The following is a 57671-nucleotide window of genomic DNA, read 5'->3' as shown; positions in this document are numbered from 1 at the left end:
CGTTATGTGATGAGTGATTTGCCTTCCAAAAATATATCCAGCTGGCAGCAGCACCCGAGCCTACTTCCTTACGTAGAGCAGGGTATTTTGGACTTCGCTCGTTTTGATGCTGTGCAGGATGTAGAACTACATTTAGTACACGCTAAGCTCAGCATTCGGCCGGGTGATTTACAGCAGCCATTGGTGATTGTGGCAAATTACTTTTTTGACAGCATTCCGCAAGAATTAATTTATGTGGATGAAGGAAAAATATATGAATGTAAGGTTTCGATCCAGTATTCGGCGGAAGTTGATCCGGATAACCCCTCCGATGCGCTCGGCAAAATCATCCCGCAGTACCATTATCGGCGTGCGGCTAGTTATGAAGAGGAGACTTATCCCTTTCATGACGTTATAACGCTTTATCAGCAGAAGCTGGAGGATTCACATATACTCTTTCCGGTTGTGGGGCTTACTTGTCTGGAGCGGCTTGCGCGGCTCTCTACAGAGGGATTCGTGCTGCTTACAGCGGATAAGGGAGACCATCGCTTAGAGAACTGGGAATTTGCAGAACCTCCATTGCTGATTCATCACGGAAGCTTCTCTTTGACCGCGAATTATCATGCGATAGAGCATGTGCTGAAACAAAAAGGGGCGCATTCAATATTCACCAGTCATCACTATAAAAACCTGAACATCGGCTGTATTCTTATGCTACCAACACCGCTGAGCTATACAAACACTCGGCTGGGTTACAAGCGGTTTATAGAACGTTTTGGCCCGGATGATTTCTTTAGTATGAAGGAATGGATGGATCAGCAATTAGGTACGATGGGGCTACAGCAAATTTTGGCCTTTTGGCGTTTGGGTGGGTATGATGCTGAATGGTTTATCCATAGCGCTGAACAAATTTCGGAGCTGCTGCTGGGTGCCAGTGATGAAGAAATGCTGGATCTACAGCGAGGTATACAGTTGATGTGGACGGGCTATTATCCGATGGAACAGAGTTATGATCTGTCGCTAGATGCGGGGTTGCTGCTGTATGAAATGGATAAATTTGCGGAAGCATTGGGTTACTTAGAACGCTCCATGCATGCGAGCACGGAAGAACCATTGGCATCAGTGCTTTATAGCATGGCAATTTGTAACTACGAGCTAGGAGCTGAAGCTGCTGCATTGGAATACGCGCGTAGAGCTTTGGCTGTAGAGCCTGACAATGAAGTAGTATTGGAGCTTCTAACGGCGCTGAGCGAGGAATAAGCACATTTACATAGGGTTATCTTTTTGGTATCCTATACAAAATAATGAAACGCGATGACGAGAAGAGTACATGAAATCATTCCTTCACAGAGAGCCCTGGATGATGAGAACAGGGTAAGGGGGATTTTATCGAAACAAGCCTCTGAGCGGCATATCGGAACCGGACTAAGGGGATGGTATGACGGGAGCTCCTGTTATAGAGCTAGAGTATAAGCACTGCGCAAGATGTTTTGCCGTACTTGATGAGATTAATATGGCGACATATTAATGAACCTGGGGTGGTACCGCGAGAATTTCGTCCCCAAGACCATAAGTCTTGGAGGTGAGGTTCTTTTTATTTTGCAGATTAAGCAGGCGGATATCACTTATAAACAGGAGGTAACACCAATGAACGAGGAACCGGAAGTATTATCAGTGAGTTACATCGACAGATGGATTCAAGAAGAGCTGGAAGCAGGGACTTACAGTAGAGATATATGCACGAGATTTCCACCGGAGCCTAACGGGTATCTGCATATTGGCAGTGCGTATGCTATTCATACGAACTATACGACTGCGAAAAAGTATGGCGGGAAGTTCCATTTGCGCTTTGATGACACCAATCCTTTAAAAGAGGATCTGGAGTATGTAAATGCCATCATCGAAGATATTCAATGGATGGGCTATCCACCGGACCATATTTTTTATGGATCAGACTATTCTGAGAAAATATACAATAGCGCAGTTACGTTAATCCGAAAAGGAAAGGCGTATGTCTGTGATTTATCACCTGAAGAGGTGACAGCCTATAGAGGGACGCTTACGGAGCCGGGAAAAAACAGCCCGTTCCGGGAGCGTTCTGTGGAAGAGAATTTGCGGTTATTTACGGAGATGAAAGCTGGAGATTATCCAACGGGAGCCAGAGTGTTGCGAGCTAAAATAGATATGAGCTCACCTAATATCAACTTACGTGATCCGGTGATTTACAGAATCATTCATGCGGAGCATTATAGAACGGGTAACGAATGGTGTATCTATCCGATGTATGATTTTGCCCATCCTATACAAGATGCTATCGAAGGGATTACGTATTCCTTATGCTCGATTGAATTTAAGGATCATCGGCCGCTCTATGAGTGGGTATTGAATGAGCTGGATATCCCTGAGGCTCCTAAGCAAAGAGAGTTTGGACGGGTGAACATCACCGGAGTTGTGACGAGTAAACGGTATATCAGACAACTGGTTACAGGCCATTATGTGGATGGCTGGGATGACCCGAGACTTCCTACGCTTCGCGGTTTACGCAGAAGAGGTTTTACGCCGGAGAGTATCCGGAATTTTGTGAAGGAAATTGGCTTTGTCAGAAATAGCACCATTGTGGATATTGCCATGTTAGAGCATGCGCTTAGACAAGATTTGAAGGCAAAGGTTCCAAGTGTGATGGCTGTTCTTAAGCCTTTAAAAGTGGTCATTACTAATTATCCTGAAGATCATAATGAATGGCTGACGATTGAGAATAATAGTGAAGATAAGTCACTTGGAGAAAGAGAGGTTCCTTTTTCACGGATCCTTTATATTGAACAAGAAGATTTCATGGAGGAGCCGCCAAAAGGTTACCACAGGCTGACTTTGGGGAACGAAGTAAGGCTAAAGGGTGCTTATTTCATAAAGTGCAATGAAGTAATCAAGGATGAAGTTACAGGAGAAATCCTAGAACTTCGCTGCACCTATGATCCGAGAACGAAGAGCAGAAGCGGGTTTAATGAACGGAAGGTTAAGGCAACCATTCACTGGGTATCGGCAGACCATGCTATCAAGGCTGATGTTCATCTATATGAGCGTCTGCTGAAAGATAACGACGGTCCTAAAGAAGACGGTGAGCGCTGGGACGAGTATCTTAATCCAGATTCCTTAACGATCCTGAAGGATTGTTTGCTGGAGCCATCAATGGGCAACGCAAGGCCAGAAGATAAATTTCAATTGATCCGGCACGGATTTTTCTGTTTGGATAAGAAGTATACCACGGCAGATAAGCTGGTGCTGAACCGGATAGTACCGCTCAAGGACACATGGAAGAAAAATTCATAAGCAGCTTAAGCTGGGCGAAGATCGGGTAATTCCTGATCATCGTCCAGCTTTTTTTGTGCCTAGTCGTTGGTGAACAAGTAAATGAAAATTCCATATGAAACATGTTTACATTTTTCAGAAATAAGCATATACTTTAAATATAAGTTGCACAGGGGAAACTTTCGTGTATATAGACAACTTTTTCAGGGCAAGAGGAGGAATTGAAATGCTCGAACAAACTTTAGTAGAACAACCACATATAAAACAACATAAGAACTCGGTTTCAGCACAAGCCGTACTTAACGGGGAGATCAAAGGGATTAAACGATTACTTCCTTTTCTAGGCCCAGCTTTTATCGCTGCTGTTGCTTATCTGGATCCAGGTAATTTTGCCACCAATATTACGGCGGGCTCCAAATATGGATATCTCTTATTGTGGGTGATCGTGGCCTCTAATCTAATGGCTGTGCTAATCCAAGCGTTATCCGCCAAGCTGGGGATTGCGACAGGCAAGAACTTGCCTGAGATCGCTCATGATCGTTTTCCGAAGAGTGTATCTATCTTCTTATGGATTCAAAGTGAGCTAGTGATTATAGCTACGGATCTGGCAGAGTTTATCGGGGCGGCATTAGGACTATATCTCTTATTTGATATTCCCATGCTGCCAGCAGCACTGATTACTGCGGTGGGCTCATTTGCTATCTTAGAGCTGCAACGCCGGGGATACCGCTCCCTAGAGGCAGGGATTGCTGCGATGATCCTTATAGTCGTATTAGCCTTCGCTTTTCAAGTTATTGTAGCTAAACCGGATATGGGAGCAGTTGCCGTAGGCATGTTTACACCTAAGTTTGAAGGGGTGGACAGCATCCTATTGGCCGCAGGAATTCTAGGTGCAACCGTGATGCCACATGCGATTTACCTGCATTCATCACTTACACAGAACCGTATCGTCGGGGTGAATGAATCGGAGAAAAAACAGATTTTCAAATTGGAATTTATAGATATTATTATTGCGATGATTATCGCAGGTGCAGTAAATCTGGCTATGGTTATTGTCTCCGCGGCATTGTTTTTCAAAAATGGTCTCGTGGTTGAGGATCTGGATGTCGCGTTTCAACAATTTGGTCACTTAGCTGGGCCAGTAACGGCGATCTCGTTTGGGTTGGGACTACTCATTGCGGGACTGTCGAGTTCCTCCGTAGGGACTATGGCTGGCGATGTGGTTATGCAAGGCTTCATCAACAAAAGAATTAACCTGTACTTGCGCCGTGCGATTACCATCATACCGCCACTAGCGATCATTGGTTTTGGTGTGAATCCAACCAAAGCGCTCGTGATCAGTCAGGTGATCCTGTCCTTTGGGATTGCGTTCGCGTTGATTCCGCTGGTTGTGTTTACAAGCAATCGCCAGATTATGGGCGGGTTAGTGAATCGCAAAATGACAGCCACTCTGGGCTGGATTATCTCCGGTCTGGTTGTATCGTTGAACTTGTTCTTGGTCTATCAAATGCTCGTATAAGGAAGCAGTCAAAAGAGCCCGACCCACAGATCTCCTCAGATCATACCTGAGAGATACATGGGTCGGGCTTTTTTTTGGAGTGTTGTTCCAGCCAGTTATTTAAAATAATCCGCAACGCCTTCAGCGATGGCTTTAGCCGCTTTTTTCTGATAGGAGGCCTTGCGGACAATGGACTCGTCTGTAGGATTGGTAAGGAATCCAAGCTCAACCAAGGTAGCTGGAATCCGATTCTCCCTTAGGATGTGATAATCGCCAAAGGACAACCCGTTGCTTTTCAGACCGATGCCTTGCCCCAGCCGGGTTTCAATCGCCCGCGCCAGCTTCAAATCATCCGCTTCTGAATAAAAGAAGGTCAACGTTCCGGACACATTTTTAGGTGAAGAATTATAATGAACGCTTACAAAAGCATCAGCACGCAGGGCTTGGCTCATCTGAACACGACGCGCTAACGTCGGCTTCTGATCATCTCGGGTGCGCGTCATCTCTACCCGTGCTCCTTTAGCAACAAGAGCATCGCGGACATAAAGTGCAGTATGCAGATTCAAATCTTTTTCCATGGTGTTATATGTAGTGCCAAGCATGCCCGGATCACTCCCGCCATGACCAGGATCGATGACGATCAGCTTTCCTCGTAGTCCGCCTTTATGCTGGACGGTGCTTACGCTGCTTGTACTGCTTGATGTGCTTCCACTTCGGATATACTGCTCTGCCACCCAACCGGTTTCACCGCTGACTGTGCGAATTCGAGCCCAGCCGTTCTGATGAAGAAGGAGAGTGACTGTATCCTTGGCTTTTAAAGAACCGAGCACCTTATAGTGAGTTCCTGGGCCACTTCGGATGCGCAGAGAATCAGCCGTGACTGTAGCCTTTGAAGTTCTACTAGAAGTATTGGCTGATGTTGACGAGGCAGTATTGGTTTTAGTAGCAATAGACGTTCCAGAAGCGCTGGATTGCAGGGAGTTGCTGTTCACCTTTTTTAGGTAATAACCCGCTACCCAGCCAGAGGTGCTCCCCGCTTTAACCTCTAACCATCCATGCTGCTCATCAGTCACAGTAACCCGAGCCCCATTCTTAATTGATCCTACAACAGTTGCATTCTTAGCCGGTTCATCGCGTACATTTAAAGAACTCGCATATACCTGTGCGGTATAACTTCCCGCTGCTGTCTTTGCTTCAGCAGACTGTGGCGCTGCTATACCCAAAAGGCAAGCTGTGAGCAGGGTGACACCTATCATTTTGTTCATAGTATCCTCGCTTTTTGAGAGTAGTCGTAATTCATTACCCAATTTACGAGGTTTAGAATAATATTTTTTGAGAATATGGCCTCTTTTCTGGTGGTCTAAAGACTTGTATAATTATTACATATCGGGAAAGAGGATGAAGGAGCATTGCCGTGACTAAACCAAAGCTATTCATTGGATCTTCCAGGGAGTCTATACGTTATGCAAGAGCGATTCATGAGCAGCTGAAGAGGGATGCTGAAGTGCATCCTTGGTATGCCAACGCTTTTCGGGCGAATGAATACACTATGGAGGCGTTGGAGCGAAATTTGGATGAGAGCGATTTTGCCGTATTTGTGTTCTCGCCAGATGATGTCGCCAAAATCCGTGGTAAATATTATTATGTGACCCGCGATAATACGGGGTTTGAAATGGGTTTGTTTTGGGCTAGATTACGGCGCAGCCGTGTTTTTTGTCTAGTGCCTGATCAGGTAACTGCGCGTGATGATCTCATCCCTGGAGAAAATGTAGAAGAATATCATCTGCTATCTGATTTAGCGGGAATTACATCTTTAGAGTATGAAGTGCATCACGATAATCCTACGGCTGCTGTGGATGTGAGCTGTGGTAAGATTATTGATAGTATTCAAGAACGTGGAAGATTCCGTGACCCGCTTAAAGATTTAGAGCAGCTAAAGATGGATTTAAGGCGCAAGGAAAGTATCCTTCATTTTTTTTGGCAATATAATAGTAATGTGACCATCTCCGAGAATGGAGATAAATATCACGCACTTAGTGAGGCGATACGCAATTCCTTTTTACCTCCGAAGCATTGTCGTGTAATCGGTGCAGCCATCTGGCAGGCACAAGAGAAGGAACAACTTGTTCAGGTGGGGGGGAATGTCGGACGTGGTCACTCCTATCCCTTGTCTGTAACGAAAGGGAATGAGAAGCAGCCTAGTGTGGTAGATGCATTTTTATCGAGTAAATGGACTTTTTTTCAACGCACGGAAGTTGCAGAGGTATATATCCTATGCTATCCTCTAGGTAAGAAGTATGTTCTTTCCGTTCATTTCTCAGGAAGTGATGGATTATCTGCAGATGATCTTAAGGCGGTAGTTGGGAATAATCAGGATTTATTCCGTACCATCAATCATTTAGTAGGAGAGGATTCAGCATGAAGAGAATAAAAGGTATTAACAGCTTATCCGATGCTGTTCTCCGATCTGCGAGTGGTGGGAGCAGGAGTGCAGGCGGCGATGACAAAAGCACCAAAAGAAAAGCAGGCTCGAGTCATTCTGCTCAGCAGCCAGCTTCAGCTCAGATTTATACTGCACCTTCTTTGGACGGCGGAGACGACGAATATAAGAAGCTTATCAGCGGGAAAGTAGATAATAATAAACCATCCTTTGCGTGATTTTTTTATAAAAAGGGGGCCTCAGCCGTTGGCTTGAGGGCCCCTTTTTGGTATTCCATTCTAACGGCTGTTCTTCTTGGCGATCTCGCGCCGTACGACAGGTGCAACCTCTGTTGCCAAAAGTTCAATGGCTTTAGCTACCTTAGCGTAAGGAAGGCCGCCGATATCGAGCTGAGTCATAAAGCGGCTATGACCGAACAGCTCATGCTGATAGAGAATTTTTTCGATAATTTGCTGCGGGCTGCCTACAGCCATCGTGTTATCAGCAGATACATATTGCCCAAAGTCATCACGAGACACCTTGTACTCTTGACCCGGTTTTGGACTGATAGAGTTACGGTAACTATAGTAGTAAGGGTAATATTCATCCAACGCCTGCTGTGAGGTTTCAGCAATGTAGCCGTGGCTAGTGATCGCAATCTTTAGATCCCCAGGTGGATGTCCTGCTTGAATTCCGGCACGCCGATAGGTTGCGGCAAGCTCTTGAAAAGGCTCTGGACTGCCGCTTAGGATGGCGATAGCCATTCCGGTCCCGAGCATCCCGGCCTTCTCCGCACTTTCTGGAGAACCGCCTACACCAATCCAGAGCGGAAGATTCTCTTGCAATGGACGTGGAGCAATCTCCGAATCCTTCAGCGATGAACGGAAGGAGCCCTCCCAGTTCATAACTTCATGTTTGTTAAGCTCCAAGAGTAAATTGATGTTCTCGGAGAATAGACGGTGATAATCTTCAAGCTCATACCCGAAGAGCGGAAAAGACTCCACAAAAGCACCACGCCCCGCAATAATCTCTGCACGTCCATTCGACAGCAAATCAAGTGTGGCGAAATCCTCGAACACCCGTACAGGATCAATGGTGCTTAATACGGTTGTTGCGCTCGTTAGTTTAATTCTGTTAGTAACCTGAGAAATGGCAGCCAGCACCACTGGCACCGAAGAAATTACAAAATCAAGACGATGATGCTCACCTACACCAAATACATCAAGTCCCGCCTCATCTGCCAGCTTAGCTGCAGCTACAACTTCGTCGAGACGTTGTTTTGGACTGATCTTCTTCCCTGTATGACAATCCGCTACGATGTCTCCTAAGGTATAGATACCAAATTCAAAATCGGATGCTGGTGCTGCGGTTGCTTCGTTACTCATGCTCACAAACCCCTTGTTATTCATATATTTGCTAAAGCCTGTCCGTGTATGGAGGAATGTGATTATTATAACACAATGACTTACAAAATGTAAGTTTGTGAGTAAATGTTTTGATTTCTTCTGTTGTTTTTGACAAAATGGAATAATAATCCATAATGGTTATGTCCTGCTCGTCCAATACTATTATATTTGATTTTAAGAAGCTATCCAAATGAGGCAGTTACTTATATGAGGAGGAGTCTGGTGGTGAGAGGAACAATATTGAAATCTTATCTTCGTACTGCAGTTATTGGTTTAGGGGTATTGCTTATGGTAAATCCGGTACAAGCAGCTGCGGTTGATCCACACACCTCTTTTATAGGCTCGAATGGTGATGATTACTATGCAAACCTGCCTGCTGCGAAGGTTGAATGGTCAACAACAATGGATTTGCCAGCTTTGAAAGATGTACCGTCGGATTATATCATGGGTAAGGGTGTTGTTGCAGTTGGCGCGGGCAAAGCTTTTATCCTTCAAAAGGGTCAGCTTTTAGCGATTAACGTCCAGACTGGAAAAGTAATGTGGAAATACGGCTCCAAATTAAAAACGCCGCTGCTCTATCAGGATGGCGTGGCTTACGTCACTTCGGAGGCAGGTACGATCTATGCAGTTAACGCGGCTACGGGCAAAAATAAATGGAGCTCATCGGCGACCAGTAAAGGTGTTAGTAAATTGGTAATTGATAAAGAGCAGCTATTTGCTGCTAATGGCGATATTCAAGCCTACAATCTGAAAGATGGCAAGTTGCAGTGGCGCGATAATTTCAGCGAAATGCTGTTTGAACCATTTATGGTTGAGGGGAATCTGGTGCTAGCTCAAAACTCAGAATCCGGAGCATATACGTATGACATTTTACATGCGTTTGATCGAACAACAGGTAAAGAGCTTTGGAATAGTGGTAATCATAGTCTTCCGATTGCAGCAGATGGGACTACGCTTATCTCACAACGGGAAGCTACATTGGTAGACCCTCTTCCTTTGACGACACTCGATCATTTGGATGTGAAGACAGGTAAGCTTGTAAAGGCTGTAGAGTATAACCCCGCTCATATAGATCCTAATCATCCGAAACCAGAAGAAGAATATATGACTAGCGGAGGCAGAGCCTGGATCATTGGGGACAGGATATATATTGGGGGACAAAAAGGAGTCTATGGCTACCCAGTAAATGTTGATCCAGCTGCCGTAACACGAGATAATTATTCGTATGAATCCATCGGAGCTAAGTTATCCTACGCGGCGGGTCCTTATGATGGAAGAATTCTTTTTAGTAACGAACAGAGCATCTATGGTGTTAAAATGTCTAATAAATCTGTGTTCCAGTACGGAGGAATCAGCAATCCGATTGCCCGCTTCGATCTGCTCGGACATGGCATGTATGTTGCCCAGACCGATGGGAAATTGGTTGCTATTGATCTAATTACCGCCAAACCGATCGTGCAGCTCAAAACATCTGGTAGAGTATTCGGCCCAACCTTGCTGGAGGATGGGATGATTATTGTGCAGAGTAAAGGGAAGTTAACTGCTTTCAAGGAGCCTCAGGCTCTGAAAATGAAATAATCGAATCCACAACGGCTCTCCGATAAACATCCGGCAGGGTCGTTTTTTAGTGGAATGATTCCACAATCCCAGTGCGAAAAATACAAATCTATTTTATGATAATAAGGTTATAGGATGAGTAGACTGTAAGTTAACGAAATTACATAGAAGGACCGAGGGATATTATGGAACAGCAAGCGGTTTGGGCGATAGGTATTTTTCTGCTGATTTATGGACTTATTATTTCCGAAAAGATTCACCGTACCATTCTGGCGATGTTAGGAGCTATCGTCATGATAGCGATGGGCATTGTGGATCAGGAGACGGCACTACAGCACATCGATTTTAATACTATAGGATTGCTTGTAGGGATGATGATGATTGTAGGGATTACCGCTGAGACGGGTCTCTTTAAATACGCAGCTGTGAAATCAGCTAAGTTGGCGAAGGGGAAGCCGAAGAGAATACTGATTGCTTTGTTTGTGATTACCGCAGTGGCTTCAGCCTTTTTGGATAATGTGACGACAGTGCTGCTTATGGTGCCAGTCACCTTCAGTATTACAAGACAACTGCGCATACATCCGCTGCCTTTTTTGATGTCACAAATTATCGCATCTAATGTAGGCGGAACGGCAACCTTGATCGGAGACCCGCCTAATATCATGATTGGCAGTGCTGTTAAGGAGCTGACCTTCATGGCTTTTATTAGCAATCTGACACCCGTGATTATCATCATTGTTTTGGCGTATATCCCGCTGCTGTTATTGATGTTCGGTAAACAAATTAAAACTACACCTGAATTGCAGCAGAGCATCATGGACATGGACGAGAAGGTAATGATTACGGATCATAAGCTGCTGCGAAAATGTCTGATCGTACTGGCAATTACGATTGCCGGGTTCTTTTTACATCAGGCATTACATTTGGAGTCCGCTACGGTTGCGTTGGCTGGTGCATTTTTACTGCTGCTGCTGACCGGAGGGGAACATATGCTGGAAAAAGCTTTTCACAGCGTGGAATGGATTACGATCTTCTTTTTTATCGGACTGTTCGTGTTGGTGTCAGGGCTTGTAGAGACAGGTGTGATTGCAGAGCTGGCAGCAAAAGCGATTGAAATAACGAATGGTGATGTGCTGATGAGCTCAATGATGATTTTATGGGTCAGCGCCATTACCTCGGCATTTCTGGATAACATTCCTTTTGTAGCAACTATGATCCCGCTGATTCAGGAGATGGGCAATATGGGGATCAGCAATTTGGAGCCGTTATGGTGGAGTTTGGCTTTAGGCGCTTGTCTGGGTGGGAATGGCACATTGATTGGTGCGAGTGCTAATTTGATCGTAGCGGGTTTGGCAGGAAAAGAGGGGTACCCGATTACATTCATGAAGTATTTGAAGGTCGGATTTCCTTTAATGCTGTTATCCATTGTGATCTCCAGCGTGTATTTATATTTAAGATATCTGATGTAAGCAGCGTTACTAAGAGCCGGGGGAGCGATATGCTTGAAGTGATATTTTGAAACGGCAGGTAGAAGTTGTGGAGGAAGTAGAAGGAGTAGAGGAAGTAGAGGAAGTAGAGGAAGTAGAGGAAGTAGAGGAAGTAGAGGAAGTAGAGGAAGTAGAGGAAGTAGAGGAAGTAGAGGAAGTAGAGGAAGTAGAGGAAGTAGAGGAAGTAGAGGAAGTAGAGGAAGTAGAAGGAGTAGAGGAAGTAGAGGAAGTAGAGAAAGTAGAGGAAGTAGAGAAAGTAGAGGAAGTAGCGGAAGTAGTGGGAGTAGTGGAAGTAGATGCAGGAGTATAAGTAACAAGAGGAGGCAAAATGCAGATTTTGAAGCGGTGACATATGTTGAAGTTACGGTGGGAGCATATAAGTGTATTTTGTACAGTTATAACTCATCGAATAAATTGTCCCCCAAAAATAGCTGTATTCAGTACACTTATTTTCATGATTTCCTCAGCTAAAGGTGGTTTTTCTGGATTTTAATTGTATAGAATACAGTTATATTTAGGACAACCCCTTTTTTATACGAAATAAGTGTACAGAATGCAACTAAATCAAAGATTTGATCTAGATTCGGCGATTAAAATATACGGGGGATCCGGAGGAGTTATTCCGAGGTTTACCCAAAGTCGACTTAACGCTACGCAATGCAGATAATCAAGCAGGCATTGATTCTCCAATATCTGGAGGCTCACTGCCTGCTTGTTTTTTCATTAGAAAGGGCTGCTTAAGGAGTATGACTTCCGAAATACTGGTAAGTTCCTTTGGGATATTGATTCCACTCGCCCTCAAGTGAATACTGCTGTGATCCAGTGTATATACCGGATTTACGGACAATAGTTCCACCTGTGGAGAGGAATTGCTGAGTTGAGGTAGGGTCACCGAGAACATCTACGATTTGGCCGTTTTTCTTCAGTACTAATGCTGTAATATTATATGTTTTTGGATTATATAGACTTAGCTCATCATTGTAATAGGAGATATTCATTAAATCAAATGCGTCCCCAAAAGTAGAATCTATAAACATATAAGGCATTGCTACAGATACAGGAAATAATGGCCGGGAATAAACCTGTTTGGTTTGGGTGGCTTTCATAAATTGGTGGACTTCAAGGGTGTAACCTTCTGCTTTTCCTGCGGAATTACCATTTCCTTTATAGTACAGCTCAACTGCGATTCTGCCGTCACCGCCGTCCAGATACTCTGAGAAGAATAGCTCGGAGTTACCCTGTGAAGCCACACTTATAGATAATACAACCGCTTTGCCATCAGAACCTACTATCCATACCGTTCCTGGACTTGTAGGACCATTCCATATAGCTCCATTCAGAGTTACAGGTCCGCTCAATGAACCTGTGCTGCTTTCTGTATACACTTTAAATTGACTCTGATTAGGAATCAGCTTGGAAATATCGAAGGAAATATTGGATACACCTTGCTTGGTGGTTATTGGCACAAAGCCGTTGTTTACAAGCTGGGCTGTAATCAAGGTGAAAGTTGAGGTAGTTGAACCTCCTTTATCATCCGTTGCTGTGAGGGTCACTAAACCACTCGCTGAACTATTAGCTGCCGGAGTTATCGTCAGAGTGTTGCCATTAAGGCTAAGTGTACCAGCATTTACGTTATCTATAGAAGCTGAATAAGTAAGCATGTCATTGTCTGGATCTTGAAAAAGCTGGGCCAGATCAAATGTACGTGGTGCCGTGATACCTGGTGTTAAGAGTTGAGTAGTGATTCCAGATATTGCAATTGGTGGCTGATTAGACGTTACAGTGAATACAAAGGTAGCAGTGTTAACGCCACCTTGGCCGTCCATTGCTGTTATTGTAATCATGGCTGTACCTGAATCGACCGGCACAAGGTTGAGATGATTCCCATTTACAGATACAGTGGCAACGCTAGCGTCAGAGGATGCAGCTGCGAATGTAAGCGGGTCGTCGTCCGGATCAATGAACACATTACTGATGTCGACGTTTTGGACACCACTTGTGATCAGAGCAGATATTGGATCAATATTATTTTGCACGACTGGTGCATGGTTCACCGGAGTCGCGACCGGAGTAGGACTAGGAGTCGTCACCGGAGTAGGACTAGGAGTCGTCACCGGAGTAGGACTAGGAGTCACTACCGGAGTAGGCTCAGGAGTCGCGACCGGAGTCGGCTCAGGAGTCGCTACTGGAGTAGGACTAGGAGTCGCCACCGGAGTAGGACTAGGAGTCGCTACTGGAGTCGCCACCGGAGTAGGACTAGGAGTGGCCACCGGAGTAGGACTAGGAGTCGCGACCGGAGTAGGCTCAGGAGTCGCTACTGGAGTAGGACTAGGAGTCACGACCGGAGTAGGACTAGGAGTCGTCACCGGAGTAGGACTAGGAGTCGCGACCGGAGTAGGGCTAGGAGTCATCGCCGGAGTAGGACTAGGAGTCGCGACCGGAGTAGGGCTAGGAGTCGCTACGGGAGTAGGCTCAGGAGTCGTCACCGGAGTAGGCTCAGGAGTCGTCACCGGAGAAGGACTAGGAGTCGCTACGGGAGTAGGGCTCGGAGTCGGCGCCGGAGAAGGACTAGGAGTCGCAACGGGAGTAGGCTCAGGAGTCGGATCGCTCACGGCGTTAGCAGACGTGGACGAAGTATATGCAGGAGCAACGGCTCCTGATGCATTTTGAACCTTTTGGATATTATCTTGAATGGCTGTGTAATTTGTTATGAAATGTGAAGGCAGACTGTTGCCAGGCAACTGCAGATTTTGAATAGACAAGGAGGGATCGATGGTGATCCTAGCGCCGCCTTCAACTATTTTTAAGGTTTGCAGGGACCCACTACCATGAATAGTAACTGGAGTTATAGAATCCACAATGATCTGCCCAATTTGGCCCTGAAAAGTTATACTCGAAACGCCATTTTTAATCTTTAAATCACCGGTAACATTGCCTTTAATAACAACATCATTTCCAGAAATATTGAGCAAAGAACCGGAGGGAAAGCCGGAGGTATTTAGTTGAACCCCTTTTTGTACAATTTCAAGCTCTTGCAAACCATCTACATGACGATTCAAGGAATTGAACTTAAGGACAGCTCCTCTTAAAGCATCATGGTTGCTATCACCCATTAATTCTTTGAGTGTACCTTCAATGAGGTAAGGCGTGCCATTGATCGTTACGAAATCTCCATCTATATTGTCGATCGTTGCAGTTTGTTGTTCTTCTTTAAAAATATTCAGCAGAAAAGAAGCCATATCCTGCCGCTGAACAGTACCTTTGGGGCTGAACATATCTTCGGGAGAGTCTATAAGTTTAAGACGTAGTGCGACATCAGTATACTCTTTTGCCCAATTGCTGATTGTGGATTCGTCATTAACCTTGTTGGCTTGTCCGCCTTGTGCTCCAGTTCCGCGGATGGCACGTACAAATATAACTGCAAGCTCTTCTCTAGTTACAGGTCTGGATGGATTAAAATTACCTGTAAGATCACCCTCCATAAATCCTGCCTTTTTAACAGCCTCAATAGCGGAGACACTCCAACTGGAATCAGATACGTCTCTAAAGGAAGAAGCGGAATTCACTGAGGAATCTAGCTTTAAGGTCTTCGCTAAAATGGCTGCCAGCTCTTGGCGAGTCATAGTCGCAGTGGGTCTGAATTGTCCATTGGGATCGCCTTTAAGCAATCCTAGACGAGCAGCCTCGAGGATTGCGGCACTTTTCGTCTGTTGTATTTCGGTTAAATCGGAGAACGGTGGAGTGATTTCAGCTGCAGATGCATAGAGAGTACCACCGAACAAGGTGTTAAGGGCAACAAGTGTTGCTCCCCATTTTAATGATATGCTTTTCAAGCAAAAGCCCCTTCCTTAGAACCAATTTGTCATAAGCTTACTTCATTATATCGACGCAAAAGCAAAGTTTTTTAATACTTTCATCCTACTAAAAGTGATTAAATTCATTGCTTTTCTAACTTATGCACTAGAAATAACTCCACTTCTGTTCCATAAAAGGGCTTGTTTTTTGTTGACAGCTTATAAAATCGATGATATTTTAAATATTATAATTCCAATTGATTTACTTTGAATAATGATTGCCGACTGTTCCTACAGAGGTATTGCGAATGTTAAAAACGCAATGCCTCTGTTTTTTTGTCCATACAGATTAAAGGAGGGGTCAAGGTGGGAGAAGCGTTGCTGTCTATTTCGAACCTAAATAAACGTTTTGAGTCTGCCGGTGGTCATGTTCAAGCACTCCATAATGTAGATCTCCATGTACAGGAGGGCGAATTTATTACAGTCATCGGCCCCAGCGGCTGTGGAAAAAGTACACTATTACGCATCGTAGCCGGTCTGGATAGCGGGTACACTGGCAGTGTCACCCTGGAAGGGGCGGAGATTGGGGGTCCTGGGATCGATAAGGGTTTTATTTTTCAGGAGCATCGCCTCTTTCCCTGGCTTACCGTTGAGAAGAATATTGCCTCTGATTTACCGCTAGGGAACAAGGAGGTTAGGCGGAAGGTCGATGAATTGATTGATCTGGTGAAGTTAAATGGATTTGAGAAATCTTATCCCCGCGAGTTGTCGGGAGGGATGGCCCAGCGGGTGGCAATAGCTCGTGCACTTCTGCGCAATCCGAAAATACTGCTGCTGGACGAACCGTTTGGTGCACTGGATGCATTCACTCGGGCTCATATGCAGACGGTATTGCTGGACATTTGGCGGGCTAACCAAACAACCATGATTTTTGTGACACATGATATTGATGAGGCTGTGTTCTTGGGGAATCGGGTAGTGATTCTAGAGCCGCGTCCCGGGAAAATACGTAAAATTGTACCGATAGATTTACCGTATCCACGGAAAAAAACAACGACCTCCTTTCAAGAGCTGCGTTTGAAGGTGTTGAATTATTTTGAAAAGGTAGATGAGCTAGAGCTTACAGACGGAGCCGGAATATAAAATAGGTCGACCATACCCATGGAGACTTTCGAAGGCATTAACATTCGAGGGTCTCTTTCTGTTTATTTAAAGTGATTGTAAAGCTGAAAAAAGGTGGGTTCAAAGTATGACAAATCGGGCTGTAGCCATAAGAACTTCCGGAAGACCCGGAAAGGTGGCAACACTAGGACTTGGTCTTTTGCTGCCGGGCAGTGTGCTAATTCTGTGGCAGACGCTCGGGCATTATGGAATGATCTCGGAGATGCTGTTCCCTACGCCGTATACGATTGCGGAATCTTTTGTAACTTTAGCGGCTTCAGGCGATCTGTGGCCGAACTTTAGAATCAGCTTGGTCAGAGCCTTTTCTGGATTCCTGCTAGGTGGTGGACTGGGTCTGCTGTTAGGACTTCTCGTAGGCCTGTTCCGCAGATCGGAGAAGCTGTTAGATCCTTCCCTGCAAATGATCCGCATGATTCCCAGTCTGGCGGTAGTACCGCTGTTCATTTTATGGTTCGGGATCGGTGAGGAGTCGAAGGTGCTATTGATTGCTAAGGGAGCTTTTTTCCCGCTTTATATCAATACGTTCATGGGAATTCGCGGCGTGGATAACAAGCTGTTCGAAGTTTCCCGGGTACTTGGCTTCAGCCGATTGAAGCAGATTGGCAGGTTAGTACTTCCAGCAGCGCTGCCGAACATTATTCTTGGAGTGCGTCTCTCTCTAGGGCTTTCTTGGCTGGGGTTAGTAGTGGCAGAGCTTATTGCATCTACCTCAGGCATTGGATACATGATGTCCGACGCGCGTCAATTCGCGGACACACCAGTGGTGTTCGTGGGAATTATTATTTTTGCCGTAGCTGGATTGTTGAGTGATTCCATTGTTCGTTACATTGAACGACGGTTGTTGAGATGGCAAGACAGTTATCGCGGATAACCTTGAACGCTCATTAAACAAAAGGGGGATGCACCATGAGCGATGGAGTAGAAGCTATTATCAAAAATACTAAAAGAGCCAGAGAAACGCTGGATAGCAGCGGCACAGCTCCTTTATCCAAGAAGACACCGAAGAAACCTGCAATACAAGTTGCATGGAAACCCCTGCTCTCTGATTGGGGAATGGGTGCAATTATCCCGGTGGTGACGTTAGTCCTTTGGCAGCTGGCAGGGAGTACGGGGCTGGTCTCCGCAACCTTTTTGCCGACCCCGCTTTCGATTGCAAGAGCTTTTACCGACTTGTTGGTTACTGGAGAGTTAACTCATCATCTGGGTGTCAGCATGGGTAGGGCGGGCATCGGATTTCTTATTGGAGGTGTGTTGGGTCTTCTATTCGGCGTACTGACTGGCTTGTTTCGCAGTGTAGAATATGTGCTCGATCCTAGCGTACAAGTGCTTAGGCTTGTTCCCCATTTAGCTATAGCGCCGCTCATTATTCTCTGGTTCGGGTTTGGAGAGATGTCAAAAGTTGTGATCATTATGACAGGCTCATTTTTTCCGCTCTATATTAATACGTTTATGGGCATCCGCAATGTGGACAATAAATTGATCGAAGTAGCTCGTGTATTGGGATTCAGTCCATATCAGAAGCTGCGCAGGCTTATACTCCCGGCGGCGCTGCCTGGAATTTTGTTAGGGCTAAGGTTGTCGCTGGCTGTAGCTTGGATTGGTTTGGTTGTAGCAGAGCTTATTGGATCACAGTCAGGTATTGGGTTTCTTATCAATGAAGCGAAGCAGAACTCTAATACAGAGGTTGTATTCGTAGGCATTATTATTTTCGCAATTGTCGGTAAGCTGATCGATTCCTTGTTCCGGATTATTGAACGAAAGTTCCTGTTCTGGCGCGATAGTTACGAAGGCTAAACAAACTGAGGAGGTCTTGAACATATGAGTGGATCGGTGAAAAAAGGATCGGTGAATTTGGTGGCAGACGTGCTCGTTATCGGAGGAGGTCCGGCAGGAACGTGGGCAGCCCTTACTGCATCAGCGAAGGGGGCCAAAGTAATCCTTGCAGATAAAGGGTACTGCGGTTCAAGTGGGGCAACGGCACCGTCGGGAACGGGAGTCTGGTATGTGAAGCCGGATGAGAAGCTCCGGAAAGAGGCAAAAGCAAGTCGTTATGCGCTTGGCGGGCAGCTGGCTGAATCTCGCTGGATGGACCGGGTGCTGGATCAAACCTATGCCAATATGAACAAGCTGGGTGTTTCCGGTTATCCATTCCCTGTAGATGAGCAGGGCAATCAATTCCGAAGAAGTCTGCAAGGACCGGAATATATGAAATTAATGCGTAGGCTGGTGAAAAAGGCAGGCGTTAAAATTCTAGATCACAGCCCAGCCTTGGAACTCCTGGCAGATGAGCATGGCGTAGCTGGAGCGGCTGGAGTTCATACCCAGAGTGGAGAAACCTGGACTGTTCAGGCAGGAGCAGTCGTTATTGCTACCGGAGGCTGCGCCTTCCTAAGCAAGGCACTTGGCTGCAACGTGTTGACCGGAGATGGTTATCTCTTCGCTGCTGAGGCTGGGGCGAATCTGTCCGGCATGGAATTCTCCAATGCCTATGCGATCTGCCCTACGTTCTCTTCGGTGACCAAGACGGCGTATTACAGCTATGCCAGCTTTTATTATGAGGATGGAAGCATTGTGGAGGGAGCCGGTTCCAAGAAAGGCCGTTCTGTAATTGCCCGGAATCTGTTGGCAGGTAATCAGGTGTACGCCAAGCTGGATGGGGCACCAGAGGATTTAAGACCGCTGCTGCGGGTGGCGCAGACGAACTTTTTCCTTCCTTTTGACCGCCAGGGAATTGATCCGTTCAAGGATGCGTTTCCGGTTACTTTGCGGCTCGAAGGCACGGTTCGGGGGACGGGTGGCATCCATATTACAGATGAAAGCTGCGGCACAGGTGTTCCCGGACTTTACGCGGCAGGAGATGCGGCTACCCGCGAGCTGATTTGCGGAGGTTTTACTGGCGGTGGCAGCCATAATGCGGCGTGGGCGATGTCTTCAGGTTCTTTTGCTGGTGAAGGAGCTGCTGTCTATGCACAGAGTCTGGGGTCGCACGCTGCGCAGCGTAGTCCAGTCGGCTTATCATCATCACCACTGGTGCATCAGGAAGTGAAGCCGGGAGTGGCAGCCCAAACAGCAGAGTATGTGTCTGCTGTACAGGCTGAGGTGAAGCCGTATGATATCAATTTGTTCCGGACAGAACAAGGGCTGACGTCTGCACTAGATCGTCTGGATGGATTGTGGAAAGAGCAACGAAGCCGCGAAATTCAGCGTACGCCAGAAGGGGTCAAGGCACGGGAAGCCGAAGCCATGACCGCAACAGCCCGCTGGATGTACAATTCTGCACTTGCTCGTACAGAGACGAGAGGCATGCATAAGCGTGAGGATTTCAAGGCTACAGATCATGGCCAGCATCACCGCTTGATCAGTGGCGGATTAGATCAGGTATGGGTGAAGACGGAAGCCGTGGCTAAGGAGGGTGTTCTATCGTGATTGAGGTGATCAGCGCTGCCAGATGTGTAGAGTGCAACCAATGTGTATCTGTCTGCCCGACTAATGTTTTCGAACGGGTAGAGGATGGCATTCCTGTTATTGCCCGGCAGAGTGATTGCCAGACTTGCTTTATGTGTGAGCTGTATTGTCCTGTCGATGCTCTCTACGTTGCACCAGACTCTGAGAATATTATTGGTGTGACAGAAGCGGAACTTCAGGAGCAGAAACTACTTGGCGGTTATCGTGAAAAAGTAGGCTGGGGTAAGGGCAGGCAGCCGGTGGCAAGCCATGACTTTATGTATAAATTGGCGTCGAGGGCAGGGTTCTGAGCTGGATCAAGATTTAAATAAATAGCATAAACCTAGGGGGAGAAACAATGAAACAAGCGTACAGAGAGATTCAAGGGAAACGTTCTAGGAAGATTCGGTTTGCACTTTTAACTACAATTATGATGGCCATGCTGGTGCTTCAGGCTTGCGGAAATAATACGGGCGGCAATGGAGCATCTGCCTCCGGGGGATCAAATACGGAGAAGGCGGGAGAAGGGGCCACGAGCACGAGCAATGTTCCAGCGGTATTGAACTTTGGGTTTATCGGTTCCAACAAATTGAATGTGCCCGGCGGTGCAGAGGGTTGGGGCTTTTATAAAGGGATTATTCAAGAAGAGTTGAAGAAATACGGCATTACTGAAGTGAAGCTTACTGGCTTTCCAAACGGTCCGGATCAGACAGAATCCTTGATTAGTGGTCGGCTGGATATCGGCAGCCTTGGAGATACACCTGCTATTATTGCCTACGCTTCTGGAGCCAAGACCCGTCTGATTTCACAATCTTCCGCGAACACGATTGGTTATTTGATCGGCAAGAAGGATGGGCCCAAGACGGTGAAAGATCTGCAAGGTAAAACTATCGCGATTCAAAAAGGCTCCTTCATGCACCGTTATGTAGTTGGATTACTACAGGAAGAAGGCGTGACCGACTACAAACTCGTGCATATGCTCATTCCTGATGCTACTGCAGCTTTAGCCCGTGGAGATGTAGATGCTACAACAAATCTAGGTGTTCCTGCGCTGAAGCTGATTGACCAAGGTTACACTCACTTGGATGATGCCTCGAAGCACCCGAACCTGCTTGGTTCTAGCGCAACAGTTGTGTCTGAGGATTATCTGGCGAAATTCCCTGATTTTCCGAAGGTATGGAATGAAGCTAGAGAGAAAGCCTTGGCAGACTTGAAGCAGCATGAAGATGAGTATTATCAATTTCTGGCTGAAATCGGAGATACAACGCCTGAGCTGGCGAAGCAAGTGAATCCGATTAGTGATATCAAGGATACTGCGTTCACTGATGAAGGAACAAAGCTGCTGGACGGTACCAAAAACTTCCTCGTCGAAGAGAAGTTAGCGAAAAAAGACTTCAATATTAGCGATTGGCAGCTGAAATAAGTTGCTTAAAGGTTGCTTTAATTGAACTTAAGATTCTTCTGTAAAGGTAATTGAGTGACTGCGGTGAATGTTTGGACTTTCGGCCGCCTCTCCGCCACTCCTCCCTTTAGTGATTTTTAAGTTCAACTAACTCAGCTAATGGTGTAGGAGGAAAAAATATGTCGCAGCTTAAGAAGGAAATGACAGTGGATGTCCTCGTGCTTGGCGGAGGTCCTGCTGGGGCGTGGTCGGCATGGAGTGCAGCCTCGCAAGGTGCAAAGGTAGTCCTGGCGGATAAGGGCTACTTGGGCACTAGTGGCGCAACTGCACCGGGAGGAACAACGTTGCTAGTTATTCCTCCCATTGCCGAGCTGCGGGAGCAGGCAGTGCAGGCCAGACTTAAGGCCGGCGGATATTTATCGGAGAATGCTTGGATTCACCGGGTGCTGGATCAGGTAGAGCAGAACCTGGCTCAAGTGGAGCAGTGGGGGTATCCGTTTCCGAAGGATGAAGAAGGAAACTCACTGCGTACCCATCTCCATGGACCAGAATATATGCGGATTATGCGAAAAGTTGTGCGCAAAGCAGGGGTCACAATTCTTGATCAGTCACCAGCGCTGGAACTTCTTCATGATGAACACGGTGTTGGTGGAGCGCGTGGGATCAACCGCCTGACAGGAGAGTCTTGGGAAGTGAAGGCAAATGCCGTTGTAATGGCTACCGGCGGCTGTGCTTTTCTCAGCAAAGGTCTTGGTTGCAACGTGCTGACAGGGGAGGGATTGTTGATGTCCGCAGAGGTGGGAGCTGATCTTTCGGGTATGGAATTCAGCCGCCAATATGCGCCAAGCTTTGCGGACGGAACCGTAACACGTGGACGCATGCTGGCTTGGGCCACTCTCTATGACGCGGACGGTCATCCGTTGCATAGAGGGGATCGGACCTTTGGCAGCATTCCTGAGCTGATGCTGAAGGGTCCGGTTTACGCTTCGCTGGATCTGGCAGACACCGCGGAGAAACAGGATTTCCTGCGCAAAGCGCATCCGATTTTCTTTATGCCGCTGGAGCGGGCGGGAATTGATGCGTTTAAGCAGAAATTCCCGCTTACCCTGCGCTATGAGGGCACGATGCGCGGCACTGGGGGTCTGCGCTTGAGCGGCACGGATTGCCAGACGACCGTGCCCGGACTCTATGCGGCCGGAGATGCCGCATCTCGCGAGAAAGTGACCGGCGCCATCTCCGGCGGCGGGGCTTATAACGCTTCCTGGGCCATGTGCAGCGGAAGCTGGGCTGGACAGGGAGCCGCGCAGCATGCGCTGTCCTGCCGAGGACAGGCGAACAGCCGCAAGCTGACCGCAGCGGGACGCTACGGGCTGGCGGCTGGCGCCGATGCCTCGGAAACGCTGGAGGTGAAGCCGCTAATCGCGGCAATCCAGCGTGAAATCTTGCCGCTGCAGATCAATTATTTCCGCAGCGAGCCGGGCATTTCTTCAGCCTTGAAGCGGCTGAATGCCTTGATGCCCTATTTGAACGGGCAGGCTCCTGCCAGCGTTCAGGGCATCGTGCAATCACGTGAAGCCGCGGCTATGCTCGCGGTCGGCAGGTGGATGTACACCGCGGCACTCGCCCGGAAAGAGACCCGCGGACTGCAAAAGCTAGCGGAATATCCGGAGCTTGATCCGCGCCAGACTCACCGGCTGATCTTATCCGGTATTCAACATATAAGCGTCAGTACAGAGGCTGTGCCCCATGCTCATGAACTGAATGCGCTGAAGGAGGGGCAAGCGATATGATCGAATTAATCAGCTTGGAGCGTTGTGTTGGTTGTAAGCTGTGTACGAAAGTATGTCCGACGAACGTATTCGAAATGCAGGGGAAGATTCCGGTCATTGCCCGTCAGGAAGATTGCCAGACCTGTTTCATGTGTGAAGCTTATTGTCCAGTAGATGCTTTATACGTGGCACCACAGGCGGATCAGCTGATCGGTGTAAATGAGGAGGCGCTGATTCAGTCAGGTGTGTTGGGAAGCTGGCGTGCTGAAATCGGCTGGGGACCTGGTGCGAATGGTTCGATGGCGGAGAGGGACACGACTCCTTATTTTGAAGTATTTACCGAGCAGTACCGTACATGATTAAGCAGATGCTTAAACCCAAAAAATCCGCCCGAAAGCTGGGCGGATTTTTCATATATTAGAAACTTATAGCAGGGCTTCGATAGCTGGTTCAATATCCAGCGGGTCCACCGTAGATTCGAATCTAGTGACCACATTGCCTTCGCGATCAATCAGGAATTTAGTGAAGTTCCACTTGATTTCGTCATTGTTCAGAGCCTCTGGATCTTTGTCTTCAAGCATGCTTTGCAACAGCTTTCCTGAAGAATGGTTGATATCGAACCCTTCAAATCCAGCCTGTTCTGTCAGGTAGGTGAAAAGAGGGTGTTTAGCTTCGCCTTTTACGTCAACCTTTTCAAAGAGTGGGAAGGTTACCCCGTAATTGATTTGGCAAAATACATTAACCTCTTCATTGCTGCCGGGTTCTTGCTCTCCAAATTGATTGGAAGGAAAGCCGAGTATTTGGAGGCCGCGTTCCTCGTACCGCTCATAAAGCTTTTGCAGATCTGAATATTGGTGGGTAAATCCGCACTTACTTGCTGTATTCACTATCAGTAGCACTTTACCTTTGTATTGCTCTAGCTCGATATCTTTTCCCCGAATACTGCGTGCTGAATATTGATAAATGCTCATGGCTGCTACATCCCTTCAGTTATCTATGCTTTTTGAAAAAGAACAGGAAATATTTATAATAATTAAATTGTAAACAATTCAATTATCGCTGTCAAACAATTCAGCTTGAAGGAATTGGAACCGTAATTGCAAGGTTGGAATAGGATAGATAATGGGTATGGATCAGTCAAAAAAATTTATTGCGTTAAAGCTACTCTGCGTTCCATTATTATCTTGCATCGGGAACGTTTTTTGATTAAGATAGCAGAAACCAGCGCAAAAGCCGCGCTGACATAGATAAGGACTATGACGAAGAGAGTAAGCATTATAGCGGATCTTAACAGGGAAGGCGTGCCGGAGACTGAGAGCACCCTCATGAGACGATTAATGCCGAAGTTCACTTCCGAGTCGGCCCCTGAAGTAGTTTGTCACAGGTTGTGGCAGGTATGAGTAGGGAGGCCCGCGCCCCGCGTTACCGGGTGAAAGACAGAATTAATTCTTAGTCAGGGGAATATGAGATTCTATTCCTTTGTGCTAGTATTCGGGTTAATTCTAAATAAGGGTGGTACCACGGCTCCTCGTCCCTTGCGACGGGGGGCCTTTTTGCGTTCCAAATTATAACAAAAAGAGGGAGTGGAAGGGTAATGAGTAACGTGGAATTGGATGTTCTTAGAGGTCGTCTGGATGAAATTAATGGGCAATTGCTGGAGCTGATCTCCGAGCGGGCTAAGATTGTTCAGGAGATTGGAGGAGTTAAAGAAAAACAAGGTGTCCCTAAATTTGATCCAGAACGGGAAAAACAGATGCTGGATAAGCTCGTAGCGAGCAACAAAGGCCCTTTCACTAACGGGACGATCCGTAGCCTCTTCAAACAAATTTTCTCAGCTTCTCTGGACTTACAAACAGATGATCATAAAAAAACTTTACTGGTAGCCCGAAAGAGCCACAAAGAGGATACAGTGATTGTTCTGCCGGGAGATGTAACGGTTGGCGGTGCTTCTTCACTGATGGTAGCCGGTCCTTGCTCCGTGGAAAGTGAACTACAGACTCGCACCGTAGCTGCCGCCCTGCAAAAAGCCGGAGTACGTGTAATGCGTGGTGGTGCCTTCAAGCCTCGGACTTCACCTTATGATTTTCAAGGACTGGGAATGGACGGTTTAAGAATATTACGAGAAGCAGCAAATGAATATGGACTGCTGACCATCAGCGAAATTGTAGATCCAAGACATATTGAAGAGTCACTTGATTATGTGGATATCATCCAGATCGGTGCACGTAATATGCATAATTTCGAGCTGCTAAAAGCGGTCGGAGAAGTCGACAAGCCGGTACTGCTGAAACGTGGATTGGCTGCCACACTCGATGAATTCATCCATGCAGCGGAATACATCATGTCTCGTGGAAACACACAGATCATGCTGATTGAACGTGGAATTCGTACCTATGAAAAAGCGACCCGCAATACGCTTGATATCTCAGCAGTGCCAATTCTCAAACAGGAATGTCATTTGCCAGTATTGGTTGATGTAACTCACTCGACAGGCCGCAAAGACATCCTTATTCCATGTGCGAAAGCCGCACTCGCAGCTGGAGCTGACGGCATAATGGTGGAAGTGCATCCTGATCCTGCAACCGCATTGTCTGATGCCGCTCAGCAGCTGAACATTGATGAATTCAACACCTTCTTTAATGAAGTGAAGGCTTCCGGATTGTACCGGTAATCTAGAAATATAGAATTTGCATGATATTTTAAGGATTCGCTAGAAAATGAGGTGTATAAGCGCTTACAAGTCTAACTAATCTTTTTGTGAAGGTGAAGGTGGGTCGAGTACAATAAGCAACATTAGCGTTGCACCGGCCCCGGGTCTTTTCTGACAAAATCCACACATTTTAATAGTCACAGGAGGAAAATAGATTTTGAAGCAGCTTACCTTAAATAATGGGTGGTTTTCTAACACTCGAACCGATATTTTATCGGGGATGACCGTAGCCGTTGCGCTGATTCCTGAAGCGATCGCTTTTTCGATCCTGGCGGGAGTAAGTCCGATGGTTGGTTTATATGCCTCTTTTTGCATTGCGATTGTAACGGCACTTGCCGGAGGCAGACCCGGAATGATCTCGGCGGCTACGGGAGCTATGGCTCTGTTAGTCGGAAGTCTCGTATTAGAACACGGAATAGAGTATCTGTTCGCGGCAACTGTACTGGCTGGCGTGTTTCAGATATTGATGGGGATGCTAAAGCTGGGGCGGTTTATCACGTTTTTGCCACAGCCGGTCATGACGGGTTTTGTCAACGCGCTAGCGATACTGATTTTTATGGCACAGCTTACCCATTTTAAAGGACAAGGCTGGGTGATGTACGGACTGGTAGCTCTGACCTTGCTTATTATCTACACGGTTCCTCGGTTTACCAAAGCCGTACCTTCAGCACTTGTAGCGATTGTTATTGTTTCTATTCTTAGCATCGCTCTTCATCTGGACGTAAGAACCGTAGGCGATATGGGGAATATTACAGCAACTTTGCCACTATTCCATCTCCCGCAAATCCCATTTACGCTGGATACGCTGCTTATTATTTTGCCATATTCACTTTCGCTGGCTGTAGTTGGGCTATTGGAATCCCTGATGACTGCCACCTTAATAGATGATATTACGGGCACAGGTAGTGATAAGAACAGAGAGGCGAAGGGACAGGGGCTTGCGAATGTAGTCACTGGTTTTTTCGGAGGGATGGCAGGCTGTGCGATGATTGGCCAATCGATGGTTAACATGAAGTCAGGAGGACGCACGCGTCTGTCCACGTTTGTATCAGGGATCTTTTTATTATTCTTAATTATCGTACTTGGCGATGTGGTGAAGCAGATCCCGATGGGCGCGCTCGTCGGCGTAATGATAATGGTCTGTATCAGCACCTTTGAATGGGGCTCACTCAAAACTTTAACCCGTGTTCCGCTAAGCGATGCGCTGGTTATGATTGTGACGGTGGTCACTGTAGTGGTTACGGACAACCTTTCTATTGGGGTTTTGTTTGGAGTTCTGCTAAGTGCTTTAACGTTTGCTTGGAAAATAGCTTCGATCCGCCTAACTGTTCAGGAAGCAACCTCTTCCAAAACATATGCGGTATCCGGCCAGTTGTTCTTCGGCACGACAAGCCACTTCATTCATGAATTCGCCTACGATAGCGATCCGGATCATATTATTATCGATTTTTCACACTCCCATGTGTGGGACCAATCCGCTGTCCATGCCATAGCGAAGACGATGAGCAAATACGCCGAGCATGGCAAAAAAGTCACCATTACCGGACTTAATGACCAGAGCTCACAGCTGGTTCAGCGGGTGGGATTATCCATATGAAAAAAGATTGCGTTATATGCGCGATCTTTTTTTTATAGCAGATATTAACTGAAAGAAAGGCCAGCAAGGTTTTACTTTGGGTTTAAAATAATATAAAATATAAAGTGGATAATGTTTATCCGCTTTATACGCGGATGGTATTATCTACAGTTTGAATCAAACTATTTACGTAAATAGAGGTGCTGTACATGCATATGAAAACAGGGGTAGAGCAGTCGGTATATGCACTGGTTCTACTCAACATGCTGCCGGATAAGGCGGTGTTGTCTGGGGAAGCGATTAGCCAGCAGCTCGGAGCATCGGCGACCTATTTTCAGAAACTGTTAAGAAAGCTGGTAACCGCAGACATCATCACGTCTGTTCCCGGCATTAAAGGCGGTTTTAAATTAAAGAAAAGCCCTGAAGATATTCGTGTATATGATGTTTACCTCGCGGTGGAAGGCCAGCAGTCGCTGTATTCATCGAATGGTATTCTGGTAGATATGTTGGATTTAGAAAAAGAAGACAGCTGCTGCCTGTTATCGAATCTGATGGAAGAAGCTGAATCCTCTTGGAAAGCCGTATTAAAGCGGGAGACTATTGCTTCGTTGTCGGAGGAAATGCGTGGTGAACGCTTCAAAGATAAGATTGCAGCCCTAGAGGAATGGGTCAGTAATAAAATGGTCATCTAACCAAAGAAGGGATGTATTCGCATGAGATTAAGCCTATTGGATCAGGCACCCGTGACAAGCGGCAACACTGCGGAAGGTGCCCTGAATAAAGCAGAAGAACTCGCTATTTTAGCAGATGAGCTGGGATATAGCAGAATGTGGATGGCAGAGCACCATGGCGGAAATACATTTGCTAGCTCAGCTCCGGAAGTAACGGCTGCCCGTTTAGCCGCCAAGACCAACCGTATTCGAATCGGCACCGGCGGTGTAATGATGATGCATTATTCTCCGCTTAAGCTGGCTGAAGTATTTAAAACGTTAAGTGCTTTTTCCCCGGGGAGAATTGATTTTGGTGTGGGACGAGCTCCTGGTGGCGATACAAGCGCCATGTACGCTTTATCTGAAGGCCGTGAGTTAATGCTGCATAATATGTATGACAAGCTTGGCATTACCATGCAGCTGCTTAGTGATCAGATTCCGGAAGATGAGCTATATGCCAAAAATCTCGCTGCTCCAACGAAGGTGGCGCTCCCTGAAGTATGGTTGTTAGGCTCGAGCGGCAATAGTGCGCGAAAAGCTGCACAAATGGGAGTCGGATACTCCTTCGCACAATTTTTTAATGGTGCGATGAGTAATGAGATCTTGGACCATTACCGGAATAACTACCAGCCTTCTATCTTTATGGACAAACCAGAGATCAGTGTATCCTATATGGTGACCACAGCAGAAACGAAGGAAGAAGCTGAGTATGAAGCATTGCCGCAGGATATTTTTCGGTTGATGATGAGTAAGGGCCGGATTACTCAGGTGCTGACACCAGAAGAAGCTCAGAACATTTCGCTATCGGAAATTGACCGGATGTCAATCAAGGAAGGGCGCAAGATTCATTTAGTTGGTGCGGTTAAAGACATCGCCGTACGTTTGCAAGAAGAACAAGCACAATATGGATTCCAAGAAGCAATGATATGCAGCATCCCACATTCGCAGGAGAAACGGCTAGAGGTTTACCGACTACTGGCGCGTGAACTGCTAGGCTCTTGATTCTGGATAGCTAACCTTAACCCGCATTTCATGCGGGTTTTTTGTATGCCAATTTAGCTGTTTGATCGGCGCATACCCTCAAAAGACAATAAATTAACCCTCCCGCCTCCTAAAAGTAACATTTGAATGCCTAACTTCATCTATGATTAGTGAAAGATTTATTTTTAAAAAGAGGTTAGGAAGTGATCAAGGATGTTTCCTTTACATAAATCCGTTACGCTGACAGCCTTGCTTCTAATGAATCTGCTGGCAGGTTGCGAACATCAGGTGGACCCATCCCCCGCTCAATCGGCTAACGACTACCACATCTCAAGACCGAAGCCAACAAACACCGCTGCTAACCTCATTAAGCTGGAGTGGAAGCTAGTGGATACAATACCCATAGTCTCTCAACTAAGTGCTCCACCCACAGGCGCAACTTTGATTACAGAGAAGAAGCTGGAAGATTTTGAAGGAGTCGAAGTGAGTGTGTATACGATGGCTAGTGACGAAGACTATGTGTATGCCAGAACTTCTACTTCCAAAGGACAATACAGTCTAGGAGCGATAGGAACTTATAATTATCGTCAACCGGAGGATATTAAGGTAGAAGTAGTGCGGCTGTTTAGCGAAAAGGTGTTAAAAATCACCGGAGGACTAGGAGCAAATAACTCGCTCAGTAACTATTATTTAATCGACGAGAGAGGTAACCCCTCGGGTTTGCTGCAAATTGATACCGGACATTCCAAAGAGCTGGATGTTGATCAGGATGGATCTTTTGAGGGTGTAGCCGCACATGGAAATCCAATGAGTGCCTATATTTACCGCTGGAATGTTGATCACGCTGAGATAACTTTTGTTAATGATGCTTTAAAGGCGGACTCCGTGGTGCTAACGGATGAAGGAATATATGAAGCTTCTAATATCGGGGACAAGCAGAGCAAGAAATTCCGGTTGACCGTAGAAGGACTGATCCCAGAGCGGTAACGCCATGACCACTGCTGTTGAAATATTTCCTGCGACCATTTACCCTAAACCTCCGTATAGACGGTTAAGCTTGAATGATTATCCATAATCTAGGAGGGGTATTGGATGAATATGCAAATGAATCCGAAATTGAAACAGCTGCGTCCGGGAAAAATAGTCACCGGTATTGCAGCGGTGCTTATTGTATTGTTGATCGGCGCGAACTCTTTTGTATCTGTGGAATATGGGCATGTAGGTTTATACAAAACCTTTGGTAAATTAAATGACAATACATTGTCACCCGGCATTCATTTTAAAATTCCATTTATTCAGACGGTGATTCAGGTCAATACACAGGTAACGAAGGCGGAGACCGATACTTCAGCCTCTTCAAAAGATCTTCAGCCCGTGTCCACACATGTGGCGGTGAACTATTCCGTAAATAAGGCTTCCGCCTTTAATCTGATGAACAATATCGGAGGTAATTTTGATAGTGTAATTATCAATCCGGCCATTCAAGAAATCGTTAAAGAAGTGACAGCCAAATATCCAGCAGAGGATTTGATTACGCGTCGTGATGTAGTGTCTAGTGAGATTAGTGAGCACTTAACCGCTAGGCTGGCAAAATATGACCTGATCGTCAACGATATTAACATCGTTAACTTTAAATTCTCGGAGGCATTTAACCAGTCGATTGAAGCAAAGCAGGTCGCCCAGCAGCAGGCGCTGAAGGCCGAAAATGATCTCCGGCGGATTGAGATTGAAGCGAAGCAAAAAATCGCCCAGGCGCAAGCAGAGGCTGAATCTTTAAGACTTAAGAAGCAAGAGGTTACACCTGAGCTGGTGCAGCTGAAGCAAATTGAAGTTCAGGAGAAAGCGCTGGAAAAATGGAACGGCGTGTTGCCATCTGTAACAGGGGGAGCCACACCTTTTGTGGATGTTCAATCTCTGACTAAATAATCCATTATTGGGTTTCTGATTTATTTCACAATTTGCTGTTCTGTGATTGAGATCGTAGCTGTCTGCTTCAACAGAGTATTTATTATCCCTTTACGCTTACGGACTCAGAAGATGTTATTTGTAAGTTTTAAGGCTTAGGAGCATGGCTTCGGACTCCAGTGGGGCTATCCATTAGGTAGAGGTTCGGATTTGGTGTTTTTTATGCCAATAGCGGCTATGGGGTCCGATAGTTTCCCAAATGTGCAATTATGCTGCCTATAAGGTCAGCTGAGTCCGATAGTGGCTCGTACGCAAAAAAGCTCCTTATTTTACCTTATATAATTCCGGGTTTGGCAATAAGGACAGCCCATAGTGTATCAACAACTGCTCCTCTGATGAAAAAGCCCTACTTCTATAGAAGTAGGGCTTTTTATGCTATTAATATTGATAAAGCATCGTAGGAATTTGCCAGCCAGCGCCAACTGACCAAAAGAAGACATAATCGCCACGTTTGATTCGTCCGTCCTCGACTCCGCGTTGAAAGGCGATAAAAGGACTGCTTGTGGCTGTGTAGCCGAACTCGTCGCCTACATAAATGAACTTTTCTGCGGTTAGCCCAAGTCCGATTTGGATGAGCTCGATATTTTTCAGTGAGAATTGTGAAAGGCAGAATGCAGAGATATCATCCGTAGTCAGACCGTTGCGTGAGAGAAGCTCCTTCATATCCGCTATAGCCGCATCCACACACACTGTACCGTCAAAAGGGGTCCACCGTATCCGAATCTGCTCTGGGGTCATACCCTCTTGATAAATATTCGACAGGCCGCAGGCCGGGAACATAATATTCTCGGAGCCTTCAGAATCGGTGTAATAAAGGGAATCTATGAAGCCTGCATGCTCACTGCTGCGCTCTAGAATCACTGCTGCTGCGGCGTCCCCAAAGTTAGGGTAAGTAATTTCATCATCTGTATTGCAGTTCACTGAGCTGTAGTCGCTTCCTACAACGAGTGCGTACCTGATGCTGGGATTGGCTTGCATATAACGACTTGTCTGCTCCACGGCGGAGACCATTCCTGCGCAGTTAGCATTGGAATCCTGCGTAATGGTCCGGTGTTTACCTTGAAGCATACGGTGTAGGAGAAGTGCATTGGTAGGATAGGTGTACTCTGGCGTCTGTGAAGCGAACATGATCATGTCCATATCCTCACCTTGCAAATTCGCTTCGCTAAGCACTTTTTGGGCAGCCTTTAATCCCATCGTCAGAGCATTTTCACTCTGTTCTTTTACGATGTATCTCCGGTCGCGACCCATGACTTCTAGGAATCGTTTGATGTCCTTGCCCATACTCTGAAAATGCTTCAGATAATATTCGTTATCTACGATATGCTCTGGGTGGTAATAAGCAGCTTGGCGAATCGCTATATGTCCCAAGTGGCGCCTCCTATGCTTCAATAATTTCGTAATTTTCTAATTTCGTTGCCCGTGCCACTCGGCTTAACTGCATTTTTAGGACAGGGCTTTTGGCAATAATAAAGGTTACTTTTTTAAATCCGGATTGTTTATACAGTATGTAGCATTGCTCAAGCATGGGAAGTGTGTCCTTTGAGGATACATTCAATGTCTTGCAATCTAGGATGATCTCATATTGTTTGGGGTCGAATGCACTTATGATTTGGTCGTACTCATTAATGAAACGTCCTGCATCTTCTGGCGACATAGTTCCTTCGACTTGTACATTCAGTTTTTGATCTGTAGCATTTGTGGCGAAATTGAAGTTTCCCATTTTTGATTAATCTCCTCCTAAGTTTTATCTAAGAAAAATTTTGATGAATAGGATAAAAAAACCTATTTATCTAAGACTATTATCGTATTTTTAATTGGGAAAGTTTAGGGGATTAAACCTTTATTTTTTTAAAAAGATAATTTAGGGAATGATAAACTACTTAAAATCCATAAAATCTGCACAAATTAAGGTTTGAGGTAGGCATGCCCACCCTGTTTGCTTTGCAAAGCACAGTTCTATTGGTATGATTACAGAGATGAAAAAAACTACTATCCAAATCATGGAGGAATAATAAAAATGAGCGAAATTACACTATCGGGGATCATTGATCATACACTGCTTAAAGCAGATGCACGGAAAGAAGACATTATTAAATTGGCGGAGGAAGCTAAAACTTATAAGTTTGCTTCTGTTTGCGTAAACCCTGCTTGGGTAGCTACTGCCCATGAAGTGCTGAAAGATACGCCTGAGGTTAAAGTATGTACAGTAATCGGCTTCCCGCTGGGATCATCGACAACAGAGAGCAAAGCATTCGAGACTACCGATGCTATCGCTAAAGGTGCAGGCGAGGTGGATATGGTCATCAATATCGGAGCATTAAAAGATGGCAACGATGAGTTGGTTAAACGTGATATTGCAGCTGTTGTAGATGCAGCGCGCGGCAAAGCCCTGACAAAAGTCATCATTGAGGCTTGTCTGTTAACGGAAGAAGAAAAAGTTCGTGCCTGCAAGCTATCTGTTGAGGCCGGAGCAGATTACGTAAAAACATCCACTGGATTCTCTACAGGCGGGGCAACGAAAGAAGATATCGCGCTTATGCGTGCTACAGTTGGACCTAATATCGGTGTAAAAGCTTCCGGTGGTGTACGTAGTGCAGAAGATGCACATGTAATGGTACAAGCAGGTGCAAGCCGTATTGGAACTAGCGGTGGTGTAGCGATTGCTAAAGGCGAAACAAGCCAAAGCAATTACTAAGCCGAAGGGCTGAATCGGAAGCGGCGAGTGAGGAGGACAAGCTCATTCGCCGCTGTCCTGATTCAAGCTATTAACCGATCAGCTTGATTAGCGATTGTGTTTTATACATAAGTTTGAGGTTTTTATAATTTATATTGAAAGCGTTATCCAGTAGGTAGAGGACACTAGCAGAAGCATTTGACCAAAGTACAATAATTCACACCGGAATAATGAGATTTTTTTCTTTTCAAATGACGTGGTTTGTGAGAGAATGGGTACAATTCAAAATTGTTAATCATTTCTATACTTAATTATAGGGGAGGAAATACCTATGTCAGAAGATCGCAAGCTGTCGTTTGAAACTTTGGCTGTCCATGCAGGCCAGGAAATTGATCCAACTACTTTCTCACGTGCTGTACCGCTTTATCAGACCACTTCCTACGGGTTCCGTGATGCTGATCATGCAGCGGATCTGTTCGCGCTTAAAGAATTCGGTAATATTTATACTCGGCTGATGAACCCAACTACGGATGTATTTGAACAGCGTGTGGCAGCACTTGAGGGCGGGGCAGGTGCGCTTGCTACAGCTTCCGGGGCAGCGGCTATTTCCTTTTCCATTCTAAATATTGCGGGCGCTGGGGATGAAATTGTATCTGCAGCAAGTCTATATGGCGGAACTTATAATCTATTCTCGACAACACTGCCTAAGCTTGGTATTAAGGTACATTTCGTAGATTCGGATAATCCTGAGAACTTCCGTGCTGCGATTACAGATAAGACCAAAGCCTTGTATGCAGAAACAATCGGCAACCCACAGGGAAATGTTCTGGATATTGCGGCAGTTGCAGCGATCGCCCATGAACATGGGATTCCTCTCATCGTAGACAATACGTTCCCAAGTCCATATTTATTGCGTCCGATTGAGCATGGCGCGGACATTGTTGTCCATTCGGCAACCAAATTCATCGGTGGACATGGTACATCCATTGGCGGGATTATTGTTGACGGCGGTAAATTTGATTGGAAGGCAAGCGGTAAATTCCCAGGTCTTACGGAGCCAGATCCAAGCTATCATGGAGTGGTTTATACGGAAGCGGTGGGCCCGATTGCTTATATTATTAAAGCCCGCGTTCAATTGCTTCGCGATTTAGGGGCGGCGATTTCTCCGTTCAACTCTTGGATGCTGCTGCAAGGTCTGGAGACTCTTCATTTGCGGATGGAACGTCATAGCCAGAATGCGCTGAAGGTAGCGCAATATTTGGAGGCACATTCAGATGTGGAATGGGTAAGTTATTCGGGACTTCCTACGCATCCATCTCATGAATTGGCGCAAAAGTATTTGCCTAAAGGCCAAGGTGCGATCCTTACTTTTGGTATTAAAGGTGGAAGTGCTGCGGGACGTAAGCTGATTGAGAATGTGAAGTTGTTCTCTCATTTAGCGAATGTTGGGGATTCCAAGTCATTGATCATCCACCCAGCGAGCACAACTCATGCACAGCTGTCGGATGAAGAGCAAATCACAGCCGGAGTAACGCCGGAATTGCTGCGTTTGTCGATCGGGACGGAGTCCATTGATGATATTATCTATGATCTGGAGCAAGCAATTGCTGCCAGTCAACAATAGAAGTTTATATTTCGAAAAGCATTACTGCTCTGCGGTAATGCTTTTTTTGTTGCCTAAAAAAGTTGGAATATTCATCAGATTTGGCAACGCTTGCATATTTCAGGTGTGGCTCCCGTATTTATAAGTGAGGTAGGTAAATGAAATGTCGGTCGCTTATGTTATATAGCTTGGCATACCGGCAGCAATCCAAAGATAAAGGGTGGGTGCGAGGATGAAGGGTGAACGTCAGCAGGATGGTTTGCGGAGTAGTGAAGAGCGCCCGTTCAAGTTCATGTATAAGGCTGGTGATCGGACTGTGGGAATGGAAATGAGCCAAGCTGGATCCGTAGCCTCCGCTGCCGCAGAATTTATCGCTGGAGTAGAGCAGAGGGATGTCATTGAGCCTTTGAAGCGGTCTTATTTTAAGCGGCCGGGGGAACCATCGACATTCCTAGTGCTGCGTGAAGGAAGAGAAGAACGTCTTGCTGGACGGGAAGGAACAAGGACTGTTCAAGCGGGACCTTGTTTGATACGGAGTGAGGAATGGCTGTTGGAACCAGAGCTGTTCTGTCTTTATGAGAACTGGTTATCCAGCGAGGATGAACTGCAAACATCGCGCTTTCTACAGCGAATCTCTTATCGTCTGCGCGCAGCTGTTGCCGAGCTGCTCGAATCGCCGGATGGCGAATGGGCAGCGGTCACCCTGCTGCATCCAGAGTCACTTGCGGTGGCGCAGCCCGCCAAGCTTGCCGCGCTTCAGGACGCGCAGCTCGAAGCGCTGTTCGCTGCGGTGGCGGAGAGCCAGCGGCAAGGCGGCGATTGCCGCCTTGACCTGCTGGTCGCCTACACCGCAAGCGCAGCCGAATTCGCCGCAAAGCGCGAATTCATCGAAGACGTGGCCGATCAGACACTCGGCCACGCTTATGCGGCGGCATGCCGCATCGGGGCGCTGATCGCGCCCGATGTGGAGCCTGCCGCCGCTGCGGAAATCGCGCGTATCGCCGATTTCCTAGTGCTGGACGGCGCGGCGGGCGAACACGCGCCGGAAGAGACCGCCGCGGAGGAATTCGCCCTGGCGGCGGGGAAGATCTTTGCCGCCGTGACGAGCGTGAAGCCGGCGGCGGTGGTGCTCGCCGCGGGGACACCGGCGGCGTCGGCTTTGGCCGATCTGTATCAGATCGGGCTCAGCGGGATCTTTTGCAGCGCCGGTCAGCGGACCGAAGCGCTGCTGAGAGCGGCCTGCCTAATCTGGATCGCCAGGCAGCGAGAAACGCTGGATACTGCCGCCGGGGGAAGGCAGTAAGCTTTTTCTGCTGAACGATACGGTGCAGTTCATATAAGAATCGAAAAAAGACTTCAGAGCAGCGATTATCCGGTTATCGGAGAATCGTTGCTTTGTTTTTTTGGTCGTTAGCTACCTGCTTCAACAGCGTATATATAACCCAGTCCTCAACTCCGTGCTCCTACCTGTGCTCAACCTCAGCACTTAAACTAATCAACACTCAAACTAGGCACTAACCTCTGCACTCCTCACCCCCCGATGCTTAAGGACCCAGATGACGCTATTTGCCTGATTTTAGCTTTTTAAGCATGGTTTCGGACACCAGAGACACTATTCGTTAGGAAGAGGTACATATTTGGTGCTTTTCAGGTCAATAGCTGCAATGGAGTCCGTTAGAATACCAAATGTGTTTAAAATCAGCGATTAGGGTCAGCTGAGTCCGATAGTAGCTACATTCGCGAGCAACTTGCATCATACGTTCATCACTCGTGTCGTACTCATACTTTGCGCTCTACCTCCGCACTCAAACTAATCGTGCACCTCTGCACTTAAACTAATCAACACTCAAAGTCTGCACTTAACCTCCGCCCCCCCGATGCTTAAGGACCCAGATGACGCTATTTGCCTGATTTTAGCTTTTTAAGCATGGTTTCGGACACGAGAGACACTATTCGTTAGGAAGAGGTACATATTTGGTTCTTTTCAGGTCAATAGCTGCAATGGAGTCCGTTAGAATACCAAATGTGTTTAAAATCAGCGATTAGGGTCAGCTGAGTCCGATAGTAGCAACATACGCGAGCAACTTGCATCATACGTTCATCAATCGTGTCGTACTCATACTTTGCGCTCAACCTCCGTACTCAACCTCCGTACTTAAACTAATCAGCACTCAAAGTCTGCACTTAACCTCCGCCCCCTGATGCTTAAGGACCCAGATGACGCTATTTGCCTGATTTTAGCTTATTAAGCATGGTTTCGGACACGAGAGACGCTATTCGTTAGGAAGAGGTACATATTTGGTTCTTTTCAGGTCAATAGCTGCAATGGAGTCCGTTAGAATACCAAATGTGTTTAAAATCAGCGATTAGGGTCAGCTGAGTCCGATAGTAGCAACATACGCGAGCAACTTGCATCATACGTTCATCACTCGTGTCGTATTCATACTTTGCGCTCTACCTCCGCACTCAACCCCCTGTACTCCTACCTTGTTCCCAACCTCCGCACTTAAACTAATCTGCACTCATGCTTTGGATGCAACCTCCGCACTCCCACCCTGTGCCCAACCACCGCACTTAAACTAATTTGCACTCATGCTTTGCATTTAAACTCTGCACTTAACCTCTGCACTTAACCTCTGCACTCCTCAACCCCCGATGCTTAAGGACCCAGATGACGCTATTTGCCTGATTTTAGCTTTTTAAGCGTAGTTTCGGACACCAGAGACGCTATTCGTTAGGAAGAGGTACATAATCCTCTGGACTATCACCAATAGATACATGCAACATTAGTTTTTGAACATCCACATACGTTTCCAGCTTCTCCTTACATTTTACATAAACAGGATAATGACAGTGAAGGCTCGAATTTTATTAGCATCTTGCTGAATAGGGGTGCTGTAGATGTCTACAAATTTTAGAGTTGGCCTGCAAAAGGTCGTAGATCATTCTTACGATATTGAGATTGGGGAAGGTCTTTTTGGCGCTCTGATCGAGGATTTGAAACATGGAATTGTCGAAAATGTAAGCAAATTCGCGATTGTTACAGATTCAAAAGTTGAAGCCCTGTATGGACAAGCCTTGTTAGAACAACTGCATCAGAATGATTTTCAAGCGGAGTTATTTTCTTTCCCTGCTGGAGAGAAGTCTAAAACCCGAGAAACGAAGGCACAGCTGGAGGACCGGCTATTAAGCCGTTCTTATGGACGGGATTGCTGTATCCTTGCCATCGGAGGTGGAGCGGTAACGGATTTGGCAGGTTTTTTGGCTGGAACATTTGGTCGGGGAGTGCCAAGTTTGAACTATGCAACTACCCTTTTAGCAGCAGCGGATGCTTCAATTGGTGGTAAAACGGGCGTGAATACACCAGTTGCAACCAATCTAATTGGTGTTTTTCATCAGCCTAAAAAGGTCTACATCGACCTAGCCACTTGGAAAACGCTTCCGGTACGTGAGCTTCGTAGTGGTTTGGCTGAAACAATCAAACATGCCTGCATCGCGGATGCTGACTTTTTTGAGTTTCTTGAACAGAATATGGAGCGAGTGGTCTCCTCAGATGGCGAACTTGTATTAGATCGAGAGGTTTGCGAACGGATTGCTTTTCATAATTGTGAGATCAAGTACAGCGTGGTGGAAAAGGATGAACTGGAGAGCAACCTGCGACAAATTCTAAATCTGGGGCATACTGCTGGCCGGGCGTTAGAGGCTTTAAGTGGTTATGAATTATTACATGGTGAAGCTATTGCGATTGGAATCGCCGTTCAGGTGCAGCTGGCAGAACAGTTGGGGTATGTAACGCCAGATCAAACTCAGCGTGTGATTGCTTTGTTGAAGAAGGCGGGACTTCCGACTGAAATACCAGCAACCATTACAAATAGAATGCTGATTGATAAGATGTATACGGATAAAAAGGTTCGCAAAGGGCGTATACGGTTTGTGTTCCAAGCTGGAATTGGAGCGATGAAGTCTTTTGAAGGTGGAGCTTATTCGACGCCAGTTGAAGAGCAAGTCCTATCCGAGCTTTTAAATAAAATACGCAGCTAAGATAGGAAAAAGTTATTCTAAATTTATGACGAATAGCCCAAAAGGTAGGGTTTACTTTTTCGTTCAAGGTGGTATTATTAAAATATAAGTTGCACTAAGGAAATATAGTTGTACTGTTGCAACAATGATTATCATTCTCACTACTCATAGTTATCATTCATGCTGTCCCGGCTAAGCCGGGGCAGCATGTGTCATTTTAGGGGTCTTAAGAATGGCTCTCATTATCATTTAGACAAAACAAAACGTATGCTCCCGAAGCAAGTTTTGTTGCGAAGAGAAGTCAATGAAGTAATCCTACACAAAACTTTCAGGATGGTGATTATTATGCAAGCAACATCAAAACATTTACCCCAGCAAACCTCAATCTCCGGCAGCATGAAGAAACCAGGCGCTCCAAAACGCCGGTTCGATCTGAGAGCCATGCTCAGCAACTCCGAGATGCAGGCTGCGCTTGGCAGCGGAGTACTTATGCTTTTTGCTTGGGCTATGGGCAGCTGGTCAGAAGTTTTCTCTATAGTACTTTATGTTATTTCGTATACCATTGGTGGCTGGAACAAAGCCAAAGAAGGCGTTGAGACGCTCGTCAAAGAACGTGATCTCGATGTGAACCTGCTGATGATTGCGGCCGCACTAGGCGCGGCTACCATTGGGTACTGGAATGAAGGTGCTATGCTCATCTTTATTTTTGCGCTTAGTGGAGCTTTAGAGAGCTATACGATGGAACGGAGTAAGAAGGATATTTCCTCACTTATGGCCTTGAAACCTGCCACAGCCATGCGGATTGAGAAAGGAAGCATGAACGAGGTAGCTATCGATCAGTTAGTAATTGGAGATCTGTTGCTTGTACGTCCAGGGGATCTTATTCCTGCAGATGGCAAGGTGTACAGAGGAGAATCGGCAGTAGATCAGGCTTCCATTACAGGAGAGTCAGTGCCTGTTGAAAAATGTGCCGGCAGCGAAGTATTCGCAGGTACGGTCAATGGAGAAGGTCCACTTTATATTGAAGTAACGAAATCAGCAGAGAACACACTTTTTTCCAAGATCATTAAGATGGTAGAAGAAGCAGAGTCGGATGTTCCAAACTCACAGCGATTCATTAAAAGACTGGAAGCCATCTATGCACGGGTAGTCGTTGCCTCGACTGTGGCTCTTATTTTCCTTCCACCCTTTTTGCTGGACTGGAGCTGGAGCGCAACCTTTTATAAAGCGATGGTTTTTCTTGTAGTAGCCTCGCCTTGTGCGTTGGTCTCATCGATTATGCCTGCGATGCTGTCGGCCATTTCCAAAAGTGCGCGAAAAGGGATTTTATTTAAAGGAGGGGTCCACCTCGAAAATATGGCCCGGACCTCTGTTGTAGCTTTTGATAAGACAGGGACCCTTACAGAGGGGACTCCGCAGGTGACAGACTTTATTGCAGCTGAAGGCTACAACCGGGAAGAATTACTGGCGATTAGCGCATCCATTGAGCATATGTCACGCCATCCATTGGCGGAAGCCATTGTGCGTAAAGCTGAGGAAGAATATCTGGAGCTGCGGGGAGTGCAGGAAAGTAAAACCATCACTGGCTGGGGAATTGAAGGTCAAGTTGACGGGCATCTCTGGAAAATTGGAAAGTCCAATTTACTGGATGAGCTGACTTCATCTGCGATGAATTCTGAGCTTGCATTCTGGAGAACTAAACGGCAGCAGTTGGCGGAAGAGGGGAAGACTGTCTCCATTATTTTGGACGGTGAGCATATTGCAGGTATGATTGCATTGCAGGATACAGTTCGCCCACAAGCAGAAGCCGCAGTGCGGAAGCTGCAGGAGCTGGGGATTAAAGTGGCTATGCTTACGGGTGACCGGGAAGCTACAGCAAAAGTTATTGCGGCTTCAACCGGAGTAGATTTAGTATTTGCCGACCTTTTACCAGAGGATAAAGTAAAGCATATTAAGGCGCTTCGTGAAGAGCACGGTAATGTTGTGATGGTGGGTGACGGTGTGAATGATGCGCCTGCTCTGGCTACAGCGACTGTTGGTATGGGAATGGGCATGAAAGGCAGTGGTGCAGCGCTTGAGATCGCCGATGTAGTGCTTATGAATGATAATATTGAAGAGATCGCCTCGACCATTTCATTGGCACGGCGCTCACAGCGTATTGTGAAGCAAAATATGATTTTTGCTGTAACAGTAATCGCGGTTCTGATGATCAGTAACTTTGTGCAGGGCATCGCCCTTCCTTTTGGCGTGATCGGTCATGAAGGCAGTACGATATTGGTTATTCTTAATGGGCTGCGATTGCTGCGGTAAGTGGTCAGTGAAGTTACTGTGTATTATTTATTGCCAAAAATTAAATTGTTCACAAATGATTTTTCCCTGAGGGAGTCTGGCTTATTGACATTTTTGCTTTCAGTTAGCATAATTAAGACTACATTATAATTATTTTAAATAAGAAGCGACGTCACTGCCGTCTAACTCAAGGAGGATATAGATATGTATAAATCAATAATTGTTGGAACCGGACCGGCGGGGTTGACTGCTGCTATCTACTTGGCTCGTGCCAATTTGAACCCACTAGTAATCGAAGGACCTCAACCTGGCGGACAATTGACCACCACTACAGAAGTGGAGAATTTCCCGGGATTTCCTGATGGAATTATGGGTCCAGACTTAATGGATAATATGCGTAAACAAGCTGAACGTTTTGGTGCGGAATTCCGTACGGGTTGGGTGAACAGTGTAGAACTTGGAGAGCGTCCTTTTAAGCTTAATGTTGAAGGATTGGGTGTTCTTACGACGGATACCCTGATCATTTCGACTGGCGCTACGGCAAAATACCTCGGTATCCCAGGCGAGCAGGATAATGTGGGACGCGGTGTGAGCACCTGTGCTACCTGTGATGGATTCTTCTTCCGTAATAAAGAGATCGTGGTTGTTGGCGGTGGAGATTCTGCGCTTGAGGAAGCGGGTTTCTTGACTCGTTTTGCCTCCAAAGTAACGCTGGTACACCGTCGTGAAGAGCTACGTGCTTCCAAGATCATGCAGGATCGCGTTCGCGATAATGTTAAAGTAGCTTGGAGCCTGAATCGTACTCCTCTGGAAGTAACTTCTGGAGACAAAGGCGTGAGTGGACTAAAAGTGCTGAACAATGAGACCGGACAAGAAGAAATCATTGAAGCAAGCGGAGTGTTTGTGGCGATTGGCCACCATCCTAACACTGCATTTTTGGGTGGACAAATCACAACTAATACTGAAGGTTATATCATGACTAACCCAGGTACTTCTGAAACTAATATCCCAGGCGTATTCGCTTGTGGTGATGTGCAGGATACCCGTTATAGACAAGCAATTACGGCAGCAGGCAGTGGATGTATGGCAGCTATGGATGCTGAGAAATACATTGAAAGTCTGGAACATAGCGCGGTTATTCTGTAACATAACTGTAATCTTCCATAGGAGGTCTAATGATGGAAAATGTAATTGTATATACATCAACAAATTGTCCACATTGCCGTCAGGTGAAGAGCTTTTTGAGTGAAAAAGGCGTAGCCTATGAAGAGCGTAATATTGAGCAGAATGATGATTACGCGCAGCAGGTTTGGGATATGGGAATGAGAGCTGTTCCTGTAACTGTAATTGGTGAGCACAAAATCGTGGGGATGAATAAAACTCAGTTCGACAAAGCATTGGCGACTGTTTAATTAAATATATTTCTGTGAGGAAATTGCAAAAGGTCGCTTCCATTTTGGAGGTGATCTTTTTGTGGTCTAAGTATACAAAAATAGCCTGACGCTAATATGCGCAGGCTATTTTTTATGATGTAAATCGCAAAGTTCAATTTAAGCTTGAGTGAAAGAGGTAATGATCTGAAATAGGACGTATACAGCAACACCGCTGCCGATCAGAATGAACCCTGATTTCTTTTTGGCTTGAAAAAAACGGAGCACACCGAGACTGATCAAAGGGGCAATAATGAGCAGAAAAAGCAACACAGTGATGAACATCTGTGCCGAGATATCAGACGTATCAACATAGGTCATGGACTCGCTCTCCATTTCAAAAAAGGGGTTGTAGTGATAAATGTCACACTAACTTATCCTTTATTATATAGGATTTAAGTTGCTTTTACTGCACTTTTGATCCACCTAAATGCGGCAATTTTACGTCAATTCTATCCGCTCTTGAATTTCACCCGTGAAACTGTCCCGCAAAACGTTGTCCATTAGACTACCTTAAACGGTCACCCGAATATCGCCTAGAAAATGCATAACTGCAGAGAACCCCGCGCCTATCATCGTGCCTCGGCTGCCCAGCTTGGAGAAGGTAATCTCGAGCTGCTGCTTATGATAAGGAAGTGTACGCTCGGCTACAACCCGGCGAAGGGGCTCCCCTAACCAGGCTTCTGCTTCGGATAAGGCTCCACCGATGACAATCAGCTCTGGATTAAAGCTATTGATTAGATTCGTTACTCCGATGCCGAGATATTCACCCATAGATGAGAAGTGGCGCAAGGCGTCTTCTTGTCCAGCGGCTGCATAACGAACCAGTTCTTGTGTAGTATGAGCAGGGAGGGAGAACTCGGAATGGTCATAGGTTTTCTCCGAGGCATATAGCTCCCAACAGCCACGACTCCCACAACTGCACGGCTTGCCTTGTGCTTCAATCGTCATATGTCCGGTCTCGCCGGCATATCCTCTTGCACCTTTGTACAGCTCTCCGCCAATAATAATACCGGATCCGATCCCTGAACCCGCACTGATGTAGAGCAGATGTCTAACGTCTTTTGCCGCCCCAAAGTTCAGTTCACCTTGTGCACCTGCGTTAGCTTCGTTATCAATAGTGACTGGAACCGCGAATTCCGCCTCCAAAATACCCCGCAGGTCGACCATTTCCCAGCCAAGGTTGGGAGCAAAAAGAACAACCCCGTTCTCATCCACCATCCCGGGGACACCTACTCCGATGCCGACGATACCGTATGGGGATTCAGGTGCTTTATCAATCAAGTCTGAGATTATTTTTTTCATCCGTTCCAGTACATAAGGCAGCGCATGATTATCCAGAGAGAAATCGCTTTCGAAAAGAATGCCACCACTTAAATCACATAAGACGGCTGTCAACTGCTTCACTCGCAGCTCTATGCCGATTACGCTGCCAGCCATGCTGTTAAAATGCAGCATTAGCGGTTTACGGCCGCCACTGGATTGACCTGGTCCAACTTCAGTCACTAATTCTTGAGCGCATAGCTCTGCCACCAGATTGGATACGGTAGCTTTATTCAGTCCGGTCATCTCTGAAACCTTGGCGCGCGAGAGCGGAGAGTTCCTTCGAATAGTATGTAGTACGATCGATTTATTGATTTTTTTGACCAGCGCCTGATCTCCGGTAACCTTCACGAATCACACATCCTTTTTAGCATAGTTCCCTTTTGTTGTATGCCACTTAGTCTAGAGTGATGTGCTGGAAATTGCAATACATCGGCAGAAAAGAGGAAATCTATGATTGTTGGATTTTTTGAATATTAAACGGATAGACAAGGGAGACTTAAAGAGGCGGAAATTTTATAAAAAAACTTTGTTTAACCAATATACAAAGTCAAAAAGATGTGTTAAGATGATGCTGTAAACGCTTGCTAGCGTAGCACAATATGAGGAGGATTACACAATGGCTTATTTTGAGACAGTGAACAAAATCTCTTACGAGGGAAGCCGTTCCACCAACCCTTATGCATTTAAATTCTACAATCCTAAAGAAGTCGTAGCCGGCAAAACTATGGAGGAACATCTGAAATTTGCAATGGCTTATTGGCATACATTAACTGCTGGCGGTTCTGATCCGTTTGGCGCTGAAACTGCAATTCGCAGCTGGGACAAATTGAGTGGTCTTGATAAAGCTAAAGCTCGCGCTGAAGCAGCATTCGAATTTATGGACAAGATGGATCTGCCTTACTTCTGCTTCCATGATGTAGATATCGCACCAGAAGGCGCATCTTTGCGTGAGTTCTACAGCAACATCGACACTATTGTTGATATCCTTGAACAAGGCATGAAGACTTCCGGCAAGAAATTGCTGTGGAATACAGCTAATATGTTCACTAACCCGCGTTATATGCACGGTGCAGGTTCTACACCTAACGCTGATGTTTTCGCACATGCAGCAGCACAAGTGAAGAAAGGTCTGGAAGTTGGTAAACGTCTGGGCGCAAGCAACTATGTATTCTGGGGCGGCCGTGAAGGTTACGAAGAATTGCTGAATACAGATATGGGTCTTGAACAAGATAACATTGCACGTCTGTTCAGCATGGCTGTAGATTACGCTAAGGAAATTGGTTTTGATGGTCAATTCCTGATCGAACCTAAACCAAAAGAGCCTACTAAACATCAATATGATTTCGATGCAGCAACAACAATTTCGTTCTTGCAAAAATACAACCTCGACAAGCACTTCAAGCTGAACCTTGAAGCTAACCACGCTACGCTTGCAGGTCATACTTTTGAACATGAACTTCGTGTAGCTCGTATTAATGGCATGCTTGGATCACTTGACGCTAACCAAGGGGATACACTGCTTGGTTGGGATACTGATGAATTCCCAGTAAACATCTACGATGCAACACTTACTCTTTATGAAGTATTGAAGAATGACGGTCTTGGCAAAGGCGGAATTAACTTCGACGCTAAAGTACGTCGTCCTTCCTTCGAGCCACAAGATCTGTTCTTGGCACACATCGCTGGTATGGATACTTACGCAAAAGGTTTGAAAGTTGCTGCTAAATTGATCGAAGATCGCGTATTCGAAGATTTCATTGACAAACGCTACAGCAGCTTCACAGAAGGCGTTGGTGCAGACATCGTTTCCGGTAAAGCAACATTGGCTTCTTTGGCTGAATATGCTTTGAACAATGAGAACCCACGTCCTAACCAATCCGGACGTCAAGAATACCTGAGAGCTACCCTTAACCAATACATCTTGGCTGAGTAGTCCTTATAGGGAGCTTGAAGCTTAGGCTTTGAGTCGAGTTTGAACAAATGCAACGGGGGTTGCTGAAGAGAGCATTCTTCGGCAGCCCCCTTTTTGTAGTAAAAACTAAGCAAGATGCTTACGAAGTAAGTTTTGCTCGAAGTAATTCAATGAAGTCTATGCTAACAAAACTTTTAGGAGGTCAAGAATGAAATACGTTATAGGTGTTGATTTGGGGACTAGTGCAGTGAAGACTGTTCTAGTGGACCCGCAGGGGAAGGTGGCTTTTGAGCATTCCGAGTCCTACCCGCTAAGCAGACCCCAACCGAACTGGAGTGAGCAAAATCCTGAAGATTGGGTAAAGGGCACGCTGGTCAGCCTGCGCCGTCTGATTGAAGTATCAGGCATAGACCCGTCTCAAGTAGACGGTCTAAGTTTCTCCGGACAAATGCACGGATTGGTACTGGTAGATAAAGAAGGGCAAGTGCTGCGTCCAGCTATTCTTTGGAATGATACCCGTACTACTGCACAATGTCGTAAGATTGAGAAGACGCTTGGAACGAAGTTGATCGATATCGCCAGAAACAAAGCATTGGAAGGTTTTACACTGCCTAAGATTCTGTGGGTTCAAGAGAATGAACCAGAAGTATTATCACAGGCTCATCAGTTCCTGCTGCCAAAAGATTATGTTCGTTATCGGTTGACGGGTGATTATGCAATGGATTACTCCGATGCTGCCGGAACGTTGCTATTGGATGTAGGTTCTAAAGAATGGAGTGCAGAAATCGCAGAGGCTTTTGAACTTCCGCTTTCTCTTTGTCCTAGATTGGTAGAATCCTTTGAACAGACTGGAACTTTATTGCCGGACATTGCTGAAGCGTCAGGTCTTTTATCTTCAACGAAGGTATTTGCTGGTGGTGCAGATAATGCTTGTGGCGCGCTCGGAGCGGGTGTATTGGGAGAAGGCCGGACCATGTGCAGTATTGGTACATCTGGTGTAGTTCTTTCTTATGAGAGCAATAAAGATTTGAATCTCGAAGGTAAAGTCCATTTCTTTAACCATGGTGAAAAAGATGCCTACTATATTATGGGGGTTACACTAGCTGCTGGTCATAGCCTTACGTGGTTCAAAGAAACCTTTGCGGCGGACAAAAGCTTTGATGAGCTGTTAAGCGGAGTTTCCTCTATTCCAGCTGGCAGCGGCGGCCTGTTATTCACACCTTATATTGTAGGAGAACGTACACCACATCCAGATGCGAATATTCGCGGAAGCTTTATTGGTATGGATTCAGGGCATACGTTGACGCATTTTACACGTGCAGTATTAGAAGGCATTACCTTCTCACTGCGTGAATCCATTGAGATTGTACGTGAGTCAGGCAAAGAGATTACAGAGATCATTGCAATTGGTGGTGGAGCTAAAAATGAGGCTTGGCTGCAAATGCAGGCTGATATTTTCAATGCATCCATCGTGAAGCTGGAAAGTGAACAGGGTCCGGCAATGGGAGCAGCTATGCTGGCGGCTTATGGAAGCGGATGGTTCACATCCCTTGCGGAATGTGCAGAAGCGTTTATCCGTCCTGCTGATGTATATAAACCAGATCCGAAACAAACGGCAATCTATGATGGTCTATTCAACCTCTATCAGGAAGTTTACGGCCAGACCCGCGAATTGAATAACAAGCTGGCTGCATATCGCCAATAAAATGCCATTTATCAATCTGTCTGATATAAAAAAGGTCTTTCGCATCTGGCGGAAGGCCTTTTTAAAGACCATCTTCTTTATAGAGGTGATGAACGGCAATATTCAAAAATGTTGCCGTTTTCATTTTTCTTCTGTAAAGTATGGAATATCTCCATGGTAGTGGCAGCCTGTACATGAGATAGTGAAGGTTTCGGGGGGCGAAAGGCCATGTTTCAATGGTTTGTTAAGGTGCTGAATGACATCAAAATCCGCAATAAGCTGCTGCTTGCTTTTTTACTGACTACACTTTTACCGGTATTACTGGTAGGTGGTTATCTTACGATTGAGATGAGGACCATGGCGTTTGAGAACGCACTGGAGCAAGCTTCAATTAACGTAGATCGGGTAAAAAAAAGAACAGAAGAAGTCATCGGTGTATCGCAAGATATAGCGTATCGATTGTCCAATGATGCCCGGCTGAAAAAACTCGCCATACGCCAGTATGTAAGCACTTATGATGTGGTTGAGGCTTATCGGGATTACACTGATATGCGTGAATACCTAAGATTATATAAAGACATATCCAACATACGTTTATACACTGATAATGCTACGCTGCTTAACAACTGGGAGCTGATCAATCCTTCGTCTGCCATTAAGGAGAGCCAGTGGTATCAGAGAGCACAGCGGTACGATAGCCTCGTCGGTTGGGAATATATAGAGGATGAGCGTGATCAGCGGAATTATTTAAGTCTTGTCCGCAAAATCGAGCTGGAGGGCTCCAGTAAAATTGGCGTGCTCGTTATTAATGTAAACAGTCACCAGCTAACCTCGATTCTGAGCCAGGAATCATTTGATACCATGATCGTGGATGATCAGGATAATATCATTGCTGCGAACCGGAGCGATCGGACAGGAAAGAAACTGGCAGATGTTTCTTTTGATACAAAGCTTTTGGGGCAAGGAAGCGGGAGCTATGAGGCAGAAGTAGATGGTGAAGCCTCCAAAATAGTGATAGAAGAACTTAAACCACAAGCCAGCCGTAACGCCCTGCGAATTATTTCTGTTTTTTCTATTGATAGTATAGTCAAAGAACCTAATCGGGTGATTAAGCTTTCGATTACCGTGATTGCCGTAAGCGTTTTATTGGCCTTTTTAATCATATATAGTTTCTCTTCATTATTTTCACGTCGATTATTGCAGTTAAGCAGACATATTAACCGCGTTAGTACGGGTGATTTTGACACTTCATTAAAAATTGATGGCAAAGATGAAATTGCCCTGTTAGCTCGTCAGTTCAATTCTATGGTACGGAGTATTAACGATTTGATGTACGAGGTACAGGAATCTAATGACCAGAACAGTCTGCTGGAACAGAAACAGAATGATATCCGTTTTAAAATGCTGGCAAGCCAGATCAATCCTCATTTCTTGTTCAATGCGCTGGAATCTATTCGTATGGAGGCCCATATGAAAGGGCAAGTGGAGATTGCACGGGTAGTGCGTCTTCTTGGCAAAATGATGCGCAGTAATCTGGAGGTAGGCCGAAGTAAAATTTTGCTTAGCCAGGAGCTTGAAGTGGTTCGTTGTTATTTGGATATTCAGCAATTCCGTTATGAGGATCGTTTGAAATATCAATTTATTGTAGACCCTGCCGTCGAATCACTCTACATCCCGCCGCTGATTGTGCAGCCGCTTGTGGAAAATGCGGTGATTCATGGGTTAGACAACACGATGGATGGAGCAATGGTTACGGTGAATATCAAGCGTGAGCAGAATCATGCGGTCTTTACCATTACCGATAATGGAGCCGGGATCACTCCGGACAAGCTGGAGCAGATCCGTTATACCCTTGAGGTTCGTGATGAGCAGGAAGAGGCACGGATCGGGCTGCGCAATGTACACGACCGTTTGAAGTTATCCTACGGTGTTGAATATGGACTGAATATCGAAAGCCGGATGAATGAAGGAACATCTATTACGTTTCGTATTCCAATGGAGGACATAAATCTATGATCAAAGTATTGATTGTTGATGATGAGCCAAAGCTGCGGGAAGGCCTTCGGGCTCTAATCCCTTGGGAAGAGCTAGGGTATACGGTGGTGGCTACGGCCGCCAACGGCTTGCAAGCTCAGGAGAAATATCATATTTTTTATCCGGAACTGATTGTGGTGGATATCCGCATGCCTGGTATGGACGGGCTGGAGTTAATCGGTGAGCTGCGCGAGGAAGGCTCGACCAGCCATGTGCTAATTTTAAGTGGTCATGCGGATTTTGAGTATGCCAAACGAGCCATTTCTTACCGCATTGACGGCTATTTACTGAAGCCGGTGGATGAGGAAGAGCTAATCAACTATTTGGAGGAACTCAGAGTCACGATCGCTCAGGAAGATCGCTTTAGCCGCTGGAATGAAGAGGAGCCTGCCCGTAATCGCGAAAGCCTGCTGCGTACATTGCTGCAGCCTTCAACTGCGGAGGAGGGGGAGAATGATCCTGCTAAGCAGGCGGCAGCACTGGGTCTTAAATCAGACCGTGTCGAAGTGATCCTACTCGAATTACTCGCGCCTGCGGGCGGCAGTGAGGAAGGGGAGCGGGCCGTTAAGGCCGCGGTAGAACAGTATTTTGGCAGCAGTGAAGAGCGGATGTTTTTCACGATGCCGCCATATATTGGATTCCTGCTGCAAGAGCCGCTGCCAGGAAAGCAGGAACAGGAGCGGCTGATGGAAGAGCTTGCTTCCTTAATTTGCCGCGAGGGATACAACTTCAGCGCAGCAACGGGAGGCCCTGTAGCTGGACCAGAAGAGGCGGCACAGTCTTTTCAAGTGGCGCGTGAACTGCTGCGCCGGGCATTCTTTTACCGCAAAGGGATTCTGATCAGCGCCGATCTCTCCGGTATGTTGTTTCCTGGAGTGGCGGAGGCGTACACCGAAGAAGGGCAGGATGCGGAGAGCCGCCTAATGCTTGCTGTTGAAACCGGAAGCCGCGCGGCCATTGAACCGCTGGTGGATACGATCTGTGCGGAGCTACTGGCTGCGGGCAGTGAGGAGCAGCAGATCAAAGATACATTTGTGCGGATTCTCAGTACGGTGTTGGCCCGTCTCGAACCGGTCTATCCAGAGATTCGCAGCAATGCCGCTAAGCATTCCCCGCCGATCGGTGAGCTCTACCATAGTCATTATCTGGCAGACCTGCAAGAGCAGGCCGTTAATTTCATGGCGGAGATCGCCGATCAAATGTCCAGTGGCAGCAAAGGGAATGAGATCAAAAAAATTACGGAGCTAATCAACCGCCGTTACAATGAGAACCTTAAGCTTGAGACCTTATCCGAGTTATTTAATTACAACAGCGCATATCTAGGTAAAATGTTCAAGAACACTACCGGGGAATACTTCAATACGTATGTGGACAAAGTGCGGATTGAGAAGGCGAAGCAATTCCTAGCGCAAGGCATGAAAGTATATGAGGTGGCCGAGAAAGTAGGGTACATGAACCCCGATTACTTCAACGCCAAGTTCCGTAAATATGTAGGGCTCTCCCCGAGTTCTTTTCGCAAAAACATCTAAAATAGAAGCCCAAAAAGCCACAGTTGCAGTTCAGGTATAACCTGAGCTTTAGCTGTGGATTTTTTTTCTTACATTAAAGTTACTTCACTAATAATAAATCTAATCGTTGCTGCAATTCTAGATTTGCAGGGTCCTTTAGAAGGGCCAGAAGTAACGCTTGAATTTGATCCATCTCTTTAAAAGGTTCATTTTGTACATATTTGTCATGTATTCTGGTTTCCAAGGTATATCCATAATCGAACCCTAATGTTGAATACGTCGAAAGGGCGGCAACTTTACTCGCTTGCTCTACAGCAAGAATGCTTGGTGTTGAGGATCGTTCTAATTCCACTCTTAGACCGTCGAGTTCTGATGTCAGATTCAGGTCCAGCCTATTCATTAATCTGTTATGGCTTACGTTGTTATTGAATTGAAATAAATTTAGTGTCAATAATACTGCGGCGATAATCAATAATAATGTCTTGATGTTTTTGTTTTTCATTGCTCTCCTATTACCCTCCTTTAGGAAAAGAAATTGCAGGTACAACAGATAATGTCGACTCGGCATGTGCGTATAAGGAATATGTATCTGAAATAGTTGAAGTACTGATGTATCAGGTGATATTTTCTAGATAAGATGATATTAAAGTAATTAATTTTAATTGAACCATACGGAGGTTTTCGTTGAGGAGCAGGGCAGGGGTTACGGGTATACTTGTTACGCCTCATCTGAGAGCATATTATAGTTTTCATTCGCGGGTATGACGGACTCCAGAGTCGTTATTTGGGCTATTTCGAGTCCAATTTCGATTTATCGGACTCCATGTACGTTATTAGCTGCAAATGTTCTCCAAAAGGTGGTTTTTTAAGTGAATAAGGTCTTTATAGTCCGCCTAACCCAATAAGATGTGCAATTTGCTTAAATAAGGTCATTTCAGTCCGCGCCTTCGCTTCCGGCCACGTTCACTTATAGAACGTTAGCTCGGGGCGTTTTTTAATTATGGGATGAAGTATTAATTGTGTGAAATAGACAGGGGATTAAGTATCGTATTGATTTATGAAATCAAATAATTTCACTTAATTTTATTTTCAGTAAATTCATGTTTGTTTTCAGTGTTTTCAACGATGTATCCGCTTTATTTTGGCTCTAAATCTCTAATTTTCACCTGATTTTAGGTCGAATTTATAGGGTACTGCAATCGCTTACAGAGATTTAGAATATAGACATAGAGAGGAGGGGCTTTATGAAAGCGGACACAGTAACTTCTCAAATCCCGCCGGATACCCGAACACGCAACAAAAAGCCTGCTTCAGGAGGACGGTTTTGGAGAAGCTTTAAGAATCAAAAGTACTTATGGATGATGTCGATACCTTTTGTGATCTGGGCATTCGTCTTCAGTTATCTCCCGTTATGGGGCTGGACGATGGCTTTTCAAAAGTACAAGCCCGCACGTGGCTTTTTTGAACAAGAATGGGTAGGTTTTGAACACTTTAAGACACTGTTCAGTGACTCGCAATTCCTTCTGGCGCTGCGTAATACGCTGGCGATGAGTGGAATGGGCTTAGTCGCAGGATTTATCTTTCCAATAACGTTTGCAATATTGCTCAATGAAGTGCGTCTTGGCTTCTTTAAAAGATTTGCTCAAACAGTCTCGTATTTGCCCCACTTTGTATCATGGGTGGTTGCAGCGGGGATTGTAACTAAAATGTTATCTGGTGAAAATGGTCTTGTAAACGATATCTTGTTAGGAATAGGATTCATAGACGCACCTATCCAGTTTATGGCCCAGGGCCATCTCTTCTGGGGAATCGTTACCTTATCGGATGTCTGGAAAGAGACCGGATGGAACGCCATCATCTACCTTGCAGCTATCGCAGGTATTGGGCCTGAATTGTACGAAGCGGCCCGGGTAGACGGTGCCAGCAGGCTTCGTCAGGTATGGCATATTACACTTCCGGGTATTCGCCCAACAATTACTGTACTACTCATTATGTCGGTGGGTAATTTGCTCAATATCGGCTTTGAGAAGCAATTCTTGCTCGGAAACAACCTCGTTACCGACTATTCTCAAGTGCTAGACTTGTATTCACTGAAATACGGACTGGGCATGGCGAGATATTCCTACGGTACTGCGATCAATATATTCAACTCAGTGATCAGTGTAATTCTACTGTTTACGATTAATGGAATCTTCAAACGTACAACAAAAGAGAGCCTTCTGTAGCACAGAAGGCCCTTCTACCCAATCGTGGCAGTAAATTGCCCTTTTCATGAAAGGAGAGCGTTACAGTGGGAAATTCAGCTATCACCGGAAAGTCATGGTCAGACCGGATCTTTGATTTCTTTGTATATTTTGTAGTACTGTTCGTGGTTGTAATCACGATTTATCCGTTTTTGAACGTGCTTGCCATCTCACTGAATGATTCAGTGGACAGTGTGCGCGGTGGAGTGACCATCTATCCCCGGGATTTTACTTGGGACAATTACCTAAAGATCTTCACTTTCTCCGGATTAATCACCGGGTTTAAAATATCCGCTTTGCGGACAATTATCGGTACTTTGTTCGGACTGATCAGTGCCTCGATGCTGGCGTTTACGATCAGCCGCCCTGACTTTGCAGGTCGCAAGTTTGTCTCCACATTCTTGGCAATGACCATGTATATCTCAGGAGGAATGATTCCAATCTATATGCTGATCAAGGATCTGCATATGATGAACAGCTTTGCAGTCTATGTATTGCCTGGACTGGTTAGTGCCTTTAACGTCTTCGTTATCCGCTCCTTCATCGACGGCCTGCCGTATGCGCTGCAGGAATCGGCGAAGCTGGATGGAGCCAATGACTTTACTATCTACTTCCGCGTTATTCTGCCATTGATGAAGCCAGCGCTAGCAACGATCGCGCTGTTCCTAGCAGTAGGTCAATGGAATGCTTGGTTTGATACTTATCTGTACAATGGTTCAAGCCCTAACTTGACCACATTGCAATATGAATTGATGAAGGTTCTACAGACCACAACAAGTGGTAACGGAGGCGACTACCGCTCCAACATTGCTTCGCTGGCTTCCAATCAGGTCTCGCCGGAGTCGCTCAAAATGGCGATTACGATTGTCGTAACCGTACCGATCCTGTTGGTTTATCCGTTCATTCAGAAGTATTTTGTTAAAGGTATGACACTTGGTGCTGTGAAGAGTTAATCACAGTTTAACGGGGGAGCTTAGTCTCCCCTATGCTTAAAACCTATTGTGTATCCGTTTTCTTTTGGCAAGCTGGGTAAAGTATTAACAGGTCTTCACCTGTGATACGATAGATAAACAATTTTAAGGAGGGTTTATTTAATGGGAAGTAATAGAAAGATAAAAGCCAAAGCTACGGCATTAACGCTCACTTCTATTATGCTGCTCGGTGTGCTTGCAGGCTGCGGCGGTAACAATGGCAACAATGGTAATGCTGCAGCTGGAAATACAGGCGGCAATGCAACTAATGCTGGAAATGCGACCAATGCGGCTGAGGATATTTCCCCGCTCACGATGACCTTCTTCAGTGCAGACCCTAACCCGAACTGGACAGGTATGCAAGATGAAGTTGGTAAAGTGATTACGGAAAAAACGGGAGTAACCCTAAATGCTGAATATGCAGTTGGTGATCCTCAACAAAAAGTAGCCTTGATCGCAGCGAGCGGCGAATATCCGGATTTGATCAGTGCTAAGACTGATGTCAGTAAGCTGGTGGATGCAGGCGCAATGCTTGATCTAACAGACCTGATTGAAAAATATGCTCCGAATATCAAAAAAGTATTGGGCGAAGAAGGCATGAAACGTTCACGTTACAGTGACGATGATCACGCGATTTATGCCATCCCTACCTATGCAGGTGTGGACAACAAATATTTTGATGCTGGTGGCGGATTTGAACTACAGCACCGTGCTGTTAAAGAAGCTGGATATCCTGCAATCAAAACTGTTCAAGATTATGAGAACGTAATCAAGGCTTACCTGGAAAAACATCCTACGGATGAAAATGGTAACAAAAACATCGGCCTGACTCTGAATGCAGATGATTGGTACATGTACATTACAGTAACTAACCCAGCATTTATTACTACTGGTTCTCCTGACGATGGTGAATATGCGATTGATATCGACACCCAAGAAGTAACTTATCACTTCCGTCGTCCGGCTGAAAAAGAATATTTCCGCTGGCTCAACCACATGAACGATATCGGATTGCTTGATCCAGAAAGTTTCGTTCAAAAGTATGATCAGTACAAAGCTAAAATTGCTACCGGCCGCGTTATTGGTTTGATTGACCAAGACTGGGGTTATGGCGATGGAGAAAGAGCATTGAAAGCTGAAGGCAAGCTGGATCAAGGCTATGGACACTATCCTGTAACCTTGTCTGAGGAGTACAAAGAAACCTCCTTCTGGCCTACAGGCTTCATGGGTGGTAACGGAATTGGGATCAGCGTAGATGCTAAAGATCCAGTTCGTGCGATTAAATTCCTGGACTACCTAGCTTCCGACGAAGGTCAAGTATTGGTTAACTGGGGTATTGAAGGCAAACACTACAATGTTGTTGATGGCAAACGTGTCATTCCTGAAGATGTGAACGACCGTAAATATAATGACACTACCAACTTCCAAAAAGAAACTGGTTTGGGTAATGTCGGATCAAACTATGCATTGCTGAGCGCTCACTATGGCGACGGTGTATTGGATCCATCTGGTAACTACTACACAACTCGTTTCCCTGAGCAAGTAACTGTAGGTTACAATGCGGTTGAAAAAGAAACACTTGCTGCTTACAAAGCAACAACTTGGAAAGACCTCTTCCCAAGTGAAGATGAGTTCAAAGTTAAACCTTGGGGCGCGGCATGGAACATCACGATTCCTGGGGATAGCGAAATTGTCGTTCTTGACAACAAGCTGAAGGATATCAGTTGGAAACGGATCCCAGAAGCAATCTTGTCTAAACCAGCTGATTTCGATAAAGTTTGGGATGCTTACATGGCTGAGCTTGATAAAGCTGGTGTAACGAAAGCTGAAGATTTGCGTGAAGAGCTGGTTAAACAACGCGTGAAACTTTGGAATGATTAATTATTAAATTTCGTCTAATCCAATAAAAGCATGAAGATGGCGGGAAGTCCGAACGAAAGTCCGGGCCTCCCGCTGATTGCTTTTCACCGGTAATAACAGGACAGGAGGAATATACATGGGAGAGAGCAAGAACTCCGGACGGCATGAGTTATGGTACAAGCAGCCGGCGGCTGTATGGGAAGAGGCGCTGCCCGTAGGTAACGGGAGGCTGGGCGGCATGGTCTTTGGTGGAATCGAAGAAGAACGGATTCAATTAAATGAAGACACTCTATGGTCAGGTTTCCCGCGGGATAAAGCCAACTATGAGGCACTGCGGCATTTGGCTCCAGCTAAACAGCTAGTTGCAGAGGGGAAATACAAGGAAGCAGAAGCACTGGTGGACGCCAAAATGTTAGGCAGCCGGACGGAATCCTATCAACCGCTTGGAGATTTGCGATTGAAGTTTAATTTTGCAGGTCCTGTAGAGGATTACCGGAGAGAGCTTGATCTGGATCAGGCGTTGGCTACGGTAACCTATACTGCCGGTGGTGTAAGGATCGTACGTGAAGTATTGGCCAGCAGACCGGATGACATTATAGCTCTTCATATCCGTGCTGAGGGGGGGGAGGGCCAAGCTACTCTCCCAGATTTCTGGGCGGATCTGGCATCACCACATCCTTTCAACTCGGAGATTACTCCGGATGGCATGCTGATTATGACTGGCCGTGCCCCGTCGCATGTGGCTGATAACTACGTAGGGGATCACCCGCGTGCCGTATTATATGAAGAGGGGCTTGGCATAAGTTTTGCTGCGGTTATGGAGATCCAGACGGAAGGTGGGACTTGTGTAGCGGAGAACGGCTCGCTGTTGATTTCTGGCGCGCACTCCATTACCCTTCGTCTGGCTGCGGCAACCGATTATGCCGGGT

At 46.1% G+C, this 57671-nt stretch carries 46 protein-coding genes and 1 other annotated feature (2 of these 47 running past the window's edge); of the genes, 37 read left to right on the top strand and 9 right to left on the bottom strand.

Annotated elements, in window-relative coordinates; all coding sequences use genetic code 11:
• The 3 genes from NSQ55_RS26675 to NSQ55_RS26665 all read left to right on the top strand — a co-directional run.
• Positions 1-1239, top strand: the 3' portion of a protein-coding gene (locus NSQ55_RS26675) for an SAM-dependent methyltransferase (RefSeq protein ID WP_339169866.1). Its footprint begins 318 nt before the window's first position; only the last 1239 of its 1557 coding nucleotides appear in the window; the start codon falls outside the window, past its left edge; its stop codon occupies positions 1237-1239.
• Between the two features lie 45 nt (positions 1240-1284).
• Positions 1285-1545, top strand: a binding site (T-box leader).
• A gap of 81 nt (positions 1546-1626) precedes the next feature.
• Positions 1627-3306, top strand: coding sequence for a glutamine--tRNA ligase/YqeY domain fusion protein (locus NSQ55_RS26670; protein WP_339169864.1), 1680 nt, complete (start codon positions 1627-1629; stop codon positions 3304-3306).
• Between the two features lie 205 nt (positions 3307-3511).
• The gene (locus NSQ55_RS26665) at positions 3512-4804 is read left to right on the top strand and encodes an Nramp family divalent metal transporter (RefSeq protein ID WP_076104178.1); all 1293 of its coding nucleotides are present in this window, start codon (positions 3512-3514) and stop codon (positions 4802-4804) included.
• Positions 4805-4899: 95 nt separating this feature from the next.
• On the opposite strand, the gene NSQ55_RS26660 is transcribed toward NSQ55_RS26665, so the two are convergent.
• Positions 4900-6048 carry an N-acetylmuramoyl-L-alanine amidase gene (locus NSQ55_RS26660; protein ID WP_339169861.1) on the bottom strand — a complete coding sequence of 383 codons (1149 nt, stop codon included), beginning with the start codon at positions 6046-6048 and terminating at the stop codon, positions 4900-4902.
• A 149-nt stretch (positions 6049-6197) separates the two neighbouring features.
• Here NSQ55_RS26660 and NSQ55_RS26655 point away from each other — a divergent pair, with 149 nt between their 5' ends.
• Together NSQ55_RS26655 and NSQ55_RS26650 are read left to right on the top strand one after the other, a co-directional pair.
• A complete protein-coding gene (locus tag NSQ55_RS26655) occupies positions 6198-7205 on the top strand; it encodes a TIR domain-containing protein (RefSeq protein WP_175617364.1) in 1008 nt (335 codons plus the stop codon).
• A complete protein-coding gene (locus NSQ55_RS26650; RefSeq protein WP_036680302.1) occupies positions 7202-7441 on the top strand; it encodes a hypothetical protein in 240 nt (79 codons plus the stop codon). Before NSQ55_RS26655 ends, NSQ55_RS26650 begins: the two co-directional genes overlap by 4 nt.
• 60 nt (positions 7442-7501) lie before the next feature.
• Here the strand turns inward: NSQ55_RS26650 and NSQ55_RS26645 are convergent, their stop codons facing one another.
• The gene (locus tag NSQ55_RS26645; protein WP_076303105.1) at positions 7502-8587 is read right to left on the bottom strand and encodes an LLM class flavin-dependent oxidoreductase; all 1086 of its coding nucleotides are present in this window, start codon (positions 8585-8587) and stop codon (positions 7502-7504) included.
• 246 nt (positions 8588-8833) lie between these two features.
• Here NSQ55_RS26645 and NSQ55_RS26640 point away from each other — a divergent pair, with 246 nt between their 5' ends.
• The 3 genes from NSQ55_RS26640 to NSQ55_RS26630 all read left to right on the top strand — a co-directional run bounded on the left by NSQ55_RS26640 (position 8834) and on the right by NSQ55_RS26630 (position 11962).
• Positions 8834-10186 carry a PQQ-binding-like beta-propeller repeat protein gene (locus tag NSQ55_RS26640; RefSeq protein ID WP_076303104.1) on the top strand — a complete coding sequence of 451 codons (1353 nt, stop codon included), beginning with the start codon at positions 8834-8836 and terminating at the stop codon, positions 10184-10186.
• 164 nt (positions 10187-10350) lie between these two features.
• The gene (locus NSQ55_RS26635; RefSeq protein WP_036680299.1) at positions 10351-11634 is read left to right on the top strand and encodes an ArsB/NhaD family transporter; all 1284 of its coding nucleotides are present in this window, start codon (positions 10351-10353) and stop codon (positions 11632-11634) included.
• A gap of 67 nt (positions 11635-11701) precedes the next feature.
• The gene (locus tag NSQ55_RS26630; RefSeq protein WP_339169857.1) at positions 11702-11962 is read left to right on the top strand and encodes a hypothetical protein; all 261 of its coding nucleotides are present in this window, start codon (positions 11702-11704) and stop codon (positions 11960-11962) included.
• Between the two features lie 427 nt (positions 11963-12389).
• Here NSQ55_RS26630 and NSQ55_RS26625 read toward each other — a convergent pair whose 3' ends face one another.
• A complete protein-coding gene (locus tag NSQ55_RS26625) occupies positions 12390-15485 on the bottom strand; it encodes an S-layer homology domain-containing protein (protein WP_339169855.1) in 3096 nt (1031 codons plus the stop codon).
• A 327-nt stretch (positions 15486-15812) separates the two neighbouring features.
• Between NSQ55_RS26625 and NSQ55_RS26620 the strand changes: the two genes are divergently transcribed.
• The 8 genes from NSQ55_RS26620 (at position 15813) to NSQ55_RS26585 (ending at position 23602) form a co-directional block, all read left to right on the top strand.
• Entirely contained in the window at positions 15813-16589 is a 777-nt protein-coding gene (locus tag NSQ55_RS26620) for an ABC transporter ATP-binding protein (RefSeq protein ID WP_036680296.1), read from the top strand.
• Positions 16590-16695: 106 nt separating this feature from the next.
• Positions 16696-17499, top strand: coding sequence for an ABC transporter permease (locus NSQ55_RS26615; protein WP_038573373.1), 804 nt, complete (start codon positions 16696-16698; stop codon positions 17497-17499).
• A 35-nt stretch (positions 17500-17534) separates the two neighbouring features.
• Entirely contained in the window at positions 17535-18422 is an 888-nt protein-coding gene (locus tag NSQ55_RS26610; RefSeq protein ID WP_339169853.1) for an ABC transporter permease, read from the top strand.
• A 24-nt stretch (positions 18423-18446) separates the two neighbouring features.
• Positions 18447-20054: an FAD-binding protein gene (locus NSQ55_RS26605; RefSeq protein WP_036680291.1), complete on the top strand. Its 1608-nt coding sequence runs from the start codon at positions 18447-18449 to the stop codon at positions 20052-20054.
• Positions 20051-20383 (top strand): ferredoxin family protein, encoded by a 333-nt coding sequence (locus NSQ55_RS26600; protein WP_076307272.1) that lies wholly within the window; start codon positions 20051-20053, stop codon positions 20381-20383. Before NSQ55_RS26605 ends, NSQ55_RS26600 begins: the two co-directional genes overlap by 4 nt.
• A 47-nt stretch (positions 20384-20430) precedes the next feature.
• Positions 20431-21495, top strand: a complete 1065-nt coding sequence (locus NSQ55_RS26595) for an ABC transporter substrate-binding protein (protein ID WP_076282670.1) — start codon at positions 20431-20433, stop codon at positions 21493-21495.
• A 158-nt stretch (positions 21496-21653) separates the two neighbouring features.
• The gene (locus tag NSQ55_RS26590; protein WP_076099943.1) at positions 21654-23264 is read left to right on the top strand and encodes an FAD-binding protein; all 1611 of its coding nucleotides are present in this window, start codon (positions 21654-21656) and stop codon (positions 23262-23264) included.
• Positions 23261-23602: a 4Fe-4S binding protein gene (locus NSQ55_RS26585; RefSeq protein WP_076099941.1), complete on the top strand. Its 342-nt coding sequence runs from the start codon at positions 23261-23263 to the stop codon at positions 23600-23602. Before NSQ55_RS26590 ends, NSQ55_RS26585 begins: the two co-directional genes overlap by 4 nt.
• A gap of 66 nt (positions 23603-23668) precedes the next feature.
• Here the strand turns inward: NSQ55_RS26585 and NSQ55_RS26580 are convergent, their stop codons facing one another.
• On the bottom strand, positions 23669-24214 hold the full coding sequence (locus tag NSQ55_RS26580) for a glutathione peroxidase (protein WP_038573366.1): 546 nt from the start codon (positions 24212-24214) through the stop codon (positions 23669-23671).
• A gap of 623 nt (positions 24215-24837) precedes the next feature.
• Here NSQ55_RS26580 and NSQ55_RS26575 point away from each other — a divergent pair.
• From NSQ55_RS26575 to NSQ55_RS26550, 6 genes are all read left to right on the top strand, one after another.
• Positions 24838-25914, top strand: coding sequence for a bifunctional 3-deoxy-7-phosphoheptulonate synthase/chorismate mutase (locus tag NSQ55_RS26575; RefSeq protein WP_076185451.1), 1077 nt, complete (start codon positions 24838-24840; stop codon positions 25912-25914).
• A gap of 259 nt (positions 25915-26173) precedes the next feature.
• A complete protein-coding gene (locus tag NSQ55_RS26570) occupies positions 26174-27550 on the top strand; it encodes a SulP family inorganic anion transporter (RefSeq protein WP_254857101.1) in 1377 nt (458 codons plus the stop codon).
• A 188-nt stretch (positions 27551-27738) separates the two neighbouring features.
• Positions 27739-28221: an Rrf2 family transcriptional regulator gene (locus NSQ55_RS26565; RefSeq protein WP_076137019.1), complete on the top strand. Its 483-nt coding sequence runs from the start codon at positions 27739-27741 to the stop codon at positions 28219-28221.
• A 21-nt stretch (positions 28222-28242) separates the two neighbouring features.
• A complete protein-coding gene (locus tag NSQ55_RS26560; RefSeq protein ID WP_339169843.1) occupies positions 28243-29241 on the top strand; it encodes an LLM class flavin-dependent oxidoreductase in 999 nt (332 codons plus the stop codon).
• A gap of 192 nt (positions 29242-29433) precedes the next feature.
• Entirely contained in the window at positions 29434-30207 is a 774-nt protein-coding gene (locus tag NSQ55_RS26555) for a hypothetical protein (protein ID WP_339169841.1), read from the top strand.
• 105 nt (positions 30208-30312) lie between these two features.
• The gene (locus NSQ55_RS26550) at positions 30313-31146 is read left to right on the top strand and encodes a prohibitin family protein (protein WP_076128733.1); all 834 of its coding nucleotides are present in this window, start codon (positions 30313-30315) and stop codon (positions 31144-31146) included.
• 417 nt (positions 31147-31563) lie between these two features.
• Here NSQ55_RS26550 and NSQ55_RS26545 read toward each other — a convergent pair whose 3' ends face one another.
• Complete coding sequence (locus tag NSQ55_RS26545) at positions 31564-32556, bottom strand: 3-oxoacyl-ACP synthase III family protein (RefSeq protein WP_076128731.1); 993 nt, start codon at positions 32554-32556, stop codon at positions 31564-31566.
• 10 nt (positions 32557-32566) lie between these two features.
• Entirely contained in the window at positions 32567-32908 is a 342-nt protein-coding gene (locus NSQ55_RS26540; protein WP_339169838.1) for a hypothetical protein, read from the bottom strand.
• Positions 32909-33205: 297 nt separating this feature from the next.
• Between NSQ55_RS26540 and deoC the strand changes: the two genes are divergently transcribed.
• The 7 genes from deoC to NSQ55_RS26505 all read left to right on the top strand — a co-directional run bounded on the left by deoC (position 33206) and on the right by NSQ55_RS26505 (position 43186).
• On the top strand, positions 33206-33883 hold the full coding sequence (gene deoC / locus NSQ55_RS26535; protein WP_036680262.1) for a deoxyribose-phosphate aldolase: 678 nt from the start codon (positions 33206-33208) through the stop codon (positions 33881-33883).
• 310 nt (positions 33884-34193) lie between these two features.
• Positions 34194-35486 carry a homocysteine synthase gene (locus tag NSQ55_RS26530; protein WP_036680260.1) on the top strand — a complete coding sequence of 431 codons (1293 nt, stop codon included), beginning with the start codon at positions 34194-34196 and terminating at the stop codon, positions 35484-35486.
• 529 nt (positions 35487-36015) lie between these two features.
• Positions 36016-36768 (top strand): hypothetical protein, encoded by a 753-nt coding sequence (locus NSQ55_RS26525; protein ID WP_339169835.1) that lies wholly within the window; start codon positions 36016-36018, stop codon positions 36766-36768.
• Positions 36769-38366: 1598 nt separating this feature from the next.
• Positions 38367-39506: a 3-dehydroquinate synthase gene (gene aroB, locus NSQ55_RS26520; protein ID WP_339169833.1), complete on the top strand. Its 1140-nt coding sequence runs from the start codon at positions 38367-38369 to the stop codon at positions 39504-39506.
• A gap of 324 nt (positions 39507-39830) precedes the next feature.
• Positions 39831-41795, top strand: coding sequence for a heavy metal translocating P-type ATPase (locus NSQ55_RS26515; protein WP_076219212.1), 1965 nt, complete (start codon positions 39831-39833; stop codon positions 41793-41795).
• Between the two features lie 183 nt (positions 41796-41978).
• Positions 41979-42920 (top strand): thioredoxin-disulfide reductase, encoded by a 942-nt coding sequence (gene trxB / locus NSQ55_RS26510; protein WP_076128718.1) that lies wholly within the window; start codon positions 41979-41981, stop codon positions 42918-42920.
• A 32-nt stretch (positions 42921-42952) separates the two neighbouring features.
• Entirely contained in the window at positions 42953-43186 is a 234-nt protein-coding gene (locus NSQ55_RS26505) for a glutaredoxin family protein (RefSeq protein WP_076128716.1), read from the top strand.
• A 138-nt stretch (positions 43187-43324) separates the two neighbouring features.
• Here the strand turns inward: NSQ55_RS26505 and NSQ55_RS26500 are convergent, their stop codons facing one another.
• Positions 43325-43525 carry a hypothetical protein gene (locus NSQ55_RS26500; protein ID WP_036680251.1) on the bottom strand — a complete coding sequence of 67 codons (201 nt, stop codon included), beginning with the start codon at positions 43523-43525 and terminating at the stop codon, positions 43325-43327.
• A gap of 192 nt (positions 43526-43717) precedes the next feature.
• On the bottom strand, positions 43718-44878 hold the full coding sequence (locus NSQ55_RS26495) for an ROK family transcriptional regulator (protein WP_076185439.1): 1161 nt from the start codon (positions 44876-44878) through the stop codon (positions 43718-43720).
• 268 nt (positions 44879-45146) lie between these two features.
• Here NSQ55_RS26495 and xylA point away from each other — a divergent pair, with 268 nt between their 5' ends.
• From xylA to NSQ55_RS26475, 4 genes are all read left to right on the top strand, one after another.
• Positions 45147-46463 (top strand): xylose isomerase, encoded by a 1317-nt coding sequence (gene xylA / locus NSQ55_RS26490; RefSeq protein ID WP_076128712.1) that lies wholly within the window; start codon positions 45147-45149, stop codon positions 46461-46463.
• Positions 46464-46650: 187 nt separating this feature from the next.
• Positions 46651-48147 carry a xylulokinase gene (xylB, locus tag NSQ55_RS26485; protein WP_076128710.1) on the top strand — a complete coding sequence of 499 codons (1497 nt, stop codon included), beginning with the start codon at positions 46651-46653 and terminating at the stop codon, positions 48145-48147.
• 207 nt (positions 48148-48354) lie between these two features.
• Positions 48355-50142 carry a sensor histidine kinase gene (locus NSQ55_RS26480; RefSeq protein ID WP_076128708.1) on the top strand — a complete coding sequence of 596 codons (1788 nt, stop codon included), beginning with the start codon at positions 48355-48357 and terminating at the stop codon, positions 50140-50142.
• Positions 50139-51689, top strand: coding sequence for a response regulator transcription factor (locus NSQ55_RS26475; protein ID WP_076185438.1), 1551 nt, complete (start codon positions 50139-50141; stop codon positions 51687-51689). The genes NSQ55_RS26480 and NSQ55_RS26475 overlap by 4 nt, the downstream gene beginning before the upstream one ends.
• A gap of 79 nt (positions 51690-51768) precedes the next feature.
• Here the strand turns inward: NSQ55_RS26475 and NSQ55_RS26470 are convergent, their stop codons facing one another.
• Positions 51769-52170 (bottom strand): hypothetical protein, encoded by a 402-nt coding sequence (locus tag NSQ55_RS26470; protein ID WP_248549626.1) that lies wholly within the window; start codon positions 52168-52170, stop codon positions 51769-51771.
• A 742-nt stretch (positions 52171-52912) separates the two neighbouring features.
• Between NSQ55_RS26470 and NSQ55_RS26465 the strand changes: the two genes are divergently transcribed.
• From NSQ55_RS26465 to NSQ55_RS26450, 4 genes are all read left to right on the top strand, one after another.
• Positions 52913-53893: an ABC transporter permease subunit gene (locus NSQ55_RS26465; RefSeq protein ID WP_076100584.1), complete on the top strand. Its 981-nt coding sequence runs from the start codon at positions 52913-52915 to the stop codon at positions 53891-53893.
• A gap of 65 nt (positions 53894-53958) precedes the next feature.
• Positions 53959-54864 (top strand): carbohydrate ABC transporter permease, encoded by a 906-nt coding sequence (locus tag NSQ55_RS26460; RefSeq protein ID WP_076128700.1) that lies wholly within the window; start codon positions 53959-53961, stop codon positions 54862-54864.
• A gap of 141 nt (positions 54865-55005) precedes the next feature.
• The gene (locus tag NSQ55_RS26455) at positions 55006-56763 is read left to right on the top strand and encodes an ABC transporter substrate-binding protein (protein WP_080742630.1); all 1758 of its coding nucleotides are present in this window, start codon (positions 55006-55008) and stop codon (positions 56761-56763) included.
• Between the two features lie 115 nt (positions 56764-56878).
• Positions 56879-57671 carry the start of a glycoside hydrolase family 95 protein gene (locus NSQ55_RS26450; RefSeq protein WP_076179355.1) on the top strand. 1580 nt of this gene lie beyond the right edge of the window, so 793 of the gene's 2373 nt are visible here — the first part of the coding sequence; the start codon lies at positions 56879-56881; the stop codon falls past the right edge of the window.

Source organism: Paenibacillus sp. FSL H7-0943 (genome assembly GCF_037963265.1).
GTDB lineage: Bacteria > Bacillota > Bacilli > Paenibacillales > Paenibacillaceae > Paenibacillus_AQ > Paenibacillus_AQ odorifer.
Note: the sequence above shows the minus strand (reverse complement) of the source record. Positions and strands in the feature narration are given on the sequence as shown.

Bases quoted from the DNA above. Each gene is read 5' to 3' on its own strand.
- NSQ55_RS26670 (WP_339169864.1), top strand. From the start codon at position 1,627: ATGAACGAGGAACCGGAAGTATTATCAGTGAGTTACATCGACAGATGG.
- NSQ55_RS26665 (WP_076104178.1), top strand. From the start codon at position 3,512: ATGCTCGAACAAACTTTAGTAGAACAACCACATATAAAACAACATAAG.
- NSQ55_RS26660 (WP_339169861.1), bottom strand. From the start codon at position 6,048: ATGAACAAAATGATAGGTGTCACCCTGCTCACAGCTTGCCTTTTGGGT.
- NSQ55_RS26650 (WP_036680302.1), top strand. From the start codon at position 7,202: ATGAAGAGAATAAAAGGTATTAACAGCTTATCCGATGCTGTTCTCCGA.
- NSQ55_RS26645 (WP_076303105.1), bottom strand. From the start codon at position 8,587: ATGAGTAACGAAGCAACCGCAGCACCAGCATCCGATTTTGAATTTGGT.
- NSQ55_RS26635 (WP_036680299.1), top strand. From the start codon at position 10,351: ATGGAACAGCAAGCGGTTTGGGCGATAGGTATTTTTCTGCTGATTTAT.
- NSQ55_RS26615 (WP_038573373.1), top strand. From the start codon at position 16,696: ATGACAAATCGGGCTGTAGCCATAAGAACTTCCGGAAGACCCGGAAAG.
- NSQ55_RS26610 (WP_339169853.1), top strand. From the start codon at position 17,535: ATGAGCGATGGAGTAGAAGCTATTATCAAAAATACTAAAAGAGCCAGA.
- NSQ55_RS26605 (WP_036680291.1), top strand. From the start codon at position 18,447: ATGAGTGGATCGGTGAAAAAAGGATCGGTGAATTTGGTGGCAGACGTG.
- NSQ55_RS26595 (WP_076282670.1), top strand. From the start codon at position 20,431: ATGAAACAAGCGTACAGAGAGATTCAAGGGAAACGTTCTAGGAAGATT.
- NSQ55_RS26590 (WP_076099943.1), top strand. From the start codon at position 21,654: ATGTCGCAGCTTAAGAAGGAAATGACAGTGGATGTCCTCGTGCTTGGC.
- NSQ55_RS26585 (WP_076099941.1), top strand. From the start codon at position 23,261: ATGATCGAATTAATCAGCTTGGAGCGTTGTGTTGGTTGTAAGCTGTGT.
- NSQ55_RS26580 (WP_038573366.1), bottom strand. From the start codon at position 24,214: ATGAGCATTTATCAATATTCAGCACGCAGTATTCGGGGAAAAGATATC.
- NSQ55_RS26575 (WP_076185451.1), top strand. From the start codon at position 24,838: ATGAGTAACGTGGAATTGGATGTTCTTAGAGGTCGTCTGGATGAAATT.
- NSQ55_RS26570 (WP_254857101.1), top strand. From the start codon at position 26,174: ATGACCGTAGCCGTTGCGCTGATTCCTGAAGCGATCGCTTTTTCGATC.
- NSQ55_RS26565 (WP_076137019.1), top strand. From the start codon at position 27,739: ATGCATATGAAAACAGGGGTAGAGCAGTCGGTATATGCACTGGTTCTA.
- NSQ55_RS26560 (WP_339169843.1), top strand. From the start codon at position 28,243: ATGAGATTAAGCCTATTGGATCAGGCACCCGTGACAAGCGGCAACACT.
- NSQ55_RS26555 (WP_339169841.1), top strand. From the start codon at position 29,434: ATGTTTCCTTTACATAAATCCGTTACGCTGACAGCCTTGCTTCTAATG.
- NSQ55_RS26550 (WP_076128733.1), top strand. From the start codon at position 30,313: ATGAATATGCAAATGAATCCGAAATTGAAACAGCTGCGTCCGGGAAAA.
- NSQ55_RS26540 (WP_339169838.1), bottom strand. From the start codon at position 32,908: ATGGGAAACTTCAATTTCGCCACAAATGCTACAGATCAAAAACTGAAT.
- deoC (WP_036680262.1), top strand. From the start codon at position 33,206: ATGAGCGAAATTACACTATCGGGGATCATTGATCATACACTGCTTAAA.
- NSQ55_RS26530 (WP_036680260.1), top strand. From the start codon at position 34,194: ATGTCAGAAGATCGCAAGCTGTCGTTTGAAACTTTGGCTGTCCATGCA.
- aroB (WP_339169833.1), top strand. From the start codon at position 38,367: ATGTCTACAAATTTTAGAGTTGGCCTGCAAAAGGTCGTAGATCATTCT.
- NSQ55_RS26515 (WP_076219212.1), top strand. From the start codon at position 39,831: ATGCAAGCAACATCAAAACATTTACCCCAGCAAACCTCAATCTCCGGC.
- trxB (WP_076128718.1), top strand. From the start codon at position 41,979: ATGTATAAATCAATAATTGTTGGAACCGGACCGGCGGGGTTGACTGCT.
- NSQ55_RS26505 (WP_076128716.1), top strand. From the start codon at position 42,953: ATGGAAAATGTAATTGTATATACATCAACAAATTGTCCACATTGCCGT.
- NSQ55_RS26500 (WP_036680251.1), bottom strand. From the start codon at position 43,525: ATGACCTATGTTGATACGTCTGATATCTCGGCACAGATGTTCATCACT.
- xylA (WP_076128712.1), top strand. From the start codon at position 45,147: ATGGCTTATTTTGAGACAGTGAACAAAATCTCTTACGAGGGAAGCCGT.
- xylB (WP_076128710.1), top strand. From the start codon at position 46,651: ATGAAATACGTTATAGGTGTTGATTTGGGGACTAGTGCAGTGAAGACT.
- NSQ55_RS26480 (WP_076128708.1), top strand. From the start codon at position 48,355: ATGTTTCAATGGTTTGTTAAGGTGCTGAATGACATCAAAATCCGCAAT.
- NSQ55_RS26475 (WP_076185438.1), top strand. From the start codon at position 50,139: ATGATCAAAGTATTGATTGTTGATGATGAGCCAAAGCTGCGGGAAGGC.
- NSQ55_RS26470 (WP_248549626.1), bottom strand. From the start codon at position 52,170: ATGAAAAACAAAAACATCAAGACATTATTATTGATTATCGCCGCAGTA.
- NSQ55_RS26465 (WP_076100584.1), top strand. From the start codon at position 52,913: ATGAAAGCGGACACAGTAACTTCTCAAATCCCGCCGGATACCCGAACA.
- NSQ55_RS26455 (WP_080742630.1), top strand. From the start codon at position 55,006: ATGGGAAGTAATAGAAAGATAAAAGCCAAAGCTACGGCATTAACGCTC.